The sequence below is a fragment of the Psychrobacter sp. SZ93C1 genome (assembly GCF_015864635.1).
GTDB lineage: Bacteria > Pseudomonadota > Gammaproteobacteria > Pseudomonadales > Moraxellaceae > Psychrobacter > Psychrobacter fozii.
Window position 1 is genome coordinate 1 of sequence record NZ_JADYWY010000001.1, and the last position, 57671, is coordinate 57671.

Annotated in this window: 53 protein-coding genes and 1 tRNA gene (1 of these 54 running past the window's edge); 28 read left to right on the top strand and 26 right to left on the bottom strand. The window is 42.3% G+C overall.

From position 1 onward, the window contains the following. Nucleotides 1-651 precede the first annotated feature (651 nt). The 4 genes from thrS to rnr all read left to right on the top strand — a co-directional run bounded on the left by thrS (nucleotide 652) and on the right by rnr (nucleotide 7103). Complete coding sequence (gene thrS / locus I6E83_RS00005) at nucleotides 652-2586, top strand: threonine--tRNA ligase (RefSeq protein ID WP_197099423.1); 1935 nt, start codon at nucleotides 652-654, stop codon at nucleotides 2584-2586. A gap of 23 nt (nucleotides 2587-2609) precedes the next feature. Beyond that, nucleotides 2610-3113, top strand: coding sequence for a translation initiation factor IF-3 (gene infC / locus I6E83_RS00010; protein ID WP_010197324.1), 504 nt, complete (start codon nucleotides 2610-2612; stop codon nucleotides 3111-3113). 339 nt (nucleotides 3114-3452) lie between these two features. Further along, entirely contained in the window at nucleotides 3453-4697 is a 1245-nt protein-coding gene (locus tag I6E83_RS00015) for a toxic anion resistance protein (protein WP_197099424.1), read from the top strand. A 141-nt stretch (nucleotides 4698-4838) separates the two neighbouring features. Next, on the top strand, nucleotides 4839-7103 hold the full coding sequence (gene rnr, locus I6E83_RS00020) for a ribonuclease R (RefSeq protein WP_197099425.1): 2265 nt from the start codon (nucleotides 4839-4841) through the stop codon (nucleotides 7101-7103). Between the two features lie 105 nt (nucleotides 7104-7208). Here the strand turns inward: rnr and I6E83_RS00025 are convergent, their stop codons facing one another. The 3 genes from I6E83_RS00025 to hisA all read right to left on the bottom strand — a co-directional run bounded on the left by I6E83_RS00025 (nucleotide 7209) and on the right by hisA (nucleotide 10027). Beyond that, nucleotides 7209-7517 (bottom strand): hypothetical protein, encoded by a 309-nt coding sequence (locus I6E83_RS00025; RefSeq protein ID WP_197099426.1) that lies wholly within the window; start codon nucleotides 7515-7517, stop codon nucleotides 7209-7211. A gap of 81 nt (nucleotides 7518-7598) precedes the next feature. After that, complete coding sequence (locus I6E83_RS00030; protein WP_197099427.1) at nucleotides 7599-9227, bottom strand: mechanosensitive ion channel family protein; 1629 nt, start codon at nucleotides 9225-9227, stop codon at nucleotides 7599-7601. A 59-nt stretch (nucleotides 9228-9286) separates the two neighbouring features. After that, nucleotides 9287-10027 (bottom strand): 1-(5-phosphoribosyl)-5-[(5-phosphoribosylamino)methylideneamino]imidazole-4-carboxamide isomerase, encoded by a 741-nt coding sequence (hisA, locus tag I6E83_RS00035; RefSeq protein WP_197099428.1) that lies wholly within the window; start codon nucleotides 10025-10027, stop codon nucleotides 9287-9289. 1050 nt (nucleotides 10028-11077) lie between these two features. Here hisA and I6E83_RS00040 point away from each other — a divergent pair. The 14 genes from I6E83_RS00040 (at nucleotide 11078) to I6E83_RS00105 (ending at nucleotide 26787) form a co-directional block, all read left to right on the top strand. After that, a complete protein-coding gene (locus tag I6E83_RS00040) occupies nucleotides 11078-12430 on the top strand; it encodes a Na(+)-translocating NADH-quinone reductase subunit A (protein ID WP_110924422.1) in 1353 nt (450 codons plus the stop codon). A 5-nt stretch (nucleotides 12431-12435) separates the two neighbouring features. After that, a complete protein-coding gene (locus I6E83_RS00045) occupies nucleotides 12436-13671 on the top strand; it encodes an NADH:ubiquinone reductase (Na(+)-transporting) subunit B (protein WP_110924423.1) in 1236 nt (411 codons plus the stop codon). Further along, nucleotides 13652-14554, top strand: a complete 903-nt coding sequence (locus I6E83_RS00050; RefSeq protein ID WP_110924424.1) for a Na(+)-translocating NADH-quinone reductase subunit C — start codon at nucleotides 13652-13654, stop codon at nucleotides 14552-14554. The genes I6E83_RS00045 and I6E83_RS00050 overlap by 20 nt, the downstream gene beginning before the upstream one ends. 1 nt (nucleotide 14555) lies before the next feature. Then, nucleotides 14556-15227 (top strand): NADH:ubiquinone reductase (Na(+)-transporting) subunit D, encoded by a 672-nt coding sequence (locus I6E83_RS00055; protein ID WP_110924425.1) that lies wholly within the window; start codon nucleotides 14556-14558, stop codon nucleotides 15225-15227. Continuing rightward, nucleotides 15227-15835: an NADH:ubiquinone reductase (Na(+)-transporting) subunit E gene (gene nqrE / locus I6E83_RS00060; RefSeq protein ID WP_011281361.1), complete on the top strand. Its 609-nt coding sequence runs from the start codon at nucleotides 15227-15229 to the stop codon at nucleotides 15833-15835. Before I6E83_RS00055 ends, nqrE begins: the two co-directional genes overlap by 1 nt. 122 nt (nucleotides 15836-15957) lie before the next feature. After that, a complete protein-coding gene (gene nqrF, locus I6E83_RS00065; protein ID WP_110924426.1) occupies nucleotides 15958-17193 on the top strand; it encodes an NADH:ubiquinone reductase (Na(+)-transporting) subunit F in 1236 nt (411 codons plus the stop codon). Nucleotides 17194-17371: 178 nt separating this feature from the next. Continuing rightward, on the top strand, nucleotides 17372-18172 hold the full coding sequence (locus I6E83_RS00070; RefSeq protein WP_197099429.1) for an SDR family NAD(P)-dependent oxidoreductase: 801 nt from the start codon (nucleotides 17372-17374) through the stop codon (nucleotides 18170-18172). A 172-nt stretch (nucleotides 18173-18344) separates the two neighbouring features. Then, nucleotides 18345-19463, top strand: a complete 1119-nt coding sequence (locus I6E83_RS00075; protein ID WP_197099430.1) for an FAD:protein FMN transferase — start codon at nucleotides 18345-18347, stop codon at nucleotides 19461-19463. A 418-nt stretch (nucleotides 19464-19881) separates the two neighbouring features. Beyond that, a complete protein-coding gene (gene nqrM, locus I6E83_RS00080) occupies nucleotides 19882-20127 on the top strand; it encodes a (Na+)-NQR maturation NqrM (RefSeq protein WP_110924429.1) in 246 nt (81 codons plus the stop codon). A 342-nt stretch (nucleotides 20128-20469) separates the two neighbouring features. After that, nucleotides 20470-21747 carry a CynX/NimT family MFS transporter gene (locus I6E83_RS00085; protein ID WP_197099431.1) on the top strand — a complete coding sequence of 426 codons (1278 nt, stop codon included), beginning with the start codon at nucleotides 20470-20472 and terminating at the stop codon, nucleotides 21745-21747. Nucleotides 21748-21841: 94 nt separating this feature from the next. Continuing rightward, nucleotides 21842-22705, top strand: coding sequence for an arylesterase (locus tag I6E83_RS00090; protein WP_197099432.1), 864 nt, complete (start codon nucleotides 21842-21844; stop codon nucleotides 22703-22705). After that, nucleotides 22702-23415: an ABC transporter ATP-binding protein gene (locus I6E83_RS00095; protein WP_197099433.1), complete on the top strand. Its 714-nt coding sequence runs from the start codon at nucleotides 22702-22704 to the stop codon at nucleotides 23413-23415. Before I6E83_RS00090 ends, I6E83_RS00095 begins: the two co-directional genes overlap by 4 nt. Nucleotides 23416-23454: 39 nt before the next feature. Continuing rightward, nucleotides 23455-24132, top strand: coding sequence for a hypothetical protein (locus I6E83_RS00100; protein ID WP_197099434.1), 678 nt, complete (start codon nucleotides 23455-23457; stop codon nucleotides 24130-24132). Between the two features lie 27 nt (nucleotides 24133-24159). After that, entirely contained in the window at nucleotides 24160-26787 is a 2628-nt protein-coding gene (locus I6E83_RS00105) for an ABC transporter permease (protein WP_197099435.1), read from the top strand. Between the two features lie 121 nt (nucleotides 26788-26908). On the opposite strand, the gene I6E83_RS00110 is transcribed toward I6E83_RS00105, so the two are convergent. Both I6E83_RS00110 and I6E83_RS00115 read right to left on the bottom strand, forming a co-directional pair. Continuing rightward, on the bottom strand, nucleotides 26909-27790 hold the full coding sequence (locus I6E83_RS00110) for an HNH endonuclease (protein ID WP_197099436.1): 882 nt from the start codon (nucleotides 27788-27790) through the stop codon (nucleotides 26909-26911). Then, the gene (locus tag I6E83_RS00115; RefSeq protein ID WP_197099437.1) at nucleotides 27787-29244 is read right to left on the bottom strand and encodes an AAA family ATPase; all 1458 of its coding nucleotides are present in this window, start codon (nucleotides 29242-29244) and stop codon (nucleotides 27787-27789) included. The genes I6E83_RS00110 and I6E83_RS00115 overlap by 4 nt, the downstream gene beginning before the upstream one ends. Nucleotides 29245-29614: 370 nt before the next feature. Here I6E83_RS00115 and I6E83_RS00120 point away from each other — a divergent pair, with 370 nt between their 5' ends. Further along, nucleotides 29615-30949 carry a valine--pyruvate transaminase gene (locus tag I6E83_RS00120; protein WP_197099438.1) on the top strand — a complete coding sequence of 445 codons (1335 nt, stop codon included), beginning with the start codon at nucleotides 29615-29617 and terminating at the stop codon, nucleotides 30947-30949. 51 nt (nucleotides 30950-31000) lie between these two features. Here the strand turns inward: I6E83_RS00120 and I6E83_RS00125 are convergent, their stop codons facing one another. The 3 genes from I6E83_RS00125 to hisB form a co-directional block, all read right to left on the bottom strand. Further along, complete coding sequence (locus I6E83_RS00125) at nucleotides 31001-31369, bottom strand: hypothetical protein (protein WP_227680752.1); 369 nt, start codon at nucleotides 31367-31369, stop codon at nucleotides 31001-31003. A gap of 192 nt (nucleotides 31370-31561) precedes the next feature. Next, nucleotides 31562-32197: an imidazole glycerol phosphate synthase subunit HisH gene (hisH, locus tag I6E83_RS00130; RefSeq protein WP_197099440.1), complete on the bottom strand. Its 636-nt coding sequence runs from the start codon at nucleotides 32195-32197 to the stop codon at nucleotides 31562-31564. 175 nt (nucleotides 32198-32372) lie between these two features. Beyond that, entirely contained in the window at nucleotides 32373-33020 is a 648-nt protein-coding gene (hisB, locus tag I6E83_RS00135; RefSeq protein WP_110922184.1) for an imidazoleglycerol-phosphate dehydratase HisB, read from the bottom strand. 367 nt (nucleotides 33021-33387) lie between these two features. On the opposite strand from hisB, the gene I6E83_RS00140 reads away from it, so the two are divergent. Then, on the top strand, nucleotides 33388-33810 hold the full coding sequence (locus I6E83_RS00140; RefSeq protein WP_197099441.1) for a hypothetical protein: 423 nt from the start codon (nucleotides 33388-33390) through the stop codon (nucleotides 33808-33810). Between the two features lie 122 nt (nucleotides 33811-33932). Next, a tRNA-Phe gene (locus tag I6E83_RS00145) sits at nucleotides 33933-34008 on the top strand. Between the two features lie 115 nt (nucleotides 34009-34123). Here the strand turns inward: I6E83_RS00145 and I6E83_RS00150 are convergent. Further along, nucleotides 34124-34465 (bottom strand): hypothetical protein, encoded by a 342-nt coding sequence (locus I6E83_RS00150; RefSeq protein WP_197099442.1) that lies wholly within the window; start codon nucleotides 34463-34465, stop codon nucleotides 34124-34126. 179 nt (nucleotides 34466-34644) lie between these two features. Between I6E83_RS00150 and I6E83_RS00155 the strand changes: the two genes are divergently transcribed. After that, nucleotides 34645-35145 carry a DUF4385 domain-containing protein gene (locus I6E83_RS00155; RefSeq protein ID WP_197099443.1) on the top strand — a complete coding sequence of 167 codons (501 nt, stop codon included), beginning with the start codon at nucleotides 34645-34647 and terminating at the stop codon, nucleotides 35143-35145. A gap of 201 nt (nucleotides 35146-35346) precedes the next feature. Beyond that, on the top strand, nucleotides 35347-36030 hold the full coding sequence (locus tag I6E83_RS00160) for a phosphoglycolate phosphatase (RefSeq protein ID WP_197099444.1): 684 nt from the start codon (nucleotides 35347-35349) through the stop codon (nucleotides 36028-36030). A 101-nt stretch (nucleotides 36031-36131) separates the two neighbouring features. On the opposite strand, the gene I6E83_RS00165 is transcribed toward I6E83_RS00160, so the two are convergent. Beyond that, nucleotides 36132-37706, bottom strand: a complete 1575-nt coding sequence (locus I6E83_RS00165) for a YifB family Mg chelatase-like AAA ATPase (protein WP_197099445.1) — start codon at nucleotides 37704-37706, stop codon at nucleotides 36132-36134. A gap of 412 nt (nucleotides 37707-38118) precedes the next feature. Here I6E83_RS00165 and hemN point away from each other — a divergent pair, with 412 nt between their 5' ends. Beyond that, nucleotides 38119-39582, top strand: coding sequence for an oxygen-independent coproporphyrinogen III oxidase (gene hemN, locus I6E83_RS00170; protein ID WP_227680778.1), 1464 nt, complete (start codon nucleotides 38119-38121; stop codon nucleotides 39580-39582). A 107-nt stretch (nucleotides 39583-39689) separates the two neighbouring features. On the opposite strand, the gene I6E83_RS00175 is transcribed toward hemN, so the two are convergent. The 5 genes from I6E83_RS00175 to I6E83_RS00195 all read right to left on the bottom strand — a co-directional run bounded on the left by I6E83_RS00175 (nucleotide 39690) and on the right by I6E83_RS00195 (nucleotide 43186). Further along, entirely contained in the window at nucleotides 39690-40550 is an 861-nt protein-coding gene (locus I6E83_RS00175) for an SPFH domain-containing protein (RefSeq protein WP_110922177.1), read from the bottom strand. 15 nt (nucleotides 40551-40565) lie between these two features. Next, nucleotides 40566-41060, bottom strand: coding sequence for an NfeD family protein (locus I6E83_RS00180; RefSeq protein ID WP_197099447.1), 495 nt, complete (start codon nucleotides 41058-41060; stop codon nucleotides 40566-40568). A 184-nt stretch (nucleotides 41061-41244) separates the two neighbouring features. Then, nucleotides 41245-41805, bottom strand: a complete 561-nt coding sequence (locus I6E83_RS00185; protein ID WP_110922175.1) for a porin family protein — start codon at nucleotides 41803-41805, stop codon at nucleotides 41245-41247. Nucleotides 41806-42002: 197 nt separating this feature from the next. After that, nucleotides 42003-42542, bottom strand: coding sequence for a porin family protein (locus tag I6E83_RS00190; protein WP_110922174.1), 540 nt, complete (start codon nucleotides 42540-42542; stop codon nucleotides 42003-42005). 98 nt (nucleotides 42543-42640) lie between these two features. Continuing rightward, a complete protein-coding gene (locus I6E83_RS00195) occupies nucleotides 42641-43186 on the bottom strand; it encodes a porin family protein (RefSeq protein WP_110922173.1) in 546 nt (181 codons plus the stop codon). A gap of 319 nt (nucleotides 43187-43505) precedes the next feature. Between I6E83_RS00195 and I6E83_RS00200 the strand changes: the two genes are divergently transcribed. Together I6E83_RS00200 and I6E83_RS00205 are read left to right on the top strand one after the other, a co-directional pair. Continuing rightward, entirely contained in the window at nucleotides 43506-44738 is a 1233-nt protein-coding gene (locus tag I6E83_RS00200) for an 8-amino-7-oxononanoate synthase (protein ID WP_110922172.1), read from the top strand. A gap of 176 nt (nucleotides 44739-44914) precedes the next feature. After that, entirely contained in the window at nucleotides 44915-45724 is an 810-nt protein-coding gene (locus I6E83_RS00205; RefSeq protein WP_197099448.1) for a methyltransferase domain-containing protein, read from the top strand. Between the two features lie 117 nt (nucleotides 45725-45841). Here the strand turns inward: I6E83_RS00205 and dnaK are convergent, their stop codons facing one another. Together dnaK and grpE are read right to left on the bottom strand one after the other, a co-directional pair. After that, a complete protein-coding gene (dnaK, locus tag I6E83_RS00210; RefSeq protein WP_110922170.1) occupies nucleotides 45842-47785 on the bottom strand; it encodes a molecular chaperone DnaK in 1944 nt (647 codons plus the stop codon). 256 nt (nucleotides 47786-48041) lie between these two features. Next, entirely contained in the window at nucleotides 48042-48641 is a 600-nt protein-coding gene (grpE, locus tag I6E83_RS00215) for a nucleotide exchange factor GrpE (RefSeq protein ID WP_197099449.1), read from the bottom strand. Between the two features lie 369 nt (nucleotides 48642-49010). Here grpE and I6E83_RS00220 point away from each other — a divergent pair, with 369 nt between their 5' ends. Beyond that, nucleotides 49011-50243: an alpha/beta hydrolase gene (locus I6E83_RS00220; protein WP_227680753.1), complete on the top strand. Its 1233-nt coding sequence runs from the start codon at nucleotides 49011-49013 to the stop codon at nucleotides 50241-50243. Here the strand turns inward: I6E83_RS00220 and I6E83_RS00225 are convergent. Further along, nucleotides 50228-51373 (bottom strand): metallophosphoesterase, encoded by a 1146-nt coding sequence (locus tag I6E83_RS00225; protein ID WP_197099451.1) that lies wholly within the window; start codon nucleotides 51371-51373, stop codon nucleotides 50228-50230. The two genes, I6E83_RS00220 and I6E83_RS00225, sit on opposite strands and share 16 nt — an antisense overlap. A gap of 40 nt (nucleotides 51374-51413) precedes the next feature. After that, the gene (locus I6E83_RS00230; RefSeq protein WP_197099452.1) at nucleotides 51414-52490 is read right to left on the bottom strand and encodes a metallophosphoesterase; all 1077 of its coding nucleotides are present in this window, start codon (nucleotides 52488-52490) and stop codon (nucleotides 51414-51416) included. Between the two features lie 112 nt (nucleotides 52491-52602). Between I6E83_RS00230 and I6E83_RS00235 the strand changes: the two genes are divergently transcribed. Continuing rightward, on the top strand, nucleotides 52603-53118 hold the full coding sequence (locus tag I6E83_RS00235; protein WP_197099453.1) for a hypothetical protein: 516 nt from the start codon (nucleotides 52603-52605) through the stop codon (nucleotides 53116-53118). A gap of 46 nt (nucleotides 53119-53164) precedes the next feature. On the opposite strand, the gene I6E83_RS00240 is transcribed toward I6E83_RS00235, so the two are convergent. From I6E83_RS00240 to I6E83_RS00270, 7 genes are all read right to left on the bottom strand, one after another. Next, complete coding sequence (locus I6E83_RS00240) at nucleotides 53165-53626, bottom strand: thiol-disulfide oxidoreductase DCC family protein (RefSeq protein WP_197099454.1); 462 nt, start codon at nucleotides 53624-53626, stop codon at nucleotides 53165-53167. 1 nt (nucleotide 53627) lies between these two features. Continuing rightward, nucleotides 53628-54497: a fatty acid desaturase family protein gene (locus I6E83_RS00245; protein ID WP_197099455.1), complete on the bottom strand. Its 870-nt coding sequence runs from the start codon at nucleotides 54495-54497 to the stop codon at nucleotides 53628-53630. 115 nt (nucleotides 54498-54612) lie between these two features. After that, entirely contained in the window at nucleotides 54613-55074 is a 462-nt protein-coding gene (locus I6E83_RS00250) for a hypothetical protein (protein ID WP_197099456.1), read from the bottom strand. A 114-nt stretch (nucleotides 55075-55188) separates the two neighbouring features. After that, nucleotides 55189-55896 (bottom strand): NMCC_0638 family (lipo)protein, encoded by a 708-nt coding sequence (locus tag I6E83_RS00255; RefSeq protein WP_197099457.1) that lies wholly within the window; start codon nucleotides 55894-55896, stop codon nucleotides 55189-55191. A 27-nt stretch (nucleotides 55897-55923) separates the two neighbouring features. Further along, complete coding sequence (locus I6E83_RS00260; RefSeq protein ID WP_197099459.1) at nucleotides 55924-56898, bottom strand: epimerase; 975 nt, start codon at nucleotides 56896-56898, stop codon at nucleotides 55924-55926. Nucleotides 56899-56918: 20 nt separating this feature from the next. Then, nucleotides 56919-57419 carry a hypothetical protein gene (locus I6E83_RS00265; RefSeq protein ID WP_197099461.1) on the bottom strand — a complete coding sequence of 167 codons (501 nt, stop codon included), beginning with the start codon at nucleotides 57417-57419 and terminating at the stop codon, nucleotides 56919-56921. Between the two features lie 112 nt (nucleotides 57420-57531). Further along, nucleotides 57532-57671 carry the 3' portion of a hypothetical protein gene (locus I6E83_RS00270; RefSeq protein WP_197099462.1) on the bottom strand. It continues 322 nt past the right edge of the window, so 140 of the gene's 462 nt are visible here — the last part of the coding sequence; the start codon falls outside the window, past its right edge; the stop codon is at nucleotides 57532-57534.

The window sequence follows — 57671 nt, forward strand, 5'->3', positions numbered from 1 at the left end:
CTGGGTTTTAATTAAGTAATTATCTCCTAATTACTGCCAGTTTCCCCTGTTGAGGGGCGTATTATATAGAGTTTAAGAGCTGTGTCAACTGCTTTGCTAAAGGTTTTTTGATTAGTTTGATAGCCTTTTTAATAACTGATGATTTTCAATGGGTTAGGAATTAAGATACTTAAACGATATTCTAAAAAAGTCTTTTTACGGCTGTTTTTTGTTGACTAGAAGGCTCATCTCCACTATCTAACCTCTCACTACGGACTCATTAGAGCCATTGATACGGTATTTAACGCTACCTATATTCATCAGTATTGATATTGGTACAAAGTGCACCTATATATAGAAGCAGACCTGACCCCTTACTATCTAGTGTTAATAGGCGGTTTTTGCTATAATAGTTGATTTTATGACATTGCTTAATAGCCATCCTTATTCATCTTATGAGAAGGTAGTTCGTTTTACCTCATATAATGTTGATTATAGCCTGTTAAGTGGCGCTTAATCATCATGCTATATAAGGTAAAAGACAGTGCTATTAAGTTGTGCTTATCTCTTACAACATATCATAGTAGTTAGATATAATTGACGTGGTCTCACGGTTATATGATTGATGGTTGCAATCATCACTGCCAACGGACCCAAAAAGGTGAATAGATTATGGTAGCGATTACTTTACCCGATGGTAGCGTAAAAAACTTCGAAGGCAATACTACGGTCATGGAAGTGGCGCAAAGTATAGGCACAGGACTGGCGAAAGCAACAGTTGCTGGACGTGTAGATGGGCAGTTGGTAGATGCGCATGATCCTATCATTGCTGATGCTAAAGTCGAAATCGTGACGCCAAAAGACGACGACGGTATCGATATCATTCGCCACTCATGTGCGCATTTGTTAGGTCACGCGGTCAAGCAACTGTACCCTGATGTGAAGATGGTTATCGGTCCAGTAATCGAAGACGGCTTTTATTATGACATCTATAGTGAGACGCCTTTTACCCCTGAGCATATGGAAGCTATTGAAAAGCGCATGATGCAGCTGATCAAGCAAGATTATGACGTCGTTAAAAAGATGACACCACGTGCAGAAGCCATTGAGATATTTGAGTCACGTAACGAAGATTATAAGCTTAAGTTAATCAATGATATGCCAGGTGAAGAAGCCTTTGGTCTGTATCATCATCAAGAATATGTGGATATGTGCCGTGGCCCACACGTGCCAAACACACGATTCCTAAAAGTATTTAAACTGACTAAAATGTCTGGTGCCTATTGGCGCGGTGATGCGAAAAACGAGCAGCTACAACGTATTTATGGTACTGCGTGGGCGGATAAGAAACAGCTAAAAGCCTATATTCAACGTATTGAAGAAGCAGAAAAACGTGACCATCGCAAAATTGGTAAAGCGTTAAATCTGTTTCATATGCAAGAGCAAGCACCTGGTATGGTGTTCTGGCATGCAAATGGTTGGACAATTTATCAAGTGCTTGAGCAATATATGCGTAAAGTGCAACATGATAATGGCTATGAAGAAATCAAAACCCCACAAATCGTTGATCGTAGTTTGTGGGAGCGTTCTGGACATTGGGGTAACTATGCCACCAATATGTTTACGACCTCTAGTGAAAACCGTGATTATGCCGTAAAACCTATGAACTGCCCTTGCCATGTGCAAGTGTTTAACCAAGGCCTAAAGTCTTACCGTGACCTACCTTTGCGTATGGCAGAATTTGGTTCTTGTCATCGTAACGAGCCATCAGGTTCATTACATGGTTTGATGCGTGTTCGTGGCTTTACCCAAGATGACGCGCATATCTTCTGTACTCAAGCGCAAATTCAACAAGAAGTGGCTGACTTCATTAAGCTAACGCTTGCCGTCTATGAAGATTTTGGTTTCGATAGCATTATTATGAAGCTCTCAACTCGTCCTGAAAAAAGGGTTGGTAGTGATGAGTCATGGGATTTTGCAGAAAAAGCACTGTCAGATGCACTTGATAGCTCAGGCCTTGACTGGGATTATTTACCAGGTGAAGGTGCATTCTATGGTCCGAAGATTGAATTCAGTCTAAAAGACTCATTAGGACGTGTATGGCAGTGCGGTACCATTCAGGTTGATCCAAACATGCCTGAGCGTTTAGATGCTGAATTCGTCAATGAGCAAAATGAGCGCGAAGTACCTGTTATGTTGCACCGTGCTATATTAGGTTCATTTGAGCGTTTCATCGGTATATTGATTGAAAACTATGCGGGTTGGATGCCAGTATGGCTAGCACCACAGCAGGTAGTTGTTATGAATATCACCGATAAACAAGGCGAAGCTTGTGAAAACGTCGTCAGTGAACTAAAAAATGCAGGTTTGCGAGCTATTAGTGACTTGCGTAACGAAAAGATTGGATTTAAGATACGAGAGAAAACATTAGAACGTATTCCCTATATGCTAGTATTAGGGGATAAAGAAGTCGAATCGGGCAGTGTCAACGTCCGTACGCGTGAAGGTGAAAACCTTGGCGTGATGAGTGTTTCAGAATTTATTACATTAGTACAGACCGCTGTCGCTGAGAAAGGCCGACAGACCCCAAAAACAGATGAGGAGTAATACCTATTAAACAGTCGAACCGTTTGAACATCAACGAAGATATCAGTGCCAAAGAAGTCCGTCTGGTTAAAGAAGACGGCGAACAAATGGGCGTGGTCGATATCGACACCGCGATGAAAGCGGCACGTGAAGACAGTCTAGATTTGGTTGAATTAGTTCCTGAAGCTAAACCGCCAGTATGCAAAATCATGGATTATAAGCATTTCCTCTATGATCAAAAGCAAAAGGCAAAAGAAGCTAAGAAAAACCAAAAACAGACTCAGCTCAAAGAGATGAAGCTACGTCCAAGTACCGAAGAAGCCGATTATCAGGTTAAACTGAGAAAAATCGTTAGCTTCTTGGAAGATCAAGACAAAGTTAAAATTAGCATCCGTTTCCGCGGACGTGAAATGGCGCACCAAGATATCGGTCGCAAACAACTTGATCGTATTATTGAAGATACCGCTGATATCTCAAACGTCGAGCAGTACCCTAAGATGGAAGGTCGTCAAATGGGTATGCTGCTTGGGCCAACTAAGAAAAAATAATCTGTTTTTCAGATCATTTTAGTTGTGGCTGTTAGTCGATGTAGATACTTGTAATCTTAACCATCAATATGCTGCGGGATATTGATGGTTTTTTAATATTTAGGCCTGTAAATAGCCATTTTTTAATATAATAAGTCGACGCTACTTTACAAAATCTATCTTCTCAACCTTTTCATTACCAGTTAATCTAAAGGTCTGCTGTACCACATTTATATCATTTGAATTAAGTACAATCGAGTGTATAAAAACATCCATTTACTGTTAACGTGTTTTACGATTACCGTCTTTTGTAGCTATTGACCAAAAATACTGTCCATTTCAGATATTATAGGAAACTTCATGCAAGAATTGACTCCACCAGAAAACGCAACAACTCCAAGTATTTCTTTGACGCCGCCTGAACCTGTGAAAGAAATACAGAAAAGTGAAGCAGATCAGATGGTCAAGTTGGATGAAAGCCAGATTCCAGAGCTCGATGCCAAAGTCGATGCTTTTGTGGACCACGTTATTACTAACTCTGTGCACAGCGACGAGTTTCGACAGAACGTACAGTCTATTCATAATTTAGGTACGAAAGAAATCCGAGAATCCGCACAGGTTTCTAATCGCATGTTGGACTTACCAGCAAAGAGTCTCAATGACAGCTTGTTTGACAACTCCCCTATTGCCAAGTCATTGACTGAATTGCGCGGTATCGTAGAAGATTTAGATCCAAGTAAAAAAGAGCTGACCAGCTCACGCAAACTATTCGGCCTCATACCTTTTGGTAACAAAGTGCAAGACTACTTTCGCCAGTACGAATCAGCACAATCACATATCAATGCAGTGGTGACCAGTCTTTATAATGGTAAAGACGAGCTGCTAAAAGACAATGCGATGATTGAGCAAGAAAAAGTCAATATGTGGGAGCTGATGCAGTCTATTCGTCAGTATGTCTATGTCGGCAAAAAAATTGACGAGCAGTTGGAACACAAAATCTATGCAATAGAAGCAACTGACCCTGAAAAAGCTCGCATTATCAAAGAAGAAATGCTGTTCTATGTGCGTCAAAAAAATACAGATTTCTTGACCCAATTGGCTGTCAATGTACAAGGTTATTTGGCGCTTGATACCATTCGTCGTAATAATTTAGAGCTAATCAAAGGCGTAGATCGTGCTACAACAACGACTGTGTCAGCATTACGTACAGCTGTCGTTGTCGCTCAAGCAATGACCAATCAAAAACTGGTACTTGATCAAATCACTGCGTTGAATAAAACCACCAGTAGCTTGATTGAATCAACCTCGGCGATGCTAAAGCGTCAGTCAGGTGAAATCCATGAGCAAGCCACTAGCAGTAGTATCGAGCTTGATAAGCTGCAAAACGCTTTTAATAACGTCTATGATACGATGGATATGATTAGCAATTATAAGATCGAAGCGTTAGAGAACATGAAGCAAACGGTCAACACCTTGACTACTGAAGTAGATAAAGCACAAAAGTACCTCGATAAGTCTAATCAAACAACTGTGCTAGAAGTATCGAAAGAAATTGACAGCAAAAAGATAGCCAATAAATCAAGTAAGGTCGATGTTGATATTTGATTTATCACAATAGTTGTTACCAATTGAAGGTAACGACTCCTTGCTACTGAACACACATAAGACAATTGACGCAAGATATTGCCACGTTGTTCGTGTTAAGATAGCCCCTATTAATAATTTTAAAAATAGATACGGTAATTTATGAGTTGGAATGATCCAAACGCCTCAAGCGAGGCAAAAAGATATGACAATCCCATCCCTAGTCGTGAGCTAATACTTAGCACGATTACTGAGCATGGTGAAGTCACTCATCAGCAATTGGCAAAAGCCTTTAATATTGATGATCCTGACCAGTTTGATGCTTTGGGCAATCGCCTAAAAGCAATGGCGCGTGATGGACAAGTAAACCGCGACGGTCGTCCTTATCGCTATCGCACAGTGACTCAGCAAGATGTCGTCACTGGTACAGTGTCTGCGCATCCTAAAGGTTTTGGTTTTGTGCTTTTGAGTGATATGCCAGATTTGTTTTTGCATGAAAAACAAATGCGTTGGGTATTCAATGGCGACACTGTCGAAGCGGTCGGTACTTCAACAGACAATCGTGGCCGTACCGAAGGGCGTATTGTCGATGTCATTGAACGTCGCCAAAACAACTTCATTGGTACACTGGCTCGTGATGATGACGGCTACTGTGTCGAGCTTGGCAGTCCAAACAACCATCAGCCGATTACGGTCACTGAAGACAACGTACAAGCGTTTAATGCCAAACAAGGCTCTCCTGTCAAAGTCGATATCATCGATTGGCCAAACCAGCATGAGTTTGCCACTGGTAAAATCACGGAACTGCTGTCTGATGACAATGATCGTGAACTGATTATTGAAACCACACTACTCAATTATGACATTCCTTCAGACTTCAACGAAGCTGCACTTAAGCAAGCTGATAGCTATCAAGAGCCGACTGAAAAAGACATAAAAGGTCGCACAGACTTACGTCATTTACCACTCGTCACGATCGATGGTGAAGACGCACGTGACTTTGATGATGCCGTATTTGCTGAAAAACGATCTGGTGGTAACTATCGCGTTTTAGTAGCGATTGCTGACGTGAGCTATTACGTAACACCAAATTCAGCACTTGACCAAGATGCTTACGAACGTGGTACCTCAGTATACTTTCCGCATCGAGTGATTCCGATGTTGCCTGAAGTACTCTCTAACGGTCTGTGTTCATTGAATCCTAATCTTGATCGTCTATGTATGGTTGCTGATATTAAGATATCACGCGCCGGCAAGGTTACTGGGTATGAGTTTTATCCTGCGGTCATGCACTCACAAGCACGCTTAACCTACAATCAAGTAAATGATTATCTAGTAAATCCGACTGATAAACGCTTGCCTGAATCATTAACAGGTAATAAAGACGTTAAAAAATCTGTCGACACGTTATATCAGTTGTATGAATTACTACTGAAAAAACGTGAAGAACGTCATGCGATGGAATTTGAAACGGTTGAAACGTATATCAAGTTCAACGAAAAAGGCGGCATCGAGGCTATTCTGCCACGTACTCGTGGTGATTCTCAGAAGCTTATTGAAGAATGTATGCTACTGGCCAACACCTGTGCAGCGAACTTTGCGCTAAAGCATGAACTGCCAGTCTTGTATCGTAACCATGATAAGCCTGACGGTGAAAAATCAATGCGTATTCATGAATACGCAAAGAACTTTGGCCTATCGTTCCCAGAAGAAAATCCAACGCAAGCGGATTATCAGCGCATTATTGAAGCGACTAAAGACAGACCCGATGCGATTAGTATCCATAGCATGCTATTGCGTTCGATGATGCAAGCTAACTATGCACCTGACAATATAGGTCACTTTGGTCTAGCGTATGACGAATATAGCCACTTTACCTCACCTATTCGTCGCTATCCTGACTTAATGTTGCATCGCGGGATTAAAGCAAAAGTGACCAATAGCCAACAGCCTGCCATGGACTTTTCTCTTGAAGGTGCTGGTACGCAAACGTCAGATACAGAACGCCGTGCAGAAAAAGCCTCTCGCTATGTAGAGTCTTGGCTAAAATGTCATTACATGAAAGACCATGTTGGCGAAGAGTTCGAAGGTGTGGTGACTACCGTTACTAGCTTCGGTCTATTTGTGACATTGACCGACTTATATATTGATGGTTTGGTCCATATCTCAAATGTCGGCGATGATTTCTTTGTCTATGATGAGCAGCAGCAACAACTGATTGGTAAAGACAAAGGCACTTTGTTTGGACTTGGTGATTCGGTCAAGGTCAAAGTTGCTGGCGTGAACATGGATCTATTGCAAATTGACTTTGATTTAAAAGCCAAACTGCAATCTAGTGAAATGAATCAGACAAAAAAAGCACCCGCTAAAAAGAGCCCAGCCAAGAGAAGTAGCAGTCGTAGTAAAGGCGCTAATAAGAAAGGCTAGTTTTGGTTAGACGCTCGAAATAAAAAAAGGCTAACGTCATCGTTGGCCTTTTTTTATGTCTCACTATTTATATGATATGCGTTGTACTTGCCTAATGCAGGCTGGCTACTGTGCAGTGTTGTCCATCTCTTCTAAATTTTTCTGTTCTGCTTGTTGAGCTTGATCTATTTGAGTCGTGGCACTATCAAGGATGGCTTTAGGCTGCTCACCCAATGGCTTGCTAGTGATAGCATCAGAGCTGCTTGCTTCGATGTGAGTCTCAGGTATTTCTGCGCTGATATCACTATGCTCAGAGGTTACGCTACTGACGAGCGCTTCTCTATTTTTGTCACGTTGACTACCATTAATAAGGTTAAAACCAAGTAAGGCTACCATGCCAACTAGCGCGAATATAATCAGATGTTTCATTTGCATAGGAAATGTCTCGTATTTAAATAATTATTAGATATACGTTTCGTTGCATTTTCTGTGCCTATTTTTAAACTGGTCTATATATTACTCTTGCGGGCTATTATTGTTTAATAAATCAGTCTCATCTGAACGTTCTGCAATCTCTTGCTCAACCTTTTTCATTAGTTTGTCATCAGAACGCGCACTGAGAACCTCATCCGCATTGTCATCTTGTAATATAAGCTTGGCACGCGCTTTTGCTTGTTTTTTATCCTTATTGTCAGTGATGCTGCTATTACCATTCGTAGTAGTCTCAGACACGGTCGGTGTAACCGTCACGTTAGATGTATTGTTTACATGACTGCTTTGCATATGCTCAAAGGCTTTTTCCAAATCACGATTAAAACGTAATCGATAAATAGGTTCAGGTAGGCTGAAACCCTCATCCTCTAATGCATGCTTGGTCTCACGAATGGCAATACTGCGTGCTTTTGAAAAGTCCGTCTCTGATTGATCTACCCAAACTTGAAACTCTAAGACGATATTAGAGTCACCAACATTACTAATGACAGCAATTGCTTTTGGCTCATCCAAAACGAACGCTAAACAATGTATTGCGTCCAACCCAACTTTGATGGCAGCTAATGGATCATCATTAGCATCGACACCCAACTCAAAGGTGAATCGACGTTCAGGATTTTTGGTGTAATTGAGGATAGTACCTTTGAAGACTTCAGAATTAGGAATCCGTAACTGATTGCCATCTAGTGTCATCAATATCGTTGCGCGTGAGGTCAAGCGCACCACTATACCCTCTTGCCCATTAATCACAATATGATCACGTGCACGAAATGGTTGGCGAATACTGAGCATTAACGATGCGATATAATTTTCAATCGTATCTTTGACCGCAAAACCAACCGCAATACCAATGACGCCAGCACCACCAAGCAATGTGCTTAAGATGGTCTCTGCTCCTATTAAGCTGAGCGCTAGGATCAGGCCAAATATAATGAAGATGACTTTGACGGTTTGTGACAGCAGCTCAGCGACAAATGGATTGGGTGTCAACCGTTGCCACATTCTTTTGCGATTAGACAGCCAGCTACCAAACCAGCTCACCAATATAAACAGAATGATACCGACCAGTAATAGTGGTAAGGCTTTGACTAAATTTTTGGCTTGTACCTTGAGACCTTGATAGACAGTAGTAACGTTATCTTGTACATCTAGGGTACGATCAATCTGATCCGAAACGGTGACCACATCTGTCAAACGATTGGTCAAATTAATGGCCTGCTGTGCTTTCTTCTCGTTTGGCGTCTCTCCCGTTAAGGTAACAACACCTTGGGCGACACTAACATTGACAGCTTGCAAACCATCAATTTCAGAAAAAATACCTTTGATACGTTGACGAATGTCATTGTCCTTTTGCGGGGTCGGTGTGGTTTCAATTTGGGCGTTATTGGTACTTTCGCTGACGATTACCGGCGATGGAGTTGGCTCAGGTTCAGATGACTGCGTAGGAAGCTCAACAATGTCAGCTTCTGGTTCCGCAATATCATTTGATACAACGCTTTCTGCACGCGCTATTTCTGATACTTTGGTTATATCAGTGGTTTCTTCAACAAGAGCATAAACCGGAAGAGAACAAAGGAGGCTTAATAGCAACCATATCTGACACCACGCTCTTGGACAACTGCGTATCCTTGGAAGGTCTAAACGAGTTGCCATAAGCATCCTTTGCTAGCTTTACTGATTTTTATTGCTAAGTTTCACTACTACATTGTGTCTTATTTACGATCTAGATAAATCTGCGCTTCACTTAAACTTAGCGTACCTTCATAAATAGCACGGCCAGTAATGATGCCCTCGATACAGTCACCATAAGGCTTCAATAGCTCAATATCTTTCATATCGGTCACGCCACCTGACGCAATCACTGGTAAACCGCCTTCACGAGCCAAGTTAACCGTTTGCTCGACATTGACGCCTTGCATCATGCCATCACGGGCAATATCGGTATAGACAATTGAAGAGACACCTACATCAGCAAAACGCTTGGCAAGCTCAGTTGCTTTGGTATCAGTAACATTCGCCCAACCATGGGTTGCGACCATGCCATCTTTTGCATCAATACCTACAATGATATGACCCGGAAATTCGCGGCAAGCTTCTGCGACAAACTCAGGGTTTTCAACTGCTTTTGTACCGATAATAATATAAGTTAAACCTGCAGTGATATATTGTTCAATGGTGTTCATATTACGCACACCGCCGCCCAGTTGAATAGGCAAATTCGGATAAGCTTTGGTAATATCATTGACTACTTGTCTATGAACAGGAACACCATCAAAGGCACCATTCAAATCGACCAAATGCAGTCGGCGTGCACCTTCCTCTACCCAGCGTGCTGCCATCGCCACTGGATCATCAGAGAATACCGTATCATCTTCCATACGGCCTTGTTTTAAGCGTACACATTTACCATCTTTTAAATCAATCGCCGGGATAATGACAGGCACAGCACACATATCGCATTCCTTATAAAACAAAATATTGAATAAATTTGAAAAACTAAACTTTGAATATTATGGTGTATTGATTTCTCAACACACGCTAAATAATGATAAAAAATATTGCTCAAAACTGTATTCATGACAATAAAACTAAAAGTGATAACTATAAGTTTTTATAATTGCAGCCATTGAAAACATTAGGTAAATTGAATTCCTGACTGGCAATTTTAGGTCAATTTAGCGTATAATCCTAGGTAAATTTTATTTGTTTCTATGTGATAGTAACCATACGTTATATTTTTATTAGGTCAATCACGACTAAAAAAAGATTAGCGGTCAGGATGAATCGAGTAAGAGCTAAATACATTTACATGATATTGGCTGACTTCTTGCTAAGAAAGGTTATATTAGAAATCTCAACTGGTCGATCGAAACAGATTACCCTGCAGTATTACACACTCTAATTAAATACCTTTCCTAACGTTTTCATATTGTCTTTATCACTGGTCAACGACACTAAAATAGCTATTATTGGCTTTATAGCAATATTATACGATAAGTGAACGCTGCTTGTTAATTGCTTAGCCAGTTTGTCTTTTTACCAGTTTATCATCTATCTCAATAGATCGTTATTTGGCTACATACTTATTCAATTAAGTATCTTTTCTAGGATACTGAACTCATAAGTAGGGTCTACAATACTGGTATTAAGAATTTTAATTTTCAATGAAACGTATGATAAAGCTGTTTATATTAAGAACTGTCACTTTTAGCTCACTGCTTTAGCGATGGTTTTTAATTGGATGGTTTTAATATACACCTTGGTAGCCAGTCGCCACTTTGGTAATTCGAATAAGACATTAACGTGTTGTTAAGGAGTCTAAGGTCAGCGTTAATACTCTTAATAGTAGTTATGATCGTGCTTTATTTTTAGAAAACTCTATCACCATCCTATTATAGGAGTCGGTGAGTGAGTGATTTATTGAATGATGCATATCTTCATGCTACCGATATACCAAACAGGAAGTCTGGTATCGTTTTAGACTATGGACTAAGTTTTCGCTTATGATTACCATCAAAAAAGGTTTGGATTTGCCCATCACCGGCGAACCCTCCCGCGAGATATCTGAGCACCAACCGACACACGTAGCCCTTATTGGCTATGATTATATCGGTATGAAGCCCACGATGAATGTCAAAGAAGGTGACATCGTAGCAAAAGGTCAGCCCGTTTTTGAAGATAAAAAACGTGCGGGCGTTATCTACACTGCCCCTGCTGCTGGTAAAGTTGTCGCGATTAAACGCGGTGACCGTCGTGTGTTTGAGAGCCTCGTTATTGCGGTCGACCCAAACGGTGAAGAAGTAGACTTCGAGCGCTATGACTCCCAGCAACTGGCTGACCTAGACTCTGAAGTTGTCGAAACCCAATTACTTGCCTCTGGCGAATGGACTGCGTTTCGCACGCGCCCCTTTAGCCGTACGCCAGAAATCGGTGCCCGTCCTCATGCCATCTTTGTCACTGCTATAGATACCAGTCCCCTAGCGTTTGATCCAATGTTGCTGATCAATGAGCAGCTACAAGCGTTCAATGATGGTCTTGCTGTGTTGTCGACACTCAGCCCAAAGATGTTTGTCTGCCATCATGGTAATGCCCAGCTGACACCAGTCGCAAAAACTGCTGCGAATAACGTCACTGAGTATCATGGCTTTGCTGGTAAGCATCCAGCTGGTCTGGCAGGTACGCACATTCACTTTTTACACCCAATTATGCGTGGCGTGAGCGTCTGGACAATTGGCTATCAAGATGTGATTGCTATTGGTAAGCTATTTACTACCGGCCGTCTATACACGCCTCGCTTGATTAGCTTAGCAGGCCCTTCTGTCAGTAACCCACACTTGGTTATGACTGAGCGCGGTGCTGATATTACTGCCTTGACCAAAGGTCAGCTAGCAGCTGGCGAGAACCGTATCATTTCAGGGTCGGTATTATCTGGTCGCAAAGTGTTTAGCAATATTGCCTATATTGGTCGTTTTCATAATCAGATCAGTGTGCTGACGGAAGGTCATGAGCGCCCAGCGTTCCACTTCTTTACGCCAGGTAAAAACCGTTTCTCAAAGCTGCCTATCTATATCTCTCAGTTTTTTGGTGGCAAAAAGTACAACTTCACCACCACGAGTAATGGCTCACCGCGAGCGATGGTACCAATTGGTGTCTATGAAGAAGTTATGCCTCAAGATTATCTACCAACCCAACTGCTACGCGCATTGATTGTCGAAGACATGTTGGTCGCGGTTGATTTAGGCGTACTTGAGTTGGATGAAGAAGATTTGGCACTATGCACCTTTGTATCTCCTGGCAAATATGAATTCGGTGATATCTTGCGTGATAACTTAACGCGCATCGAACTGGAGGGCTAACCACGATGAAATTTTTACACAATATGTTCGATCGTATGGAGCCATCTTTTACCAAAGGCGGCAAACACGAAAAATACTATGCCATCTTTGAGATGTTTGATACGTTTTTGCGTCAACCAGACTCAACCACATACGCGTCATCACACGTACGTGACGGGATTGATCTAAAGCGCATTATGATTACCGTATGGTTATGTACTTTCCCAGCGATGTTTTGGGGTATGTACAATATCGGTCATCAAGCGCTAACGGCGGTTGCTCAGCTTGGCTTGCAGCCTGAAGGCTGGCGTACTGTTATCACTAGTATGGCAGGCTATAATCCAGACAGTGTCTGGGCAAGTTTTGTCTACGGTGCGATGCAGTTCCTACCTATTTACCTTGTGACATTTGCCGTTGGTATTCTCTGTGAGATTATCTTTGCCGTCGTGCGCGGGCATGAAGTCAACGAGGGCTTCTTTGTGACCTCGGTACTATTTGCACTATGTCTACCACCAGATATTCCCTTATGGCAAGTTGCCTTGGGTATTATCTTTGGTGTGGTCGTAGCCAAAGAAGTATTCGGTGGTACAGGTAAAAACTTCCTTAACCCTGCCCTATCGGGTCGTGCATTCCTATACTTTGCTTATCCAGCCTATATGTCTGGTGACTCTGTATGGACAGCGGTTGATGGTTTTTCAGGAGCAACGCCTCTCGGTCTTGCTGCACTTGGTGTCTCTCCTCAAGATTTCGTCGATGTCTATGGCAATGCGATTACGTGGAGTGATGCATTCTTCGGTAATATGCAAGGCAGTATTGGTGAAGTATCAACACTAGCAATCTTGATGGGTGCCGCTGTTCTACTATGGACGCGTATTGCCTCATGGCGCATCATGACAGGTTGTGTGGTTGGTCTTGTGGCTACCTCGCTTATCTTCAACATGATTGGCTCTAAAGACAACATGATGATGAACTTGCCGTTCTATTGGCACTTAGTCATTGGTGGTTTTGCCTTCGGTGCGGTATTTATGGCAACCGATCCAGTTTCAGCTGCACATACCAATAAAGGTCGCTGGGCTTATGGTATCTTGATTGGTTTTATGACGGTATTGATTCGTGTCATTAACCCAGCTTTCCCAGAAGGCATCATGCTGGCCATTCTATTCGCCAACTTATTTGCGCCATTGTTTGATTATTTTGTGACCCAAGCAAACATCAAACGCCAAACAGCTCGGAGGGTTCGCTATGTCCAAGCCCAAAAGTAATAATGCGAAAACCATCAGTGTGGCATTAACGCTATGCTTGGTGTGTTCAGTATTGGTCTCAGCAGTTGCAGTTGGCCTAAAGCCTGCACAACTCGAAAATGCACGCTTAGACCGTAACAAAAACATCTTAGTCGCGGCCGATATGTACGATGCTGAGTCTGACACACAAGATGATGTTGCCGAACGATTCAAAGACTTTGATGTCGAAATTATTGACTTAAGTAAAGGCAATTATGTCGATGATGCAACGCTAGCAGACGCGGGTATCCCTGATCGTAATGCTTATGACGCTACTCAAGCGACTAAAAATCAAGCATTGAGTGACGACCTAGGTAACGATGATCCTGCGGGTATCGGTCGTAAGCCTAAATATGCCAAAGTCTATGTCAAAAAAGACGATGCTGGTCAACCTGAAGTAGTCGTACTGCCTATTCAAGGTTACGGACTATGGGGTACTATCTATGGTTTCTTGACGCTAGAGAGCGACATGAATACTATCAAAGGTATCAGCTTCTATGAGCATAAAGAAACCCCAGGTTTGGGTGCTCGTATCGAAGAGCCAGAGTGGCGTGCCAAGTGGACTGGTATCCAATCTTATGATGAGAATGGTGACGTTGCCACTGGTGTAACCAAAGCAGGTAATCCAAAAGACAACTGGGTTGATGGTATCAGTGGTGCGACATTGACTAGCCGCGGTGTCAGTAACATGATTCAGTTTTGGTTAGGCGAGCAAGGTTATAAGCCTTATCTAGATATGCTGCGCAAAGAGGGTGGTCAGACAGTTGATACTGCAGAAACACAAGCAAATCAATCAAAGAAAACCGCTCAACCTAAAACCGAACTGGCAGCAAAACTACCAGTAGCAAACGGCAAGGAGGCTTAACATGGCTGACACTAAAAGTATTTTAACCTCGCCTGTCTTTGATAATAACCCTATTGCCCTACAGATCTTAGGTATCTGTTCGGCACTAGCGGTCACCACGAGCATGGCCAACGCCATGGTTATGTGTGTAGCATTGACACTGGTAACGGCATTTTCGAGCTTCTTTATCTCGATTATTCGTAAACAAATTCCATCAAGTATTCGTATCATCGTGCAGATGACCATCATTGCTTCATTGGTTATCTTGGTCGATCAGGTACTAAAAGCTGTCGCTTATGATGTGAGTAAAGGCTTGTCAGTTTTCGTTGGTCTGATTATCACTAACTGTATCGTGATGGGTCGTGCTGAAGCGTTTGCCATGAGCAACCCACCAGTACCAAGCTTTTTAGATGGTATTGGTAATGGTCTTGGTTACTCTGCGGTACTACTGTTCGTTGCCACTATCCGTGAGCTACTAGGCGCAGGCACTTGGTTCGGTATCACTATCTTACAACCAGTGACTGACGGCGGCTGGTACATACCAAACGGCCTATTATTGTTGCCACCGTCAGCATTCTTTATCATTGCTTTGTTCATTGTCATCGTCCGTATTTGGAAACCAGAACAGGTTGAAGAAGCTGAATTTGTAATGAAGCCGCAGTCTAAAGGCATGGCACATGGAGGCGGTCACTAATGGGACATTATGTTAGTTTATTTATAACCTCAGTCTTTATTGAGAATATGGCGCTTGCCTACTTCCTAGGTATGTGTACTTTCTTGGCAGTATCGAAGAAGGTTTCAACCGCTATTGGTCTTGGTGTTGCCGTCGTCGTCGTCATGGCGATTACGGTTCCATTAAACAACTTACTATTCCAGTTCATCCTAAAAGATGGTGCACTGGCATGGGCAGGTTTCCCTGATATCGATTTAAGCTTCTTAGGTTTGCTTAGTTATATTGGTCTTATTGCCGCTACCGTACAGATTCTAGAGATGTTCTTGGATAAGTTCGTTCCTAGTCTATACAACGCCCTTGGTGTTTTCTTACCACTCATCACTGTAAACTGCGCTATCTTAGGTGGTGTACTATTTATGGTTGAGCGTGACTATAACTTCGGCGAATCAGTCGTTTATGGTGTGGGTGCAGGTTTTGGTTGGGCATTAGCGATTACCGCATTGGCTGGTATCCGTGAAAAACTGAAATACTCAGATATCCCAGCACCTCTGCGTGGTCTTGGTATAACGTTTATCACCGTTGGTCTGATGTCACTTGGCTTTATGTCTTTCGGCGGTATGTCAATTTAGACCGCTAAGCTTAAACACTTATTTAGCGATTTGACCTATTTAATTCATTTATTCGGTAGGGGTTCAGAAAAACGTTATGACGTTCTTTCGCTCCCCTACTCCATAGATTAAGGATACCTACCATGGATTACGCTACGGCGATTGGTGGCGTTGCTATGTTTACCTTGATCATCATGGGCCTTGTCGCCATTATTTTGGCGGCGCGCTCAAGACTGGTCAGTTCAGGCGATGTTACCATCCATATCAATGATAATTCCGATAATGACGTCGTGACACCAGCGGGCGGTAAACTACTGCAAACACTTGCGAGCGAAGGTATTTTCTTATCTTCAGCATGTGGTGGCGGTGGTACCTGTGCGCAGTGTCGTTGCCGCGTTATTGAAGGCGGCGGTTCGATCTTGCCGACTGAAGAAGGCTATTTTACTCAAGGCGAAATCCGCAATCACATGCGCTTAGCTTGTCAGGTAGCTGTTAAGCAAGACATGAAAATCGAGATTGACCCTGAGTTTTTTGATGTACAAAAATGGGAGTGTGAGGTTGTCTCTAACGATAACGTTGCCACTTTCATTAAAGAGCTGGTACTAAAAATTCCTGAAGGCGAAGAAGTTAACTTCCGCGCTGGTGGTTATGTACAGCTAGAAGCGCCACCGCATGAAGTGCACTATAAAGACTTTGATGTTGCAGAAGAATACCGCGAAGATTGGGATAAATTTGGCATCTTTAATTATGTGTCAAAAGTTGATGAGCCAGTTATTCGTGCTTATTCAATGGCCAACTATCCTGAAGAAAAAGGTCTTATCAAGTTCAACATCCGTATCGCAAGTCCACCACCACGTGGTCCAGACGGTATCCCTCCAGGTAAGATGTCTTCTTGGACATTTAGCTTAAAACCTGGCGATAAAGTAACGGTATCGGGTCCTTACGGTGAGTTCTTTGCTAAGAAAACCGAAGCTGAAATGATCTTCGTCGGCGGTGGTGCAGGTATGGCACCAATGCGCTCGCACATTTTCGATCAGCTTAAGCGTTTGAATACAGACCGTAAAATCAGCTTTTGGTATGGTGCACGCTCTATTCGCGAGATGTTCTACGTTGAAGACTATGATCAACTTCAAGAAGATTTTTCTAACTTTGAGTGGCATGTGGCACTATCAGATCCACTTCCTGAAGACAACTGGACAGGCTACACCGGCTTTATCCATAACGTCTTATTAGAAGAGTATCTGAAAGGTCATCCAAACCCAGAAGACTGTGAATATTACATGTGTGGGCCACCGATGATGAATGCTGCGGTCATCGACATGCTACATAGCATGGGTGTTGAAGATGAAAACATCATGCTTGATGACTTTGGTGGTTAAACCTACTGGTTAGGAAGTACGATTAAGTTAATACTATAAAAAAGAGTCTCAATTGAGGCTCTTTTTTTGTTTCTGATAATCGTATTTTTTGGATGTAGTGTAAGGCTACAAATTTAACTAGTCGCGAGCACTTATCATCCTATATCATGAACTATTCACATGTTAAGAAAGGAATCTTATGAAAACCAATATTAAAAAATCAACCATTTGGATTACTGGTGCCTCTAGCGGTATTGGTCAAGCACTCGCTATCTCTTTCGCCAAGCGAGGCGCCAGAATTATACTGAGTGGCCGTGATCAAGAGAAACTAGAAGCGGTCAGAAAAAACTGTAAAGGTAGCAAAAACCATATTGTCATCCCATTCGATATTGGTGATACCAGTCAGACAAAAATAGCGTATGAGTCCGCTATTCAGCAGGCAGGTAAAATTGATTGGCTGATTAATAATGCTGGCATCAGTCAACGCTCATTAATCATGGACACCACAGAAGACGTCGAACGGCAATTGATGGAAATAGATTACTTTGCACAAACACGTCTGACCAGACTGGTATTACCAAAGATGATCGCACAAGGTGGCGGTAAAATAGTCATGATATCGAGTATCGCAGGTCTACTAGGTACTCAGTATCGCGGTGCTTACAGTGCTGCCAAAGCCGCTATTCATATGTGGGCGAACAGTTTGCGTGCTGAATTACATGATCAAGGTATAGAAGTCGCCACTATATTCCCAGGGTTTATCCAAACCAATGTATCTATCAATGCGTTGACTGGAGATGGTAGCACGCAGGGTACGATGGATTATGCCACTAAGAAAGGGTTGACTGCTGCAGTATTTGCTAAGCAAGCCGTCAAAGCGCTATTAAAAGAAGAAGAATATATTGTTATTTCTGGTCCAAAAGAGAAGTTCGCAACCAAGGTCAATCGCATATCTCCGCCCAAACTGTACAAACTCATTCGTGAGTCAAAAGTGACCTAAGCAAGGTGCAACCCTCTAGCATTAGCTATGAATACATAGTGATATTAGTGTCTAATATTACTAGCAAAAATGTTGTTTACGCTCAAAGCAATTGGCGTTATCGGTAGCAAGAGGTGTAAAATAAGCACAGTTTATTTTACACCTCTCACTCCTCTGCTATAGCAAAAAGCTTATGAAAACGATAATACTTTCTACTAAAACAACTCGTACAGGCTACAGCATCATCGCTCTTGTCAGTGCGCTTAGCCTCACCGCTTGCCAGCAAACACCAGATTACGATTATCTGGCTGGGGAGACAATGGGCACTAGCTATCACATTAGTTATCAGCTGCCCGATAATGTCGATGAAGCGACCATACAAGCGTCAATCGATAAACGCCTAAAGCAAATCAATGACAGTATGTCTACCTATCAAGCAGACTCGACTATTTCTACATTTAATCAGTTAGGCAAAGAGACACCCATCACTATCGATGCAGATTTTAGTCGCGTGCTTGACGTCTCACGTATCGTCTACGAACAATCTGGTGGGGCATTTGATCCGACTGTAATGCCATTGGTAGAAACATGGGGCTTCGGCAGTACCATGACCGTTGATCGGTTACAAAGCCCACCGACGGCCTTAGAGATTGCCCAAGCCAAAGCATTAGTAGATTTTGACAGTATCATACAAAAAGATAAAACCATCTATAAAACCAAAGAGGGTGTCGAACTTGATTTCTCAGCAGTGGCAAAAGGCTATGGCGTCGATGTCATCGCTGATGTATTAAGAGAGGATTATAAGATTCGCAATTATATGGTCGAGATTGGCGGTGAGATTTCGACTGCTGGTGTCAATAACCAAAAGCAGCCATGGCAAATTGCAATCGATGCGCCTATTGAAGGCAGCACAGTGAGCGAGCGCGAGACGATATCCCTCATTCGCCAGCCAATCAATACGCACAATAAAATGCATTTAGCGACGTCTGGCAACTATCGTAACTCCGTCATATTCGATGGTAAACGTTATAGCCATACGATTGATCCTACCACTGGAGAGCCTATCGCTGGTGGCGCACCTTCTGTCACCGTGGCCGCTGACTCAGTTGCACTGGCTGATGCATGGGCCACCGCACTCACTGCGATGCCTTATCAGAAGGCCTTAGAAACTGCTAAAGAACAAAACCTAGCTGCTATGTTTGTCGTCTTGACTGACAAGGCAAAAACAAACAATACCGACGATAGCATCGATGATTGGCAAGTGATAGAAACACCTGCCATGCAAGCTCTACGCGCTGATAAAAAGTCTTAGATGCTAGGGCGTGTTGAGCACTCAACCATAGCACTGACAGAGACTATTTTTTAGACAGTTCGACGTTAAAAATAGTAAGTTTAGTCATTCTAAGCGTCTATATTTTAATAATGAAATGGCAAAAAATAGTCCTGTCTCCTTCTGTTGGTATTGGAGCTGATGCTAAAACTGCCCCATACTGCGTTGTAAATCTCGTTAAGGCATGAGCATTACCGTCGTTTTACGCCTTGTCTGGAACCGTTTTAGCGATCAGCAGTGCTTATCTGTGAATGCTCAACACGCCCTAATAATACATGAACTAACACGATAGGTATAAACGAGCGAAACAAAAATTTGCTATACTATTATGTAGATAATGTTGAAGATATATCGTTATCATAAAGATAACTACCCTATTTTGAGAACTGAGGTGCCCACTATGCTTAGTCAATTGCTTCCTATGCTCGCTATTACCTTTACTGTATTTGTCCTATTTTTTGTTTTTATGGGTATCGGTTATATGGTAAAAAAGACACCACTGAGAGGGTCTTGTGGCGGTGTTGCTAAACTTATGGGCAACGAAAAATGCTCATACTGCGGCGATGATCCTAATAAGTGCGACTCTATCATCGCTGAACAGCAAGAGAACGCGCTTAAAGCCGCTCAATTAGGCAAGTCGGTATAGACTTAATCCTTATATACACCGCGTTTGTTACCATACGCTGGTAGTATTTGCCTGACATCTGTTCTTATAATAGCGCTAGTTCTTTGAAAAGGACTGGCGCTATTTTTATTAGACTGCTCAAAGCATATCGCTTAGGTCATACTACTCTTTTCAAAGTCACGACTCATATTTTGTACTCTGCACGTATTTCTATTTTTAATTTGCGACTCTGTTTTACTATTCTGATTTGCCATATTAGTCACCCTCTAGGTGCGTTTCCTTTGGTGTTGTTTACAAGCGACGATTCTTCGGCGCGGTTTAACGACGTATTCTTTTTCTTATTCTAATAATAGTCGTCCTGTTATGCCTACCTCTTCTCACTCTCAACCGGATGTGCCATCACAGCCTCATTCGGATAATGCCTCGCCATTGAAGCTGCCTTCTTCGCGTTTTACGTTTTGGCTCATATTGTGTGCCATGATTCTACTCGCCAGCAATATGCGAGCGCCTATCGTGGCGCTAGGCTCTATTGCGCCAGTGGTAAAAGACGCACTCAATATCTCCGAGACACAAATTGGCTGGCTAGGGGCAGTGCCGATGCTAGGATTTGCTATTGGTGCCCTGATCTCACCAGCCATCGGTAAGCGATTCGGTCTAGAAAACACACTTATTGCGATGATTGCGCTATTAACCGCCGGTATGATTATTCGCAGTATTGTGCCGACTTGGAATTGGTTTTTGGTTGGTACGTTATTATTGACGTTGGCTATCGGTTTTGCTAATACCTTAGCAGCACCCATCATCAAACAGCGTACACCCAAACATATTCCGTTGATAACAGGCTTGTTTAGTCTGACTATGACGGCGACAGCAGGAGTTGTCTCGGGAGTGGTATTACCCTTGTCCGAGCAAGTAGGCTGGCAATGGGCACTGGGTGGCTGGGCAATTTTGGGTATCTTTGCGATTATTCTTTGGATTTTTCTGCGCTTGCGTTTAGGCTCATCTAGCCATCAAATAGCCGTCCTACCCACGTCAGCTTCTTCCGACATATCTAGCAGATCTATATGGCGTCTGTCTTTTGCTTGGCAAATCGCCATATTTATGGGTTTGCAATCATTGCTATTTTATACCGTCGCTAGCTTCTTACCCTCCATTTGGATTGGTAAAGGGTTATCAGCTGTTCGGGCAGGACATATGGCTTCGGTGTTCCAATTTATGGCACCGATATCTATCTTAAGCCTAACGTGGCTGATCAACCGTGGTCGCCCTATTCAAGCGCTAGCGGTGTTTGCATCGGTATTAAATGTCATCGGAGTATTGGGCGTCAGTTACTTATCACCGAATTTGGCTTGGCTATGGTCAGGTATGATGGGCATTGGTTGCTCAGCGATTTTTACCTTAAGTATGATGCTATTCTCGTTACGGACTTATACCACCAATCAATCAAGTGAGCTGTCTGGGATGGCACAAGCCGTCGGTTATTTGATTGCGTTTTTTGGTCCGTTGGGTACGGGTTGGCTACATGAAGCGACGGGTAGCTGGGATTTACCACTTTTATTGATATTGATACTAATGGTCGTCAATGTTGGCATTGCATGGCTGGTCAGTCGTCCTGTTATGGTCGATGGTAAAAAGTTTTAATACTTACGATTAGATAAAGTAACCTTCGGATAATATTGGTATTCGTCTTATTTTGCTACACTGGTTCGATTGCATATAGGACAGAATAATTATTATGAAAGTATTTCCTCATTTCTCTAGACGCTTGCCAGCAATGGCAGTGTTGACCATCGCCGTGGCTATCAGTGGTTGCCAAAAAGACGCTGAACCAACTGACGCGACTGATTCGCAAAATACCAGTTCGCAAAACACTGATGTTCAAGCCGTCAATACTCAAACCAATACCAATCAAGTAGCAACTGACGCGCCAGTATCCGCCGACCAACAAATCAATTCGCCGCTGACCATTTTAGCGCTTGGCGACTCATTGACGGAAGGTCTTGGTGTTGATAGTGATGCCAACTATCCTGCGCAATTAGAAGCTAGCTTAAAAGAATTGGGCTATACCAATGCCAAAGTCATCAACTCAGGCTTGAGTGGTGAAACCAGTACTGGCCTAGTCAATCGTCTAGACTGGGTAGCGCAGACCAAACCTGACATTACTATTTTGACAATTGGTGCCAATGATGCGATTCGCGGCTTAGATGTAGCGACGATTGAAAAAAATATCCGTACTGCGGTTAAGACTCTACAAGACAATGGTAGTCACGTTATCTTGGGTGGTATGTCGATCTATGACAATCTAGGTAATGACTATGTTTCTGCGTTTTCAGACATCTACCCTCGTGTGGCAAAAGACATGAATGTGCCTCTGATACCTTTCTTTTTAGAAGGTGTGGGCGGTGACCCTGAGCTGAATCAAGCCGATGCGATTCATCCGACCAAGGAAGGTTATCAGATTATCGTCAAAGATAATATCTTGCCTATCTTAAAGCCTGAGATTGAAAAGTTAAAAGCCAGTAATAGCACTAATACGACAGCATCAAAAACGCCTAATGAACTAGCATCAAACAACACGCCAACTGAGACCACGCAATGACATCATCACCTTCAGCTGACACAGTGACGACGCCTACCGCTACAGCAAAAGCATTACTGTCCGCCGCGCATTTAAACAAAACCGTACAAGTCGGTGAACAAACGCTATCGATCATTAAAGACGTGAACGTTCATATCAATGCGGGTGAGTTTGTGGTCATCATGGGCAAGTCTGGCTCTGGTAAATCGACATTGTTGGGATTACTGGCCGCACTTGACTATCCTGATAGTGGCACCGTTGAGCTGGCAGGCCAAATGCTAAGCAGTCTTGATGAAGATGCCCTAGCGGCTATCCGTCAGCGTGACATGGGCTTTGTGTTTCAGTCATTTCACTTATTGCCAACGCTGACCGTGTCAGAAAATATTGCCTTTCCGCTAGATATTGCACGGCAGCCAAACCCTGCACGAGTCGATGAGTTAATCGAAGCTGTTGGACTCGGTCATAGACGTGATAGCTTGCCCAATCAATTATCAGGCGGTGAGCAGCAACGTACTGCTGTCGCGCGCGCACTGGTGTCGCATCCAAAAATCGTATTCGCTGATGAACCTACAGGTAACTTGGATGAGCAAAACGCTGATCAAGTCATGCAGCTACTGTTAGATTTAAGACAAAAAGTTGGTTCGGCATTGGTCGTCGTGACCCATGACCCTGCACTAGCTGAGATGGCAGACCGAGTCATCACCATGCATGATGGACAGGTTGAGAGCTAAATAAGAATTTGTGCTTCATTTTTAAATAAGGTCAGTGCGATGGAAGCTCTCGAAATAGAAAGGTTGGCAAAGAACCTAATTGCTGGCAATTTCACTTTTGAAACCGAAGACTATAGCCAAGCCATTAATAAATTGGTTTCGATCTACAAACTAGATAACGCGCTTTACTATCTAAAACAGATGGCTAACTCAGACGACTATTCCATTATTTTTGCACTCTCCTTTATATTAGAGCATTACTCAAAACCTTTTATTAATGCAAACAAAGACGAGGTAAGTCAGCTTACTTTACAAGCAATAAGCAAGGGATATTGTAGAGCAAATTGCTATTTTCTATATCCCTTAGTTTACTTTATGGAACATGATGAAGAATATCTTTGTTTTTTGAAATTACTACACAATCAGCAAAACACACTACAGAATGATGTATTAAGACATCTATATTACTTTGATACTCACAAATACGAACAGTTGAACCGCCTCAGTGAACAGCTAAATTTTTCTTTGTTTTATAGCTTACCTAGCAAAATAGATAGCCAATGGTTTGAGCAGCAAGTGAAAGGTAAATCTCTTCTTTGTCGAAAAATAGTGGCTAGTGCGGTATATAAGAAAGTTAAAGATAAAAAATTCGTTCATTCGTTAACTGACATGACAGATGCAGAGTTGTTCGACTTTATCTATATTTGGTTACCTGATGACACCTCTAAAACGTCTTAACACTTCTATCGATTAAGTAAAAAACTTATGACTAAAGCCACAATCACAGAAAACGATACTGCTATCAATAATAAAACTGCTAATGCTAAAAGTGGCGGTTTTTTTAGCAGCCGAACCTTAGGCGCACAGGCTTTGTCTCGCAGTTGGTGGCGACGCTGGGTATATCCGCTGCTATTCTTACTCACGTTGATGCTATCGCTTGCCACTTATCTGACGTTGGACTCGATCCAACAGTCGGTGAATACTTATGTCAATGACAATCAGCTAGCACTCGTCGGTGGTGATTTGATATTAGAAAGTAATCAAGACTGGCCTGAGGAAGTCTTGGCGCAAGTCCAGACTTTACCTGATAGCCAAACGGTTTATGATTATCAATTCAACGCCATGTTGGTCGCAGCAGACCAAACTCTATTGGCTCGTATCAAAGGCGTCACGGCTGCTTATCCTTTATACGGTGAGGTTGAACTGGCATCAGGCAAACCCTTGTCCGAACAGCTGAGTGCAACAAATGTGGTGGTCGCGCCTGAGGTCCTCAGAAGTCTAAACGTGTCGATTGGCGACAGTATCAATATTGGTGAGGGAACATTCACCATCAGTGATGAGCTCGTTAGAGAACCGGATCGTCCGCTAACTGCCTTTGGTTTTGGTGGTCGCGTGATGATGCAACAAGACGCATTAGAATCGACCGATCTAATCGGTCAGCGCAGCCGAGTCAGTTACCAAATCGAGATGGCAGGCACGCCAGAAGTCATTGCCACTCAGCGTGAGCAGCTGACACAGATGTTAGTCAATTACCCTGATATAGAGATGTCTGATCCGACCTCAGAGGAGACGTCTGTCTCACGCATCTCTGACAATGTATTGATGTTCTTAAAACTGCTAGTCATCGCCGTGCTCTTATTATCTGCGGTGGCCATGTATGGGGTGATTACTGCCTTTGTGACCAAGCAGCAATCCAACGATGCCATACGCATGGCACTGGGTGAGACCAATCGTTCGATTAAGCGTAGCTATTACTGGCTACTACTCATCATGGCTGCCTTGGCCTGTGTCGCTGCCGTGTCGCTCAGTCTTGTGTTACTCAAAATTGGTCAACCGTATCTGACGGCTATTTTACCGTCAGACTTAGGATTGGCCATTAACCCGATTAGTATCTTCAAAACGATTGTTATCGCCCTTGTCATGACACTACTGATTACCCAGCGCAGTCTGCGCGCGCTTGATGGCACGAAACCTGCGGCATTACTTAATCAGAGTACTGGTAAATCATCAAAACGCTTGCCTTGGCAACAGCGGGCACCACTCCCATTATTACGCTATAGTTTGTTATTCATCGGGCTGTATGCCTTCCTTGCTTATGAAGTGAAATCTTTAGCGTTAGGGGCACAGATACTGGTCGGATTGATTGTATTCATTACGATATTTTGGGCATTGGCACGCGGTTGGCTCTGGTTGCTGGCGCGCATCGCCACGGGCAAAAAAATCAGCTGGATGCAGCGCATTGCGATTCATAATCTGGCGCGTAAAGGCAATCAGTCAGCGCTATTCTTTGTGACATTATCATTATCCGTTGCGGTATTGACCCTTATCACGTCGATTAACCATAGTATCAATGAGCAGTTTATCAATGCATATCCTGAAGATGCGCCAAATCTGTTTTTGTTAGATGTGCAAACCGAGCAGCACGATAAGATAGACAGTATTCTTAAAGAACCTGTCACGTATTATCCAGTGATTCGAGCACGTATCGGCACGGCTAATGGTGTTGAACCCAAAGATATCGACGCGCCTGAAGGCGAAGATGACCCGACTCGCGTGTTCAATCTAAGTTATTCCGATACGGTCATGGACACAGAGTTCATTACTGAGTCGCTGACTGACGATGCGCTTTATACGCCCATTGAAAATCAGGATGCGAGTGCATCTGCGATTTCGCAAGTACAGCCGTTGTCTATTTTGGACACGGCAGCCGAGATGCTAAACGTCGGCATGGGCGATCAGATCAGCTTTAATATTCAAGGTATCGAGTTGGTTGGTGAGATTACCAGTATTCGCTCGCGTTTCGAGCGTGGCCCTAGTCCGTTTTTCTACTTCTTGTTTGAGCCTGAGATACTGGCGAGCGCACCGCAAATCCAATTTGCGACGGCGCATGTCTCTGCCGATGATATTCCTGACCTGCAAGGTGAGCTGGTACGCGAGTTCCCAGCGGTGACCAGTATTGACGGTACGATTATCGCTGAACAAGTCCAAGGGTTGGTCGCGCAGATGAGCCGCTTGGTGTATATTTTTACTTTGCTTGCCTTGCTTACGGGCATCATGGTGCTCATCAGCTCGCTACTCTCTACGTCACAAGATCGTATGAAAGAGAGTGCTTCGTTTAGACTATTGGGTATGCAAAAGCGTGACTTGTATATGCTCAATATTTTAGAGCTGGGTGTGCTTGGGATTAGTGCGGCGACATTTGCGGTGATTATCGCCACGGGTGGTGCTTGGCTGGCGGTTACTCAATGGTTCAATCTGCGCTTTAGTGTGCCGTGGGCAAACTTAGGACTTGGCGGTATTGCATTAGTTACCTTACTGTTTGCCATTGCCATCATTTATGTGAGATTGGTGATTGGGCGCGGGATTATGGCAAGGGTACGGGCGATGGTTTAACCGTATTAGATTTTGGCGTTAAACTAAAAAACCCCTTAATAGGGTTTTTTTTGATTCTGTATTGTCAAGGTAGAGCTCTTTTTAGTTAGTGTTTCGCCTATCAAAAACCCTTATTAATTAGTTAAGGGTTTTTATTTACAGCATCAGCCACTAAAGTTTCAAAAATGACATTTGATGATAAAGCCTTGATTAAAATAGCAAGCCAATAGTTTAAACCATATAAGGACTCTTCACTTTTTCCTAACGGAACTAAAAAACCAGCAATACTATTCCCACCATCATTTAAATGGCATACACAACTAGTAAATATTCGCGTGACTTCATCATTTGCAAGCTCATTATATCTTTCAAGCAATTTTAAATTTTCATAGTGATAAGATAAAACATTCCATATATCATTATCCATATCTTCTGGTTTATGTAATTGAAACCTTGCTCCTATAGAATTAGCTGAAGGTTTCGTAAACAACTCGACAATTAAGAACTCTTCATTTGGAATAATAGCACTGTAAAGGTGCAAAAATGCTATATGTGTTTCATTCTTCCAGACATCACCTTTTATCCCATTACATGTGCCGCAACAAGGAATTAAATTTAAAGCATGTACAGATAGTTCAGGAAATAAAGTTTTAGGAAGGTAGTGATCGTAGGTTTTAGGTAGAGTAATTCCACAATAAGGACAGACCCTAAGAAATCCTGCAGATTGACTTTTTTCAATCAAAGTAAATACTTCTTTTACTTTCTTCGTTCTACCTTCATAACAGCCTATTAATATTTCTTTATGTACTAATAAACTAGTATCTTCAACAAAACCAAATAAATTATTATTATTTATAGCTTGCTCGAATAGACTATAACGTGCTGTAACTTTAGTTTCTAAAGATTTTAAAGTTCGTTTATCAGTATTAGGATTACCTTTTATAACATCTTTCTTAGCACTAATTATATTTTTATAAAGCTGTAAATAAGGTATTGTACGAGGTGGGGATATTAAATTTTTCATTTATTCTCACTATATTGAGCTAATAAATATGCTTTAGCATTAAAGCTTAAACCATCTGGGAATAAATTACTAACTTCCTCAAAAGACATATTTTTAGCTAACCTTTGAAGTACTCTTTTGTAATGATGTGAAATTGAAATAGTGTCGAAAACATGTCTAGTCAACTCTGAAATACTTTCACCAAAGGTCTCAAAATGCATTGGTATAACAGAAGTATTATTTTCCTCTCTCGATAGAAGGATTACTCTTTTTTTAGGAATCTCTTGAATAACGATTGGTGAATGCGTTGCAATAATTGCAAATGATTGATGTTCGATTAATATCCTGTTTAAGACATTGAATAAGTGTGCTACAGCATTAGGGTGTAAATGCGTCTCAGGTTCATCGAATAGAACCAGAGTGTTTTCTTGAATCCTTGCGACCAGTGCTGTCACAAAATGAGCTAAAATGGACTGTCCAGAACTCAACAAAGCCAAAGTATCTTCTTCAATATCATGCTGGGCGTAAACTTCTAATCTAAGCTTATTAACAAAATCATCATTATGATTTTCTAATATATGAGACATACAAGAAACCCAAAACTCCTCTCTATCAAGATTCTGAATTCTTAATATATTATCTTTATAATCTTGAGTTAAAGAATTCTTGGATAAAACTCCTTTACTATTTCTAATTCCACAATATACATAGCTATTCTGAGGATTATTAGGTATCACAAATTTATCAAAAGCACTATAAGATATTGTTATAACTCGATTAAATATAGGCCTACTCCCTGAAAAACTCTCTTCTTTCTGGTCAATAGTATTTTGTGATACTCTTTTAACTTGCACTAAATCTTTAGCTAAATCTCCCATTAGATGGGTCTTACCGACAGCATTACGTCCGATAATACCTACTATTCTATGTGGTAAAGGATCTGTTTCATCAAAATCCACATTTATAGTAAATGGTTGCTCAGCACCCGCAGTCTTAGTAGTATATTTGAAGGAAAAGCTTTTATTAAAAGCCTCTCCTAGGATCACCTGCTTTCCAAACCTAAGAGTATCTCTAGCAGAGTTTTCTCTAAGCAAAGCATTCCTAAACTTAGAATCACTTTCAAAAGGCTCAATTTTTTGAGACTGCCATGCAATATCATTTAGCTTTTCTAGAATTTCTATCGATTTTTCCGTACCAATAACTTCCGCTAAATTTCTATAAAAACTTAACCTTTGCCCTAAACTAATATATAAGCTGCCTGATCCATCAAACTCAGGAAATAGGTGATTTGAAGGACTTTCTTTAAATATAATTTTAGTCAATCCAATCTCTGTACTTTCATTTTCATTTAAATAATATGTAAGAATAAATTCACACTTTATCCCATAGTCATCCCAAGTCGTCCTGAATAAACCGAAGGCTGGATATGTATCAGTATTTATTTTATTTTTGTCTGTTTGCTGTATAAATCTCATTTATAGATACATCCTGTAGTCTTTAAAAGCGGCTAACTTCTGTGAAAATAATAAACTTAAGTATATTAGCAGTATAAAAACCTACAAAGCTATGTTTTTTAGCCCTGCTTGAAGCTGTAGCTTAGTGAGCTGTAGCGCAAAGCAATATTAGCCAAAAAATACTTACTTCTAAGACCTCAAACCACAACGCCTTTTATTCATGTAGAAGGCATTTTTTTCTTCATAATCTGTGTATCTATACAAACCAATATCAGCCATGTATTTTGCTTATTTATTGGGGCGATTACCTAGCCCTCATTTGCTATACTAGCCTAACTTTTATCAATCAGATTCCTTCTTACAACATCCTCCAAAACAGCATGGTAGTCTTATGAAATTCTCAAAATTCGGTCAAAAATTTACCCAGCCCACTGGCATCTCACAATTGATGGACGATTTGGGTGATGCGCTAAAAAGCGATCAGCCAGTCAACATGCTGGGCGGTGGTAACCCTGCCAAAATTGATGCCGTGAATGAGCTGTTTTTGGAGACGTATAAAGCGCTTGGTAATGACAATGATTCGGGTGAAGCAAATAGTAGCGCTATCATCAGTATGGCGAATTACTCTAATCCGCAAGGTGATTCGGCATTTATCGATGCCTTGGTTGGCTTCTTTAACCGTCATTATGATTGGAACCTCACCTCAGAAAACATCGCCCTGACCAACGGCTCGCAGAATGCGTTTTTCTACCTGTTTAATTTATTTGGCGGTGCGTTCAGTGATAATAAGCTTGATGAGAAGAGCGAATCTATAGACAAATCCATTCTACTGCCATTGACCCCTGAGTATATCGGCTATAGCGACGTGCATGTCGAAGGTCAGCATTTCGCAGCGGTATTGCCACATATCGATGAAGTGACTCATGAAGGCGCGGAAGGCTTCTTTAAATATCGTGTCGATTTTGATGCATTAGAGAACTTGCCAGCGCTGATCGAGGGCCGTATAGGCGCGATTTGCTGCTCACGCCCGACCAATCCGACTGGTAACGTGCTGACCGATGACGAAATGGCGCATTTGGCCGAGATTGCCAAACGTTATGACATCCCGCTTATCATTGATAATGCCTACGGTATGCCCTTCCCGAATATCATCTATTCGGACGCGCATTTGACGTGGGATAACAATACGATTCTGTGCTTTAGCCTGTCTAAAATTGGCCTGCCCGGTATGCGTACCGGTATTATCGTGGCCGATAGCAAGGTGATCAAAGCGGTCAGCGCGATGAATGCGGTGGTGAATCTAGCACCGACACGCTTTGGTGCAGCGATTGCCACGCCATTGGTAAAAGACGACCGTATCAAGCAGTTAGCTGATAATGAGATTAAGCCTTTTTATCAAAAGCAGGCGACCCTTGCCGTGAAGCTATTAAAAGAAGCATTGGGCGATTATCCATTGATGATTCATAAGCCTGAAGGCGCGATTTTCTTATGGTTGTGGTTTAAAGACTTGCCGATTAGTACGCTTGAGCTATACGAACGCCTCAAAGAAAAAGGTACGCTCATTGTGCCAAGCGAGTACTTCTTCCCTGGTGTCGATGTCAGCGATTATCAGCATGCACATGAGTGTATTCGTATGAGCATCGCGGCTGACGAGCAGACACTGACTGATGGTATTGCAGCGATTGGTGAAGTGGTGCGTGAGTTGTATGATGAAGCTAAAAAATAAGATTAACTGCTAGAATCAAAATTCAAATAGTAAAATCAAAAAACGGACTTATTAATAGTCCGTTTTTTTATGCCGTTTGGTCAACGAGGTAGGTTTGCTGGTTGGATGAAATATCTTGGTCCATTTATTTAACGCATAAAGCACATAAGACAGCATGCAGGTATTGATTAAGTCACGGATGCTCGCGGTAATCTGTTCACGGCTTAAACCCGTTAGGCCTAGCGATTCAATCGTCTCTCGATTGTCCAAATACTCACCCAACAATGCAATGCTAGTTACGACAATGACAGCTATGAATGACCTGATACCTTGCTTCTTAAAAATAGGACGCAGCAGTACCAAACACAGCAAATAGACACCAACACCGACATAGATGTGCAAAGCATCTTTGGCCAGCCCTGTTGTCTCAATAATATTCATTTTAAAAGCAGTAAAATCCACTGAGATATTCCAAATATAAACGAGCAGAAAACAACTGAGCGTATCACTAAACAATGATGGTTAAAAAGTGGTCGCTTAAAAAGTGATAGCTGAGAACAAAAAAGGCAGATTATACAATGGATAATCTACCTTACTGCTGAATTAAACATTCAATTCACGTTTATCGTCTATTTATACATCCCATTTGACGAAGTTTTTTAACAACTGCAAGCCAGCGGTGTGGCTTTTCTCTGGATGGAACTGGGTCGCAAATAAGTTATCTTGGATAACACTGGCACAAAACGGCTGACCATAGTCACATACCGCGGCCACTTGCGCGCTATCGGCAGGCTCGCAGTAATAGCTATGCACAAAGTAAAAATGCGCATTGTCTTGAATGCCATTCCACAATGGATGGTCAAAGTCCATGCCATTGATGGTATTCCAGCCCATGTGTGGCACTTTGATAGTTGCGCCTTGCTGATCTGTCCACGTAGGGTCAAACGCCTCTACACTGCCCTTTAAGATGCCAAGACAGTCTGTACCACCATTTTCAGCGGACTGCTCAAACAACGCTTGCATGCCCACACAGATGGCCATGACGGGCTTGTTGAATACTGCATGACGTATGACTTCGTCAATTCCGGCATCATGCATACCAGCGATACAGTCACGCATGGCACCGACACCTGGGAAGACGATCTTGTCTGCCGCAGCGACGACTTTGGGGTCGTTGGTGATAGAGACTTCTGCCCCGACCACTGACAATGCTTTACTGGCGGAATGCAAATTACCCATACCATAATCTAATAGTGCAATTTTGGTCATCGATTGGTTCTCATTTTTAAATATTTTGACTACTGTACTATTTATATCATTAGACATTTATATTGTTGGCTATTACCAAGGTGTAGATAAGGTTTTGCTACAAGGAAGTCAAGCGCAGGCTGTACAGCTAGTACGCCAAGCTTGACTGACACCGTAGAAGAGCCTTAAATACACCTTAGAAAGCCTCTTTGGTCGATGGCAAGGTGTTCAACGCACGCTCATCATATTCACAAGCCATGCGCAGGGCGCGAGCAAAAGCCTTAAATGTCGATTCGATTTGGTGATGGCTGTTTTTGCCTTTGAGATTATCCAAATGCACGGTCATCCATGAGTGATTGACGAAGCCGTAGAAAAACTCACTGAACAAATCAACATCAAAACCGCCCACGTGCGAGCGGGTAAACGGAATGTCCATATGTAGACCAGGACGCCCTGATAGATCGACAACGGCGCGAGTCAATGACTCATCAAGTGGCGCATAAAAATGTCCATAACGACGGATACCTTTTTTGTCGCCCAATGCTTTATTAAACGCTTGGCCCAGCGTAATACCAGTGTCTTCGACGCTATGGTGATCATCGATAAAGGTATCGCCTGTGCACTTGATATCCAAGTCAAATAAACCGTGACGCTTGATTTGATCAATCATATGATCCAAAAACGGTACACCAGTGTCTACCGTGCCTTGACCAGTACCATCAAGGTTGACAGTACACTTCACTTGCGTCTCTGCAGTGATACGCTCAACCGTGGCGATACGTGCTGGACGACCATGTAGGTTCGGGTTCTGTGATGGGTTTTGCTCAGTTGCATTGGCTGTCATGGCTACTCTCTATCAGTTTTTTATCAGTGAAAAGCGGTCAATAAGATAGGACGAAAACACGCCCGAGTCTTTAAATAAGTGAATATCGCAACATTTAAAAAATCTATCAATGTTTACGTATGATACGAATAATATTACTGTCTACACGCCTCAAGCGTTGTCTGTCTTCATCATAGCAAAACCTAACATTTACTGCTATGTCCAAGCCGTAAACCACGCACAAATTTACCTCATTCTGCTAAAATAGTGCGTTCAGTATTATCAATCATGACGCACGCTAATGCTATAACATGACCATTTGCGACACCACACTCTATGACATTATGATGTCTCACATCATAGAAACCCTCTGTTTATAGGAACTGCTATGCCTTTAGAAGCGATCGCCATCAATAGTTTGGATGCACCACTGATTAAAAAACCTGTACGCGAAAATGAGCTAGCAGAACGCCTGCAGGCTTTATATGACAGCGATGATACTCAGCCCAGTGGTGCCGATGTGTTAAGTCTCGTTGAGCAAGGATTTAAGCGTGGACAGTATCTCTATGTCGGTATGTTCAATGATAAGCCTATTGCTGCTGTCGCCTGTTTTGATGATGGGCAGACTAATGCTAAGCGTTTGCAGTATCTAACGGTACATGAACAGAATCGTGGCCGAGCCATTGATGCCAAGTTTATTAAACTGGTTTATGATGCCGAAGTCAAAAAAGGCGTACGTGAGTTTGTGCCTGTAGATACTGACATTCACCGTATTATGAGCGAGTATGAGTTACTGCGGGTAAAAGACTAAACTGACAACTAGAGTGTTTAATTTTGCCCATTTCTGACTATTTATCGTCTTTTATCAGATATAATGCAAAAACTGCTTGACAGCAGTGCGTATATTTAGTTTAATAGCGCCTCAACGAAGACGGCTCGATAGCTCAGTCGGTAGAGCAACGGATTGAAAATCCGTGTGTCGGCAGTTCGAACCTGCCTCGAGCCACCATCTCGTTTAAGAATTCTAAAAAGCCCCAAGCATTTATGTTTGGGGCTTTTTTTTAGATTTTTATATTTAGGTAGCATGCTCAATAGTGGAATGACTATAAGCGCTTTTTTACTTATCACAAACGCTTTCTTAATAGTAACTCACAACGCTCACGCGAGTCCAAATCATAAATCGTCGCACGGTAATCAATACCATGACGTCCTTCGAAAAATATCACCCGATCGCCCACTGCTAAGAAACAAGATTTACGAGCATCATAAATAAACCCATCAATCACAAATGCCAAATCACGATCTATCTCGCGTACCGTGTATGTCTCCCCTTTTGGAATCAAACCCTCAAACCAAGCGCTATGAGCTGCACTAGAAATTAGCATGCTTACCAGTACGGCTGACATCATAAAGCTGTTCTGTGTTAACCGCATAAAACGTGAATACGTAGTCGTTATTTTATTCATGATGATTGGCTTCCTGATAAGTAATGTCTTCAACCCGCGATAGTATTGAAGCGGTTTTATAATAGGCAGAATATAACGCTGACAGTCACAGCTGAACAACATTTATAGGCTGTTTTTTCAACAGTCCGGCTCAGTATACTAGGGTGTATTAAATATCAATATCCTCAGCAGGTAACGTTATGAGAGAATTTGATTACGACTTAGACTACCAAAATCTAGACTTGCGTGTGCAGCCCGAGCTGTATCGTGTTGGTCGTGGTGAGCAAGGAGTGCTGCTCGTAGAGCCATACAAATCTGAAATATTACCACACTGGCGTTTTGCCGATCCTGACATTGCGACCGAGAGTAGTGACACTATTTATCAGATGTTCTTAGATTATTTGGCTAACGATGACTTTGTCGGTGCGGATATGGCGCGCAAATTTATTCAAATGGGCTATACCCGTGCCCGTCGCTATGCCAACCATAAAGGTGGCAAAAAATATAAGGGAGCCGTCCCTGATGATAAAAAAGGCCAAAGCGGTGCACATGGGCGAGAAGAGCTGCCACGGCAAGAGGAAGACCCTATCAAGGCCGAATCTGCACGTATATTTAAACAGAAATGGGATCTGTGCCGCGAAAACGAAGACTATTTAAGAATGAAAAAAGAGCATCGCGAACGTTATAAAGAGGTTGAGTAGACTTAAAGTATCGTCCACAACCCATAAATATCACGTAAACAAATGGCCATTCATAATCAATGGTCATAATGACTGTTTATAATGATCGTTTATCGTTACTGGTGACAAAAATTTAGACTTAACGTCTCGCTATGCTAAGGTAATAAAAACTGTAGCCAGCAATTCAAAAAAGTACACACTTAATAGCATGGGTAAATAATAATGACTGTAAAAACGAAACAACTTTTGATTTTTGATTTCGATGGTACATTGATCGATAGCGTACCAGATTTGGCTGATGCGACCCATGCCATGCTAACCACCCTTGGCAAAGAGACCTACCCTATCGAGACGATACGCAACTGGATAGGCAATGGTTCAAGATTATTGGTCGAGCGCGCGCTAGTGGGTAAGGTAGAAGTGTTAGAAAATGAGTTAACGGTCGAGGAAGCTGATCACGCAGAGCAAATATTTTTTGAGGCTTATAAAAATCTCAGTGGCAGCAAAACCGTCGCTTACCCAGATGTCGATAGCGGACTAAAGAAACTAAAGGACGCAGGTTATACACTGGCGTTAGTAACCAATAAGCCCATTCGTTTTGTACCAAAAATCTTACAATCCTTTGGCTGGCAAGACTTATTCAGTGAAGTACTGGGCGGTGATAGTCTCTCGACTAAAAAGCCTGATCCGGCACCGCTATTGCATGTCTGTGAAGCATTAAACATTTCTCCAGAACAAGCCGTTATGATTGGTGATTCTAGAAACGATATCTTAGCCGGACAAAATGCCAATATGGACACGCTTGGGCTATCTTATGGCTATAACTACGGGCAAGATATTCGTGAGCTAAATCCTACCGAAGCGTTTGATAGCTTTCAGGCGCTGCAAGATTATCTGCTTAAATAATTATAATCTCAAAAATTTCCACAAGGTTAGTCGCATCTTTTGTGGCTTACCTTGTAAGACTTATCTTGTGGGAATGTGTGGCTCATCTTGTGGGAATAAAGTCACTTGCTACGATAACTGAGTGCCTCGGATACATGGACACTCGTGATATCTACACTATCAGAAAGGTCTGCGATAGTACGCGCTACTCGCAATACTCGATGGTAGCCACGCGCGGACAAGTTTAGGCGCTGCTGAGCGAGTTGTAATAGCTGCTGCTCACTATCTCCTAGCTGAATATATTTGTCAATCTCGCTAGGGCTCAGCTCATTATTGACCTTTTGCTGTCGCTGCATCTGATGCTTATGAGCGGCAATGACTCTAACACGCACTTGTTCGGAGGTCTCACCTGCTTGAGCATTTTGCAAGTCGGCAATGGGCAAAGCAGGCACGGTGATATGCAAATCAATACGATCTAATAGTGGCCCTGAGAGCTTGTCTTGATAGCGTTTGATTTGCTCGGGTCGACAGCGGCAACGCCCTGATGTATCACCATCATAACCACATGGGCAGGGATTCATCGCCGCGACCAATTGAAAATTCGCAGGAAAGGTCATCTGTGAATTGGCACGGCTAATCGTTATCTGCTTAGCTTCCAATGGCTGACGCAACACCTCTAGCACCGTACGATCAAACTCTGGCAATTCATCAAGGAACAATACGCCTTTATTGGCAAGGGTAATCTCACCAGGTTTCGGACGTGAGCCACCACCGACCAGTGCCACGGCTGATATCGTATGATGAACTTGTCTGAACGGCCGTGTACCATAGTCATAATCGCTGTCTGCGACTGAATATGTGCTGGCTACCTCTAACGCATCTTCGTCACTGAGGTCAGGCAAAATAGTCGGTAGCCTCGATGCCATTAGTGTCTTGCCTGAACCGGGCGGCCCTGTGAATAATATCGAGTGACCACCTGCTGCAGCAATCTCTAGTGCACGCCTTGCATGATGCTGACCTTTGACATCAGCCAAGTCCACCTGATAGCCCACATGCTGCGGTGCTGGGCTGGGTGTGACGACTGCCAAACTCTCATTGGGTATACTTGGATTCGCTAGTGACTGTAAATGATCACAAACGGCTTTGAGACTTTGCGCACCTAATACCTCCACTCCCTCGACACGGCTGGCCTCTGCCCCATTATCCATTGGCACGATTAATTTGACCGATGTTAACTCTGCTACTGGCTGCTGCTCATCTAGTCGTCGCTCATTACTATTCGATGACGTTGTCGCCAACCCTTCCGCTTTGATCGCTCGTGCCACTGCCAGACTACCCGTCACTTGCCGCAGGTTTCCGTTTAGCGCCAATTCACCGATAAACTCAAACCCTGACAACACGTCTGGATCAAGCTGATCACTGGCTGCCAAGATACCGATAGCAATCGGCAAGTCCAATCTTGCACCATCTTTGGGTAAATCCGCAGGTGCTAGGTTAATAGTGAGACGCCGATTAGGAAACTGAAACCCAGAATTCAATATCGCGGAACGTACTCTGTCTTTACTCTCACGTACCGCAGCTTCTGGTAGTCCAACAATGGTGAGTGCAGGCAAACCTTGCGACAAGTGCACCTCAATAATAACCTTGGGTGCGTGCAAACCGACGACTGAACGGGTATAGACTTGAGCAAACGACATAAGTGTTTCCTGATAAAGAGTCTCTCTCGATAATAGAGGATTACCTATATGTACGCAAATATCATGTTTTGAGTCATGAGCGCCAATACTTAATGCAACACTTAATGAGCCAGTTATTATCTAATAATACCTATACGTTTTGTCTAAAAGACCTAGCCATTCACCCCACTATTAACAAGGATTTGTTATACTAGCCACTGTCTATTTAGACATAAATATTGCTAGATAAATGGTCTTAAATAAACGGTTTCAATTGTTATTGTTAAACTACATAAATACTAGCAATGTATATGGTCAAAACGAGGAATACCGCATGACAGAACATTCAAAACAAAACAATTCTAACAGTGCTAACCATATCCAGCAGCCTTATAATCGTGCAGGAGATCAGCCGACCACGACACGTCCTGTCATGCAACCAGACAACCCTTATGCTAGTACGCGCGGTAGTATTACGAGCAAACATCTACCCGCATTTGATGAAGCTGTTATCAATAAATACAATCGCTCAGGGCCACGATATACCTCTTATCCAACGGCTTTAGAGTTCGCGCCAATCGCTGACAGTCTTGAGACCAGAATCCTGCAGAACCGTGAAGCACGTGCACCACTGTCTCTATATTTTCATATTCCGTTCTGTCGTCATCTTTGCTACTACTGTGCTTGCAATAAAATTATCACTAAAAAGAATAGCGACTCAGGCGATTATTTACAGTACTTAATTGCCGAAATTAAGCACAAGCGTCGCTTGTTATCGGTGCCTGAAGGTAGCAGCAAGCCGTTGGTCAAGCAGCTGCATTTGGGCGGTGGTACACCCACATTTTTGCGTGACGAAGAGATGGTTCAGCTGTGGGAGTTTTTACAGACTCAGTTTGAATTTTTGCCCGAAGATGAAGGTGATTACTCTATTGAGATTGACCCACGCGAGCTGAGCGAAGACACACTAAAAGTATTGCGTGGTCTTGGTTTCAACCGTATCAGTTTAGGTGTGCAAGATTTAGATGAAACCGTACAAATAGCTGTCAATCGTGTGCATTCCGCAGAATTGATTGAGAACGTCCTCAACGAGGCGCGCGAACGAGGCTTTCACTCTATTAATATTGATCTGATTTATGGTCTGCCACACCAAACATCTAATACCTTTAACCAAACGGTACAGCGCATCATAGAGATGTCACCAGATCGTCTGTCTGTGTTTAACTATGCGCACCTGCCAGAACGATTTAAAGCGCAACGTCAGATTAAAGATGAAGACCTACCAAATCCAGCAGCGAAGCTTACGATGCTTGGCAATACTATCAATATGTTGAGCGAAGCCGGCTATCAATATATCGGTATTGACCATTTTGCCAAGCCTGATGATGAACTCGCTGTCGCACAGCGCGAGGGCAAATTACATCGTAACTTCCAAGGTTACACCATCATGGGTGACTGTGATTTATTAGGATTTGGGGTCTCTTCTATCAGTCAAATCGCCAATGCCAATACGCGCTATATCCTACAGAATGATACGGATCTACAAGCCTATCAAGCTAATATTGACATGGCAAAAATCAATCCTACTGTCACGCCAGCGGTAAAAGTCATTAAGACATCGATTAAAGATCGATTACGTGAATATGTGATTATGAACTTACTCTGCCATGACTATGTCGATTTTAAAGACGTAAACCAGAAGTTCGGTATTGATGCAATTACCTATTTTATTGATGAAATAGCACAGCTCGGTGCCATGCAAGACGATAGACTCATCGATATGGATGCGGCTGGTATTCGTGTTTTACCAAGAGGTCGACTGCTTGGTCGTAATGTCGCCATGGTGTTTGATGAATATCTGGAGAAAAAGCACAAGAATCGTTTTTCCAAAGTGATTTAAAACAGCTTTAAGAAGCAATGTTAAAAAATAACGTTAAAAAGCAACGGTGAATTTATGGCACAAAAAAGACCTCAATAGAGGTCTTTTTTTATCTGAAATTATAGTTATTACACTTTCAACTTATCACCCACCATACCTTTTACAGTACTTAAAATATCAGCAGGTAACACCACCATTTTTGAGTTATCAGATTCAGCCAGTTCACGGATTGCCTTGATATACTGCTCACCAAGTAAGTAAACAATAGGCATCTCTTCTGTGCCCATGGCGTTGGTAATCAAACGAATCGACTCTTCTGAGCCTCTCGCTAGCACTACCTGCGCTTCAGCATCACGGCGTGAGGCCTCTAGACGCCCATCGGCTTCTAGGATAGCTGCCTGCTTTTGACCATCAGCACGGGTCACTGTGGCACGGCGTAGACGCTCTGCCGCCGCCTGCTCTTCCATTGACGCTTGCATGGTTTGCGACGGGTTAATATCTTGAATCTCTACCGTCTTCAGCGTGATACCCCAATCAGCGATATCTTCTGAGATAGCATGCTTTAGCTTCATCTTGATTTCGTCGCGACTCGACAATGCACTATCTAGATCCATTTCACCGATGATTGAGCGTAAAGACGTCTGCACTAGATTGCGAATACCATACTCATAATCTTCGATACCATATACCGCTTTGTCAGGGCGCACGATATTGATATAAGCCACGGCATTGGCGATAATCACCACGTTGTCTCGAGTAATGACTTCTTGTGATGGAATATCAAGCACGATGTCTTTAGTCGTCACCTTATAGGCAACATCATCGACGAAAGGAATAATCAGATTTAACCCGGGCTCTAGCGTTTGGCTATATTTCCCCAAGCGCTGCACCACCCATTTGTAGCCTTGCGGTACGATGCGAACACCCTTGAACACTGTAAACACTACCAGTGCTACCAAGACCAACATGACAATACTAAAGCTTCCCATAACCCACCCCTATTATTATATTTGTTTACTATTATTCATCGCTGCCTGCGATTTCATACTGCTCACAATCAACTCGTTGCCGACGATGTCTGTCACCACGACCCGATCACCGACTGCTACCTGCTCTCCTGTCGTACGACACATCCATTCAGCCGCACCAACAATAGGAACACTAAACCTTACAGTACCAGCATGATTAGGCTGCGGCTGTACGATTATCATACCTGTTTCACCAACGATAACGCTGCCACCCAAACCTGCTTTGGTACGGTCTATCGATAACGGCTTAATGAATTTGAACCATGCCAACAGAAATATAGCTGATAACACCAACCAAATAATCACTTGAACAAAGACTGAAATCGGCAATAACCATGAAAGGGCTGCCACAATGATAGCAGCAGCACCAAACCATAGGCTTGCAAATGTGGGCACAAACATCTCAACAATCAGCAATATGAAGCCTAAAACGAGCCAATGCCAAGGTTCAATCATCCAAAGTATGTCCATCGCTGCAATACCTCTTATTTTTGATATTCTAACTTTCAATGTAACACACTTTTAGTATTCATAACTTCTTAAAAATCATCAATCTATGATGTTCACAGCTTAATAAACATGAGAGAAAGTATAAAAATACAACGCAAAAAAAACGCACCCAAAAGGATGCGTTTTTTATTTATTCTTTATTTGATTAGAATTTAAAGTGAGCACCTAAAGTAATGCTATCAACATCTATGTCTTCAGCTTTAGGATATACGTTATACAAGGCCTCAATAGAGGCCATAGGTGTAATGTTATAACCCAGACCTAAACTGCCAGCAATACCTGTATCAGACACACTGAAACTCTCGTTATAATAAGAATCAGTTTTATCAGTGTAATCTATATCGATCTCGTTTTTTGCAATACCCAAGCGACCTTTGGCATATACTGCTGTATTTGGAAAAGCATAATCATATGTTGCATATAGGCCATAAACATCGGCGCTATATTCTGCTTTCTCAAATCTGTCATTGAATGCGTCGGCATCGCCTGTAGTTAAATACTCAGCTTCCACACCAAACTCTGGCGTGAATTTGTAACCGCCGTAAACGCCATACGATACTGCTTCGTCATCAGCATCTTCTGCATTATACTGACCCACTTTTATACCAGCGTATGGCTGACCTGCATAATTAACGGCCGCCTGTGCACTTACACTTAACACAGCACCAGTTACTAAAGTTAATAGTGTTTTTTGCATTGTTCTCATTGTATTTTCCAAGGCTATTTCAGTTAACAATTAACTTTTAGATAGAATTTTGTCAGTAAAAATATCGCATATCCATAACTGACGGCGGTATATTAGCAATTTCCAACCTTAAAGCATACAACTGTTTTGTATTTCACGAATAAAAAAACGCACCCCAAAGGATGCGTTTTTTATTCATTGTACAGCTAGTCAAACGTTTAGAACTTGATGTTTGCACCAACAGTCATAAGATCTGTATCGCTACCCAACATGTCGTATTCTGCTTCTACGTTGAAGTTAGGCGTTACTGAATAACCAAGACCTACACCACCAGCTAAGCTAGTATCGTTATCTTCGCCATCGTAAAATCCACCAAGGTCTGTGTTAGTAGCTTCGATTTCAGTTCTTGCTACACCTAGCTTACCTTTTGCATATAGACCGGTATCCGCGAATGCATGGCGATAAGTACCATAAGCACCGTAAGATTTGGCATCGATATCACCACCACGGTAATCAGCATCATCTGAGCCTACATATTCAGCTTCAAGACCAAAGTTAGGATCAAAGTTATAACCAGCATAAACACCATAAGCCGTTGGATCATCAGCGTTATTGGTATCTAAATCAAATTGACCGACTTTAGCACCAACATACGGCTGGCCAGTATAGCCATTACCATAAGAACCAGCAGCTTGTGCACCCATGCTTAATAAAGAACCTGCTACCACTGCCATTAGAGTTTTTTGTAGAGTTTTCATTTTATTTCCTTAAAATTACATTTTTGATTGGTTATATATTATCTGTATGAGAAAAGCCCATCAGATAAGCCTTCAATAAAAAAGGTTAGAAAAAATATTTAGAATTTTAATTGAGCACCGACGGTCAAGAGTTTGGCATCTACATCGCTGTCCATCATTGAGTATTCAGCTTCGACACCAAAATTAGGATTGACTGAATAGCCAAGACCTACACCACCAGCAATACCAGTATCACTGCTAGAGTTTGAGACTTTAACCAAACCATTGGTATAGTCACCTTCTACTTCAGTCTTAGCCACACCTAGCTTACCTTTGGCGTACAAGCCAGTATTTGGGAACTGATAACGTGCGGTACCGTATGCGCCATAAGTTTTGGCATCGAGGTCACCGTTTCTATAATCAGCATCATCTGAGCCGACATATTCAGCTTCAACACCGAAAGTAGAATCGAAGTTGTAACCACCATAGACACCATAAGCGGTAGGATCATCTGCGTTATCAATGTCTAAATCAAACTGACCGACTTTGGCACCGATATACGGTTGACCAGTGTAGCCGTTGCTATAGGACGTTGCGGCTTGTGCGCCCATGCTTAATAAAGAACCCGCTGCTAGCGTGATTAGAGTTTTTTGTAGAATTTTCATTATTAGCTCCTTAACATCCATTTAAACAAACAAGTTATCTATTTATTTATGCTGGCTCTTATAGCCCTATCGTCTTGCTTGCTACGATGAATGTAATAGTAACAAACTATTTCAGACACTCTGTCAGTGTTTAATAGTATGAGAGTTAAGATTTGCAAGTTTTCATCAGCGAGTGGGTTACAAAGGCCAAGATATGAAACCTTTTGTTACAACCAGCCTATTTATGCAATAATCCCTACTCATTTCACGCTCTTCCTACTAAAAACCAAGATTGAAATGCCTTAAATACTGTCAAATAACAAAAATTAAGGAAGAAAGAATGACCAATCTCATCACTGATCGTCTACAAGTAGCGCTCGAAGACCTCAAAGCAAATCAACAATATCGTCAATTGCCAAACCTGCAACATAAGGGGCAGTACGTTATGAGCGAGGGTAAAGCTTTGCTCAACATTGCAAGTAATGACTATCTCGGCTTGGGCGGTGATATCGAGCTACGAACTGAATTTCTTAATCAAATAGAACAGCTACCCACTGCACAGATCCCTAAAATGAGTGCCACTTCCTCACGGCTCCTCACAGGCAATGATATACAGTTGCAAGCATTAGAGTCTGAATTGCAAAGCTGGTATCAGAATGCTACCGACAAGCAGAACATATCTGCCTCAAAATCAGTGTTGGTATTGAACAGTGGCTATCATGCCAATCTTGGTATATTGCCAGCACTGACTGCCCTACCAGTCAAAACACTTATTTTGGCTGACAAGCTAGTACATGCGAGTATTATCGATGGGTTGCGTCTGAGCCAAAGCAAACTGGTCACCTATCGTCGTTACCGTCACAACGATTACGAGCATTTGGCCAGATTCATTGAGCAAGCAGATGAAACGGTTGAGCGCATTATTATTGTCACTGAGAGTATTTTTAGTATGGATGGCGACCGTGCTGACTTACCTCAGTTGGTGCAGTTAAGAGCCAAAGATGCCCGTATTGAGCTGTATGTCGATGAGGCTCATGCTGTTGGGATATTGGGTGATACTGGCTTAGGACTGGCAGAGGAAACAAATACGTTGCCCGATATTGATTATTTGGTGGGGACATTTGGGAAAGCCTTCGCTTCAGTTGGCGCTTATATCATGTGTGATGAGGCCGTCAAACAATGGCTGATTAACCATATGCGTCCACTGATTTTTAGTACGGCATTACCCCCTATCAATCATGCTTGGACACGCTTTATCTTAGCCAAAATGCCGATGTTGACTGATCAACGTATGCATTTAGCGCAATTGTCTATCACACTTAGTCAGGCTATCGACCCACAACACCGTGTATCACCTACTGCTCAACATATCAGTTATGACTCTCCTATCATTCCTTATATATTAGGCGATAATGCGCGTGCGCTTACTAAAGCGAACCAGTTACAAGCAGCAGGGTTCTATGCCTTGCCTATTAGACCACCCACTGTTCCTGAAAACACTGCTCGTATTCGTTTAGTCATGAATGCCAAACTGACCAATGAAGACTGCGAACGGCTAATACAACAGTTATAATTCTACTCTCTAGCAGGGACAATGGTCCCACTATAGTCGATTCAATTTAAAAGTAGTACAAGGCAACCGAACGTAGATGTATATTTAATACTTCAAGCGAGGTTAACGCAGTAATATTTTTATAGTGGAATGACTATATCGATTGATAACTGACTCAATTGGATGTAATACACTCTATGAAAAAACTCGACACACCTGATGACCTCAGTGCTAGAAAGCAAACCATCGCTCGTCATTTTTCGAGTGCTGGTGACTATGACCAACATGCCAATATTCAGCAGACAGTCTGTCAGTACTTACTTGCTAATATTGCTCAGGTTAAACAAAGCAGTGTATTAGAAGTCGGTGCGGGTACAGGTCAAATGACGCGCCTACTCGCTGAGTATATACAAAGCCAGCACTGGGTCATTAATGAATTATGTAGTGAGCAAGCTGCTACATTGCAATCCATATTGCCAACTGCTGGCATCGTCATTGGTGATGCTGAAACCATAGACTTAAAGAAAAATTATAGTTTAATCGTCAGTGCCAATGCAGTGCAGTGGTTTGATGATCCATTAATTTTTGTCACTCAATCAGTACAGCGTCTACAATCTGGAGGACAGCTAATCTTTAGTACTTTTACCCCAAATAACTTTTTGCAAATTAAGATGCTAACTGGTCAAGGGCTCTACTATCCAGATATCGACGAATGGCAATCAGCATTGGTTGATGCAGGTTTTGAGAAAATCGAACTCTCAACTCAGCGCTTTGATTTACCGTTTTCTACCCCTTACGCTATTCTAAAACATATGAAGCTGACTGGCGTATCAACCAATCAGACACAAGTAAAATCAAATAGCACCCAAACCTTTATGTGGACAAAGTCACGTTTACGGCAATTTGAATCAGACTATTGGCAACACTTCTCAGTGCAAGATGAGGAAGGACAGCCTATTGTTCATTTAACTTATGAAGTGCTGATAGTGAGTGCCTTTAAACCTTAATCACGCAACTTATAGTAGAAACAATAGCTAGTAGGAATAACAGCTAGTAAAAATAGTAGCCATAAAAAAACGCATCCCGAAGGATGCGTTTTTTAATTTAACTAGTTAGTAGCCGTATTATTTTTTGTCTTCGTCTACTTCAGTAAACTCAGCATCAACAACGTCATCATCGGCTTGGCTGCTATCTGCTGCACCGTCAGCACCTTGTTGGAACTGGCTTGGATCCATACCCTCTGCACCAGCGCCTGCATCAGCATAAATCTTCTGGCTAACTGGTAGGAAAGCATTATCTAACGCTTCAAGCTTGGCTTTGATGTCATCATGATCATCTTCTTTAGCCGCTGCTTCAAGCTCAGTAATAGCAGTCTCAACTGAAGATTTTTCTTCGTCAGACACTTTATCTGCTGCTTCTTTTAGTGCTTTTTGCACGGCATGAATGCGGCCATCTGCTTCATTACGAACTTGCGCTAGGTTAGCGAATTTCTCATCTTCAGCAGCATTGGCTTCTGCATCACGAACCATTTGTTCAACTTCTTCGTCCGACAAGCCAGAATCCGCTTTAATTTGGATGCTCTGTGCTTTACCAGTACCTTTATCAGTTGCTGAGATGTTCATGATACCATCAGCATTGATGTCAAAAGTTACTTCGATCTGTGGCAGACCACGTGGTGCTGGTGGAATGTCCGTCAAATCAAAACGACCAAGCTGCTTGTTTTGGTTAGCGATTTTACGCTCACCTTGATACACCTGAATCGTTACTGCTGGCTGGTTGTCTTCAGCCGTTGAGAATACCTGTGATTTCTTGGTAGGAATCATCGTGTTTTTCTCGATAACTGGCGTCATTACACCACCCATCGTTTCGATACCTAGTGTCAGTGGCGTCACATCAAGTAGCAATACGTCAGTTTTGTCACCAGACAATACGGCACCTTGAATAGCTGCACCAGCGGCTACGGCTTCATCAGGGTTCACGTCTTTACGTGGCTCTTGACCGAAGAATTCTTGTACTTTTTGCTGTACTAGTGGCATACGAGTCTGACCACCAACTAGGATAACGTCATCGATATCGCCAATTTTTAGGCCAGCATCTTCAAGAGCAATTTTACAAGGGCCCATAGTACGCTGTACTAGTTCTTCCGTTAAGCTTTCTAGTTTTGAGCGGCTGATAGTAACAACCAAATGCTTAGGACCACTGCTATCGGCAGTAATATAAGGCAGGTTCACTTCAGTGCTTTGAGCGCTTGATAGCTCGATTTTTGCTTTTTCTGCGGCTTCTTTTAGACGCTGCATCGCAAGAGAGTCACCTTTTAGGTTAACGTCTTGGTCTTTTTTGAATTCATCTACTAAGAAGTCAATCAATGCTGAGTCAAAGTCTTCGCCACCAAGAAAAGTATCACCGTTGGTTGCAAGTACTTCAAATTGCTGCTCGCCATCAACGTCAGCGATTTCGATGATTGATACGTCAAAAGTACCACCACCCAAGTCATATACAGCAACAGTGCTATCGCCTTGCTTTTTGTCCATACCATAGGCAAGAGCAGCAGCAGTTGGCTCGTTGATGATACGTTTTACATCAAGACCAGCGATTTTACCCGCATCTTTAGTTGCTTGACGCTGTGAGTCATTGAAGTAAGCAGGTACAGTTACAACTGCTTCAGTTACGCTTTCACCAAGATAGTCTTCTGCTGTTTTTTTCATTTTTTTCAAGATTTCAGCAGAAACCTGTGGTGGCGCTAATTTTTTGCCGTTGATTTCTACCCATGCATCACCGTTATCTGCTTTAGCGATTTTGTAAGGCACCATACCGATGTCTTTTTGCACGACTTTGTCATCAAAACGACGACCGATCAAACGCTTGATTGCAAACAACGTGTTGTTTGGGTTCGTTACCGCTTGACGCTTAGCTGACTGTCCAACGAGGATTTCGTCATCTTTATAAGCGACGATCGATGGTGTTGTGCGAGTGCCTTCAGCATTCTCGATGACTTTAACTTTGTCACCTTCCATTACTGCTACACATGAGTTCGTTGTACCTAAATCAATACCAATTACTTTACCCATAATCAAATGCTCCTAATTTATTTTCAATATAAATACTTATATGTTCAGACCATAGTCGGTCACTTGTTGCTATATATCGGTTTACTTATTAATTTTTTCAAGTCAAAAGCCACGCAAAAATTGCCTTTTGTGTGACTTTTTGTGAAAACCCTTACTAATAATGAGGTTTAGCACAATTAAAAACTGATTGTTCACTGCTTATATAATAAGGCGATGACTTCAAACGCCACTGTCTCAAGCAATATTGGCTTAAATACTATTGACCGACACGTACCATTGCTGGGCGCAACAGACGACCATTCAAGCTATAGCCTTTTTGTAGTACGGTTCCAACGGTATCAGCTTCAGCGTCTGCATCAATACCGACGGCTTCATGAAGATCTGCGTTGAACTTTTCGCCTTGTGGATCAACCGCTTCTACGCCGTTTTTGGTCAATAGCGCCAAGAGCGCTTTGTGCGTCAATTGCACGCCTTCAGCGACTGGATCATTGGCATCGGCATTTTCCATAGCACGCTCTAAGTTATCAACAATATCTAATAGCTCTTTAGCGAATTTTTGTAGAGCAAATTTTTTGCTCTTTTCCGCTTCTTGCTCCATGCGTTTTTGCGCATTGTAAGCTTCTGCGTTGGCACGGGCAGTGGTTTCTTTGGCTTGCTTAACTTCGCCTTCTAACTCAGCGATGCGTGCTTTAAAAGTATCAAGATCGATATCGTTTTCGATAGTCATCTCTTCACCTGAGTTATTCTGTGGATCAAACTCTTTCATCGTTTCTTCTAAAATACTGTCAGTGTGGCCGACGTTGTCATTCGCCATGTTTTGCTCAGCAGATTCGTGGTTGGTGTTTTGCTCGCTCATGATAGCTCCTTAGAATGTAATAATGACTACTCATATAGGACGCAATAGATAGGCTCATCGCCAGTCATACTGCGACCTTATTAGATACTTAAAATATTTTGCTCATTGTTTTTATTAATGCGCTTTACTAGCTGCTTGATAAAGGTGATGAACATAAATTTCAAGCCTAAAACCAAGGATTTTTTACTTTAGAGTAAAGAATTACTAACTATTACCTTTAATAAGCATCTTTAGCGCCCTAACTCATGAACTATTAATGGCACTCTAGATGGTATTAAACAAGCAGTAGTGCTAATATTTTTGACATATAACTTGGCCGTTGATAGTAATTCTAGCCACTTCTTTAACCCTGTGAGGACCCTCATGCCCATGCTAACGTTACCTGTATCACGCTACCGTAGACACGCCTTGCACTATGCGTTAAAAAGCTTGAGCTACTTACCTACCCCTTTGTTAGAGCGCTTAAATCGGTCTCTAAATGCGCCCACCATGGCACAGTATCCACATGCTGACGGGCATTTGCGTGCCATCATCGGTGCCAATAGAAAAATGAAGCGCCCGTTAACCGTATCTCAGCTCACGCAGATGCGCAAAAAGTTTGCTGTAGATGCGGTGTCTATGCAATCGCCAAACGTTTGGCAGACGCAACCGAATAATGCACGGGTGCAAGCTGAAAATCCGCAGGCTAAAAGCCTGCAAACTAAGAAAACAACCGGCCAGCAAGTGCATTGGCAAGACAAAACGATTGCCAATGCCGATGGCGAAGACATGCAGATACGCTGCTATGAGACAGGGCAACATAGCAATCCTGATAAAGTTGTGATGCTATTTATTCATGGCGGTGGGTTTTGTATCGGTGATATCGATACGCATCATGAATTTTGCTATACCGTCTGCCAGCAAACTGGCTGGGCAGTTGCGAGTGTCGACTATCGATTGGCGCCTGAACATACTGCTCCAACAGCCCTCAGAGATTGTTTAGCCGCTTATCTATGGCTATCAGAGCATTGTCATACGATGGGTGCGTTACCCTCTCGCATTGTTTTATCGGGAGACAGTGCAGGTGGTTGCCTTGCAACACTAGTGGCGCAACAAGTGATTTCACCTGACGAGGCACAGTGGCAGCAATTGAAGATACATGGCGCAACTGATATGCAAACCATCCAGCACTTGCCACAGCCATTGGCGCAGTTGCCCCTTTATCCTGTGATCGACATTACCGCCGAACATCCTAGTTGGGCACTGTACGGTGAAGGGTTGTTTTTAGATCATAATGATGCTGAGGTGTTTGACGCCGCTTATGTGGGGCATAGCACCATCCCGCCAGAGCATAGCTTTGTTTCGGTGGCACGTGGTGATAGCACAAACATGTGCCCAAGCTATATCGTGGCCGCGGAGCTTGATATTTTGCGCGATGAAGCACTTGATTATGCCGAGCAGCTAAAAGCTAAAGGATATCCGGTTAAAGTCCATACAGTACTGGGCGCACCGCATGGCTTTATTCATTTGATGAGCATTCATAGTGGTCTAAACCACGAGGTCAATCACATTATCAATGATTTTGCTAAATGGGTACACACGCTGTGTCAGACTGCTGACTGAACAGTGATAAGCCATACCTCAGAGCGTGACCCCAATCGAAAAGGAATGCCCCAAAAGCCATAGCCTGATGACACCACAAAGTGTCCAAGCCCAATGGCTTCATAACCGTACCCCAAACGGTTGATGGCTCTCACAATAAAATTGGCAGGAAATATTTGCCCATCATGTGTGTGACCTGACACCTGTAAATCAATAGGCAACTTGCTATGTTCTATAATATCACTCGGTCTATGATCTAGCAGTATTACGGGCACAGTGGTATCTACTTGCGATAACAGCTCAGTGGTTGCTACTCGCTCACGCTTATGATTATCAAAACGCCCAATCAACCAAACTGGTTGATCTTGATGGTTAATACACAGCACATCATCATTTAATAAATGCACGCCAGCGCTGCGTAACGAGTCACTAATCGGTCGCTCATGACCGTATAAATCATGGTTGCCCAGTGTGGCATACACACCTAAGGGCAATTGGTCGCAAAGTTTGGTCAGGTTGGTCTGCATATCATATGCTGCATAGGCATGCGTATTATCATCCATAATATCGCCCGGCATCAACAACATATCAGCGCACTGCTCAACAAGCAGATGACCTAACCTGTCAATCGCACGATTACCAAACAAGCGACCCAAATGTAAATCACTGGCCACCGCAATACGCAATTGTCCCTGCATAGACTTATTGATATGAATGGTGCGCTTCCTTACCACTGGCACATAAGCGCTATGCAAGGCGTAAACGAACAGTCCAATAAACAAGACGAAGGCGAATACGCGAAGGCCAAAAGCGATGCTTTGCGGCTGTAGCGTAATGAGCAGACCAGTCGTGCCACCAAATACCATTGTGCTTAACAAATAACTGCCATATACCGCACCGGTAAGTCCAGCAGTGAGTATTATAAAATGCATCACTAACATCCAACCACTCACCCATCGGTAGCTATTTGCCAGCAGTTTGCTGACGCTTAGCAGCAATAAACCATTACTGATTATAAAAACCGTTATCATAACCGCTGTTTGTAATGCGGAGGTTGTCCAAGGCTGTAACCACCACTGTAGGCTTAGTGCAGCGCCCAAGCTAAATAGTTGCAGCAAACCAATGATGACCGCAAAAAATACGTAGCGCATGGGCGTTCCTCTTTTGTTTTATCTTATTATATAATTGAACTTATGACTTTGCTGACTGTAACGTAATCATCCAAATCTCTGAACGTGTGCCTAATCTAAAAGGCACTGAACCGATACCATAACCTGATGTCACCAAAAACTGCGTATTCTCTATTTTTTTGGTGCCATAGTTTAGCGGTGAGAACCAATTCATCAGTATCGTTAATGGAAAAATTTGCCCACCATGAGTATGGCCTGACAGATGTAAATCCACGGGCAACGCTTTTATCTCTTCCATCATAGAAGGACGATGCTCTAAAAACACCACAGGCTTATCAGTATCAACTTGAGTCAATAACTCATCCGCTGACAACCTAGTCTGGTCGACATCATCTGAACGCCCAACTAACCATACTGAATCATTGAGCAGCACACTCTCATTATCAAGCGCTTTAATTCCCGCTGCTTCAACAGCCTGAGCGATCTCTTCATCGTAACCTCGATAGTCATGATTGCCTAAAGTAGCATAAACCCCAAGTGGCGCCTTCAGCTTTGATAAATGCTCATGCATATTGGTATTGTCATAAGCAATCGTCGTATCATGCATGATATCCCCTGCTATAACGACGACATCAGGGTGTTGTGCCTCCACTAAAGCTACCAACTTATCTATCTGATGATTACCGAACCATCTCCCCCAATGAGTATCAGATACTAAGGCTAGGCTCATAGGCTTATTCAGCGGCTTATCTGTCGTAACAGTCAAACGGTGTACCACAGGCGAATAGGCATTAAATACAGCTAAGCTGACAATAAATGCATAAGTAGTCAAGGCAAGCACGCGTAACAATTTAGGGCGCGGCTGCCGCTTCAAAACCTTATAAAAAATAAGTGCTAAGACAGCAACTATTACACTAGCATAGAACATAAAGCCCTGTAAGATACCGCTGACCAGATAAACGTTAAAACGCTCACCCCAAAAATCGCTTAGACCGTAAAGTAAAAATCCATTATTAACGATAAAAACACTGAGTACCAAATGTACCTTCACACTCTGGCGTTTTGGTTTGATAAACCACCAAAGCAACAGACAAGTCATGATAGAGAGCAGTTGCGTGAAACCAATAAAAAGCCACATAGTAAAATCTACTCAGATAAAAATGAAATTATCTTACGTTAAAAACAGCTTATTATTGGCACTTAGACTATATTCCATATTTTTTACATAAAGCTTTATAAGATAAAATCGTATGATTTATCGTAAGAGTCGTACAGATGACAAAGGTGAAAAGATGAATAAACGCTGGGGTTTTTGGACACTTTGGGTTTGTATTAGTGCAGTAGCAGGTTTTGTATGGGGAGTTGCATTAAATGATAATTCTTGGTTATCTATAGCTGGCATGGGGTCAGGAATTGGCTGCTTTATTGTCTTTTATACGTTGCTTGATGATTTGGCACGTAAAAATCAGTGCCATCGGTTTATAGCAGCATTAAAGAAAGGCATCTATATAAAGGCAGGATTACAGATTCTGAATCTAGTTACACCTATTTTCCCTTTTATATCACCTGAGATTTTGGCAGGGGTAGCGGCTATCTATATCGTTGAACTTCTAGGGTTGGATTTTCACCAACCCTTCTTATCAAGTTTTGTCATGACGTTAATAACTGGTACTTTATTGTCATTATGCGTCGGGGTTATCAGTCTTATTATTCTTTTGGTATCAAATAAAAAAGCACATGCTATTACGACAAATGACATGTCGTAAAGCTGTTTTCCGTAGAACTGTCTTAATTGTTTTTGATAGAACTGCCTTAACGTTTGTCTGGCGCTATTTTACAAACACCATTTTCGCACGCTTGCAGGACTGCTGTGCCATACACCATCTTGGTCACCCAGTTTGGAATTCGATAGCGATTGCGAGCGACATACGGATAAGTAAAGTTACCCAGTTGTTTGATCACTGGCAAAAACAACAACGGTGACCATTTAACACCGCCCGTCTTGTAGAGCAGCCGTACGGCATCCATATGTGTGTACCAATTGCCGTAGCTGTCTTTCATACACATATAAGTCATCGCATCTTCGCGGCTAAATCCTGCGACCGCCAGCTCATCTAACCCCTCCTCTACAGGAACTAATCGTATCTTCTCCGGTTGACGTTTTTTCATATTATGCGCCTCGGTGCTGCATATCACGCACGCATCGTCGTAGTACATGGTAATAGATAAATTCGCTTGCTCTCTGTAACTGTTGATATGGTTTTGGATAATCATGTTAGGACTCCTTTATGAGTGATACCTCAGTATTAAGACTATTAGATTTTTCGGTCATGTGTACTGCTTGATACTTATTGACTGGCGCTAAAAAAGGAATAACTGGCTGCTGCGTCCACTGCGGTGCGGCAGCATCTAAGCGCTTAGCTAGTATCGGTAAGTGATTGGTCGGCACCGCTGGAAATAGATGATGCTCGATGTGATAGAGCAAGTTAAAGGTCAGTAGATTAATCAGCGGATGGCGCTCACTACGGGCATATACCACGTCATCACAACCATGATGTACACTCCATACCGCAAAGAACCCAACCATCGTATTCGCCAATATCATCACCAATACGTGATAGATCAAAACTGGATGCATCATAATAAAAGCAATGGCAATCACTGCGAAAATGAGCAACATATCACAGGCAACCAGAATGCGATTGCGACGGCTACCATGCGTCAAGCCAAACCACTGAATCGCAATCGAGAAAAGTCCGCCTCCCAATATTGCCTGATACCACGGCAAGCGTGCCCAGTTACCCTCGACATCGCTATCGCCAAGCGGATCTCGATGATGATTAAGATGTGTGTGCCGAATAGCATGTGTGCTACAGAGCATCGTGATACTGAGAAAAAATAGCATGAGCTCAGTGGCGAGCACTCCTACTCCCAATGTTCGGTGATAACAATCATGCGCTTGTCTAAGCGCGGCAGTGAAAAAGAAAAAAGTCGCCACAAGTGCAAGTAACCACCACCCTTGCCACGCGCTCCACCATGACAGCAATAGAAAAGGTAATGATAAAAAAATATTATAAATAGTCTCGCTCAGACTAAGCTGACGCAAATCTTGCCATTCAATACTGGCTAACGAAGGATGACGCATGATGTTCTCCTTACTTAGTGATAAGCAGTAGCTGTCTTACTAGCGCAACCACTTAATTTAATTACTTTGTCTTATTTATTTTATTTCTGTCAAAAGTGAAATATTCAGATAAATTTTATTTATGTTTAGGTAGTGCGATAAGACCTGTAGCTATGGCACTTGCGCCACCGATACAGCAAATTAGGATGATATTTATTATAGAGTCTGTCGAGTACGACTCTAGCATAAACCAAACTATGCATAGAAACGTGCTCATGAAACCAATTGCAAATAAGGGAAATACATTTCTTATAGAGTCGAAATAGATCTCAAGTTTGTATGCACTATAGCCAGTTAATAATGCAGGCAATAGACCCAGAAAAAAACCAAAAACTGCACCAGCTGCTAGCATTTTAATAAAATCTGGAACATCTTGTATCGAAGCACCTTCTTTAATTACAGACAATACAATTATATACGAGAAGGTAATCAAGCCTCCTATCGCACCACCTAGCAATCCATAGAGTCCTATTACTTTACCTTTTGGATAGCTAGAGCTAGGTACAATCACTACAGCTCTACTCTCAATGCCTCTCATAAACACCTCTACTATTGTTTCACATGAAACTTGAATTGCAGAAGACAAATCAATTAAGTTTCACATGAAACATCACCTACAAAAAACTTAATCGTCCAACAACTAAAGCTATATTTATTCTTGAATCATAGATGCTGTAAATAAGGCTTGTACATCAGCATCGGCAGAGCTATCAGTAGTCAGCATGAATAGCATTTTTCTTTGCACTCCTTGTTGGACCCATTCATACGATAGCGTCGTTTTTTCTCCTGATATCGTTGTCTGTTTACTGTTATCTCTTTCATTAGAAGTTAATGGACTGGGCGCACTAGCAAACATATTGCTAAATTGTTTTTCAACTACTTGTGAATTGGCCTTATTCGCATATACGGCGCACATGTTTTTTTCTTCTAGTAGTGTTAAAACAAAGGTTCCATGATCATCCGGCACTGGCCAAGCAGAGCCACTATGACCCTTTAAAAACTGCTTTGCTTGCACATCCGTTAGTTGCGGTAGGTCTTTGAGCTTGTCACGCAATTCATCCAAGTTAGGTAAATACTTGGCACATGTTGTGCTATATATATTTAAGAACGATTCTGCCTGAGCAATTTGCATAGGACTGGTTGAACCAACAGTACCTAGTGTAGTCTGCCCTACTTCATTAACATTTTTATCTTCAATAATAATGGCTTTAGATGTTTGAAGACTCCTTTCGTCTGCTAGATTATTGGTCTCTACTACAGATTCCTCGATACTACTCTCGCTATCATTTTTACCACAAGCTGATAAGGTAAAACCTGACAGCGTAGATATTAGAAGTAAACTGATTATTCTGTTGTTCATAATTATTCCTAAAGTCCATTCGGAAATTTACTTCTGCTCTGCTAACGCTTGCTCTAGCGTTGGCTGCTGGAACTCATAACCTGCGTCCTGTAATGCTTGTGGTAATACTTTTTGACCATCTATCAATAGTGTCGACATCTCACCAAACATCAGCTTGAGTAAAAAATTTGGTAAAGTAAAAAAGGTCGGACGATGCAGCCATGCTCCAAGCGTTTTGGTAAAAGTATGATTACTTACTGGGTTTGGTGACGTTAAGTTATACACAAACGCTGGCGTATCATTAGTAGTCTGCAATGCATTATCATGTGTAGTGTTAGTGTTAGTATCACTATCGCCCTTACTAGCAAGATGCTGCTCAATGATAAATATCGCTGCCCCGACCCAATCCTCACGGCTGATCCAACTCATCATCTGCTGACCATTACCCAACTGACCACCGACACCCATTTTGAATGGAGTCAAAAGCTTACCAACCATTCCGCCCTCAGGATGAATCACCACACCGGTTCGCACGATAGCCACAGGTAAGCCATATTCCGTTGCTGTCAAAGCTAGCTGTTCCCATTGCTCACATAATTGATGTGAAAAGTCGGTCTCAAAACCACTGCTTTCAGTCAATGGAATATCACCTTGTATACCATACCAGCCAATCGCTGAGCCACTGACTAGCAGCTTCGGTTTGATACTGGTGCGGGCGATAAATGCGAGTATGGATTCGGTCGGTTTAATACGACTGACGAGCAGTTGCTCTTTGCGAGTATCACTCCAACGCGAGTCGGCAATACCAGCACCAGCTAGATTTAAAATCACGTCAAAAGTATTTTCTGTTTTTGATAGCTCGTCATAAGTCATCATTTCAATATTATTGGGATGTGCTTGGCTGCCATCACGTGTTAGCCAAGTAACGTGTAGATCTCTATCAGACTGTTGATAACGTCTTTGAATCTCTTTGCTGAACGCACTACCCAAAAAGCCTGAACCGCCACTGATTAGAATATTCATGCCCTACTCCCTAATGTGTATTATTTTTCAGTAAAACTTAACCCGTTATAGTTATCGTCTTCTTTTTTAGCCGTTATATCAAAACGACTTTTACATACTTTTGGTAAAGCAATGCAGCTGGCAATCGCTGAGTTGATGGCACCAAATAATCCTATAGCAATCATGAATGCGAATAATACGCCAACTTCTATCAATGAGTTTATGCCTAAATATAAAACGATTGCGCCCATATAACATGCGGATGTTGCGAACCCAACTAAGAATGTCATGCGTAGACTCTTATGATCACCGCGCCATATCTGTTGACTAGCAACGATCATACCCGTTAATAAAGCAGGGATAAAACCAAGTAATCCAACATATAATAATGGCTGATAACCTATTTGAGCAAAATCAGCATTCCTAAAAATAAACAACAAGAACAGCTGAGCTACCAGCCCACCAACCAAGCTACCTATTCCTGCAAACAGAACAACCACTTGTAAATAAGGGTACGCACCTAACTCATTATTCTTTTTCATTCTATTTATTCCATTAACAGTTATCGTTAATTTAGTATAAATATCGCGTTGGCAAAGCCCATGAAATTACTGTGGAGAATTGATGATTAATTATGTAACTTATCTCTGTGAATCATGCCTTTGGTAAGACAAACAACCCTGTGAAATATCCACTAGAACTTCCAATCAAGGCAGCAAAGATACAAGCAGTAATTGAAAAAGGGATGTCGTTAAAAACCATGAATAGTAAAGTACAGATAACCGTCGATATTG

What these genes read in the sequence shown, in the direction of transcription:
- I6E83_RS00185 (WP_110922175.1), bottom strand. Translation starts at nt 41,805, where the DNA reads ATGAGAACAATGCAAAAAACACTATTAACTTTAGTAACTGGTGCTGTG.
- I6E83_RS00095 (WP_197099433.1), top strand. Translation starts at nt 22,702, where the DNA reads ATGACATCATCACCTTCAGCTGACACAGTGACGACGCCTACCGCTACA.
- nqrE (WP_011281361.1), top strand. Translation starts at nt 15,227, where the DNA reads ATGGGACATTATGTTAGTTTATTTATAACCTCAGTCTTTATTGAGAAT.
- I6E83_RS00120 (WP_197099438.1), top strand. Translation starts at nt 29,615, where the DNA reads ATGAAATTCTCAAAATTCGGTCAAAAATTTACCCAGCCCACTGGCATC.
- I6E83_RS00180 (WP_197099447.1), bottom strand. Translation starts at nt 41,060, where the DNA reads ATGGACATACTTTGGATGATTGAACCTTGGCATTGGCTCGTTTTAGGC.
- I6E83_RS00125 (WP_227680752.1), bottom strand. Translation starts at nt 31,369, where the DNA reads ATGAATATTATTGAGACAACAGGGCTGGCCAAAGATGCTTTGCACATC.
- I6E83_RS00050 (WP_110924424.1), top strand. Translation starts at nt 13,652, where the DNA reads ATGTCCAAGCCCAAAAGTAATAATGCGAAAACCATCAGTGTGGCATTA.
- I6E83_RS00205 (WP_197099448.1), top strand. Translation starts at nt 44,915, where the DNA reads ATGAAAAAACTCGACACACCTGATGACCTCAGTGCTAGAAAGCAAACC.
- I6E83_RS00015 (WP_197099424.1), top strand. Translation starts at nt 3,453, where the DNA reads ATGCAAGAATTGACTCCACCAGAAAACGCAACAACTCCAAGTATTTCT.
- I6E83_RS00030 (WP_197099427.1), bottom strand. Translation starts at nt 9,227, where the DNA reads ATGGCAACTCGTTTAGACCTTCCAAGGATACGCAGTTGTCCAAGAGCG.
- I6E83_RS00165 (WP_197099445.1), bottom strand. Translation starts at nt 37,706, where the DNA reads ATGTCGTTTGCTCAAGTCTATACCCGTTCAGTCGTCGGTTTGCACGCA.
- I6E83_RS00090 (WP_197099432.1), top strand. Translation starts at nt 21,842, where the DNA reads ATGAAAGTATTTCCTCATTTCTCTAGACGCTTGCCAGCAATGGCAGTG.
- I6E83_RS00110 (WP_197099436.1), bottom strand. Translation starts at nt 27,790, where the DNA reads ATGAAAAATTTAATATCCCCACCTCGTACAATACCTTATTTACAGCTT.
- I6E83_RS00155 (WP_197099443.1), top strand. Translation starts at nt 34,645, where the DNA reads ATGAGAGAATTTGATTACGACTTAGACTACCAAAATCTAGACTTGCGT.
- I6E83_RS00075 (WP_197099430.1), top strand. Translation starts at nt 18,345, where the DNA reads ATGAAAACGATAATACTTTCTACTAAAACAACTCGTACAGGCTACAGC.
- I6E83_RS00230 (WP_197099452.1), bottom strand. Translation starts at nt 52,490, where the DNA reads ATGTGGCTTTTTATTGGTTTCACGCAACTGCTCTCTATCATGACTTGT.
- I6E83_RS00225 (WP_197099451.1), bottom strand. Translation starts at nt 51,373, where the DNA reads ATGCGCTACGTATTTTTTGCGGTCATCATTGGTTTGCTGCAACTATTT.
- I6E83_RS00195 (WP_110922173.1), bottom strand. Translation starts at nt 43,186, where the DNA reads ATGAAAATTCTACAAAAAACTCTAATCACGCTAGCAGCGGGTTCTTTA.
- I6E83_RS00175 (WP_110922177.1), bottom strand. Translation starts at nt 40,550, where the DNA reads ATGGGAAGCTTTAGTATTGTCATGTTGGTCTTGGTAGCACTGGTAGTG.
- thrS (WP_197099423.1), top strand. Translation starts at nt 652, where the DNA reads ATGGTAGCGATTACTTTACCCGATGGTAGCGTAAAAAACTTCGAAGGC.
- I6E83_RS00025 (WP_197099426.1), bottom strand. Translation starts at nt 7,517, where the DNA reads ATGCAAATGAAACATCTGATTATATTCGCGCTAGTTGGCATGGTAGCC.
- I6E83_RS00140 (WP_197099441.1), top strand. Translation starts at nt 33,388, where the DNA reads ATGCCTTTAGAAGCGATCGCCATCAATAGTTTGGATGCACCACTGATT.
- I6E83_RS00085 (WP_197099431.1), top strand. Translation starts at nt 20,470, where the DNA reads ATGCCTACCTCTTCTCACTCTCAACCGGATGTGCCATCACAGCCTCAT.
- nqrM (WP_110924429.1), top strand. Translation starts at nt 19,882, where the DNA reads ATGCTTAGTCAATTGCTTCCTATGCTCGCTATTACCTTTACTGTATTT.
- I6E83_RS00040 (WP_110924422.1), top strand. Translation starts at nt 11,078, where the DNA reads ATGATTACCATCAAAAAAGGTTTGGATTTGCCCATCACCGGCGAACCC.
- hisA (WP_197099428.1), bottom strand. Translation starts at nt 10,027, where the DNA reads ATGTGTGCTGTGCCTGTCATTATCCCGGCGATTGATTTAAAAGATGGT.
- dnaK (WP_110922170.1), bottom strand. Translation starts at nt 47,785, where the DNA reads ATGGGTAAAGTAATTGGTATTGATTTAGGTACAACGAACTCATGTGTA.
- I6E83_RS00255 (WP_197099457.1), bottom strand. Translation starts at nt 55,896, where the DNA reads ATGAACAACAGAATAATCAGTTTACTTCTAATATCTACGCTGTCAGGT.
- I6E83_RS00160 (WP_197099444.1), top strand. Translation starts at nt 35,347, where the DNA reads ATGACTGTAAAAACGAAACAACTTTTGATTTTTGATTTCGATGGTACA.
- I6E83_RS00235 (WP_197099453.1), top strand. Translation starts at nt 52,603, where the DNA reads ATGATTTATCGTAAGAGTCGTACAGATGACAAAGGTGAAAAGATGAAT.
- I6E83_RS00190 (WP_110922174.1), bottom strand. Translation starts at nt 42,542, where the DNA reads ATGAAAACTCTACAAAAAACTCTAATGGCAGTGGTAGCAGGTTCTTTA.
- I6E83_RS00150 (WP_197099442.1), bottom strand. Translation starts at nt 34,465, where the DNA reads ATGAATAAAATAACGACTACGTATTCACGTTTTATGCGGTTAACACAG.
- I6E83_RS00200 (WP_110922172.1), top strand. Translation starts at nt 43,506, where the DNA reads ATGACCAATCTCATCACTGATCGTCTACAAGTAGCGCTCGAAGACCTC.
- hisH (WP_197099440.1), bottom strand. Translation starts at nt 32,197, where the DNA reads ATGACCAAAATTGCACTATTAGATTATGGTATGGGTAATTTGCATTCC.
- I6E83_RS00240 (WP_197099454.1), bottom strand. Translation starts at nt 53,626, where the DNA reads ATGATTATCCAAAACCATATCAACAGTTACAGAGAGCAAGCGAATTTA.
- I6E83_RS00265 (WP_197099461.1), bottom strand. Translation starts at nt 57,419, where the DNA reads ATGAAAAAGAATAATGAGTTAGGTGCGTACCCTTATTTACAAGTGGTT.
- I6E83_RS00070 (WP_197099429.1), top strand. Translation starts at nt 17,372, where the DNA reads ATGAAAACCAATATTAAAAAATCAACCATTTGGATTACTGGTGCCTCT.
- I6E83_RS00220 (WP_227680753.1), top strand. Translation starts at nt 49,011, where the DNA reads ATGCTAACGTTACCTGTATCACGCTACCGTAGACACGCCTTGCACTAT.
- I6E83_RS00100 (WP_197099434.1), top strand. Translation starts at nt 23,455, where the DNA reads ATGGAAGCTCTCGAAATAGAAAGGTTGGCAAAGAACCTAATTGCTGGC.
- rnr (WP_197099425.1), top strand. Translation starts at nt 4,839, where the DNA reads ATGAGTTGGAATGATCCAAACGCCTCAAGCGAGGCAAAAAGATATGAC.
- hemN (WP_227680778.1), top strand. Translation starts at nt 38,119, where the DNA reads ATGCAACCAGACAACCCTTATGCTAGTACGCGCGGTAGTATTACGAGC.
- hisB (WP_110922184.1), bottom strand. Translation starts at nt 33,020, where the DNA reads ATGACAGCCAATGCAACTGAGCAAAACCCATCACAGAACCCGAACCTA.
- nqrF (WP_110924426.1), top strand. Translation starts at nt 15,958, where the DNA reads ATGGATTACGCTACGGCGATTGGTGGCGTTGCTATGTTTACCTTGATC.
- grpE (WP_197099449.1), bottom strand. Translation starts at nt 48,641, where the DNA reads ATGAGCGAGCAAAACACCAACCACGAATCTGCTGAGCAAAACATGGCG.
- I6E83_RS00245 (WP_197099455.1), bottom strand. Translation starts at nt 54,497, where the DNA reads ATGCGTCATCCTTCGTTAGCCAGTATTGAATGGCAAGATTTGCGTCAG.
- I6E83_RS00045 (WP_110924423.1), top strand. Translation starts at nt 12,436, where the DNA reads ATGAAATTTTTACACAATATGTTCGATCGTATGGAGCCATCTTTTACC.
- I6E83_RS00260 (WP_197099459.1), bottom strand. Translation starts at nt 56,898, where the DNA reads ATGAATATTCTAATCAGTGGCGGTTCAGGCTTTTTGGGTAGTGCGTTC.
- I6E83_RS00105 (WP_197099435.1), top strand. Translation starts at nt 24,160, where the DNA reads ATGACTAAAGCCACAATCACAGAAAACGATACTGCTATCAATAATAAA.
- I6E83_RS00250 (WP_197099456.1), bottom strand. Translation starts at nt 55,074, where the DNA reads ATGAGAGGCATTGAGAGTAGAGCTGTAGTGATTGTACCTAGCTCTAGC.
- I6E83_RS00055 (WP_110924425.1), top strand. Translation starts at nt 14,556, where the DNA reads ATGGCTGACACTAAAAGTATTTTAACCTCGCCTGTCTTTGATAATAAC.
- I6E83_RS00115 (WP_197099437.1), bottom strand. Translation starts at nt 29,244, where the DNA reads ATGAGATTTATACAGCAAACAGACAAAAATAAAATAAATACTGATACA.